At 67.8% G+C, this 57501-nt stretch carries 53 protein-coding genes and 3 pseudogenes (2 of these 56 only partly in view); 24 read left to right on the top strand and 32 right to left on the bottom strand.

Features of this window, described 5'->3' with window-relative positions:
- Both KI385_RS35230 and KI385_RS35225 read right to left on the bottom strand, forming a co-directional pair.
- A protein-coding gene (locus tag KI385_RS35230; RefSeq protein ID WP_238576102.1) for a nucleobase:cation symporter-2 family protein crosses the window boundary here: on the bottom strand, window positions 1-1181 show its 5' portion. The gene continues 292 nt to the left of window position 1, outside the view; the window shows 1181 of its 1473 coding nt (coding positions 1-1181); its start codon is at window positions 1179-1181; its stop codon lies off the left edge, out of view.
- 296 nt (window positions 1182-1477) lie between these two features.
- Entirely contained in the window at window positions 1478-2881 is a 1404-nt protein-coding gene (locus KI385_RS35225) for an 8-oxoguanine deaminase (protein WP_238576101.1), read from the bottom strand.
- An 82-nt stretch (window positions 2882-2963) separates the two neighbouring features.
- On the opposite strand from KI385_RS35225, the gene KI385_RS35220 reads away from it, so the two are divergent.
- Entirely contained in the window at window positions 2964-4301 is a 1338-nt protein-coding gene (locus KI385_RS35220) for an RNA-guided endonuclease InsQ/TnpB family protein (protein ID WP_238576100.1), read from the top strand.
- A gap of 151 nt (window positions 4302-4452) precedes the next feature.
- Here KI385_RS35220 and pucL read toward each other — a convergent pair whose 3' ends face one another.
- The 6 genes from pucL to KI385_RS35190 form a co-directional block, all read right to left on the bottom strand.
- Window positions 4453-5400 (bottom strand): factor-independent urate hydroxylase, encoded by a 948-nt coding sequence (gene pucL / locus KI385_RS35215; RefSeq protein ID WP_238576099.1) that lies wholly within the window; start codon window positions 5398-5400, stop codon window positions 4453-4455.
- Window positions 5401-5407: 7 nt separating this feature from the next.
- Window positions 5408-5821, bottom strand: coding sequence for a hydroxyisourate hydrolase (gene uraH, locus KI385_RS35210; protein ID WP_238576098.1), 414 nt, complete (start codon window positions 5819-5821; stop codon window positions 5408-5410).
- Window positions 5818-6339: a 2-oxo-4-hydroxy-4-carboxy-5-ureidoimidazoline decarboxylase gene (gene uraD / locus KI385_RS35205; RefSeq protein ID WP_238576097.1), complete on the bottom strand. Its 522-nt coding sequence runs from the start codon at window positions 6337-6339 to the stop codon at window positions 5818-5820. Before uraD ends, uraH begins: the two co-directional genes overlap by 4 nt.
- Window positions 6340-6574: 235 nt before the next feature.
- Window positions 6575-6826 carry a hypothetical protein gene (locus tag KI385_RS35200; protein ID WP_238576096.1) on the bottom strand — a complete coding sequence of 84 codons (252 nt, stop codon included), beginning with the start codon at window positions 6824-6826 and terminating at the stop codon, window positions 6575-6577.
- 192 nt (window positions 6827-7018) lie between these two features.
- Window positions 7019-7417, bottom strand: a complete 399-nt coding sequence (locus tag KI385_RS35195; RefSeq protein WP_238576095.1) for a helix-turn-helix domain-containing protein — start codon at window positions 7415-7417, stop codon at window positions 7019-7021.
- The gene (locus tag KI385_RS35190) at window positions 7414-7683 is read right to left on the bottom strand and encodes a YkoF family thiamine-binding protein (protein WP_238576094.1); all 270 of its coding nucleotides are present in this window, start codon (window positions 7681-7683) and stop codon (window positions 7414-7416) included. The genes KI385_RS35195 and KI385_RS35190 overlap by 4 nt, the downstream gene beginning before the upstream one ends.
- A 136-nt stretch (window positions 7684-7819) precedes the next feature.
- Here KI385_RS35190 and KI385_RS35185 point away from each other — a divergent pair, with 136 nt between their 5' ends.
- From KI385_RS35185 to KI385_RS35165, 5 genes are all read left to right on the top strand, one after another.
- On the top strand, window positions 7820-8659 hold the full coding sequence (locus KI385_RS35185) for a TIM barrel protein (RefSeq protein ID WP_238576093.1): 840 nt from the start codon (window positions 7820-7822) through the stop codon (window positions 8657-8659).
- Between the two features lie 60 nt (window positions 8660-8719).
- Window positions 8720-9616 carry a 2-hydroxy-3-oxopropionate reductase gene (locus KI385_RS35180; RefSeq protein ID WP_238576092.1) on the top strand — a complete coding sequence of 299 codons (897 nt, stop codon included), beginning with the start codon at window positions 8720-8722 and terminating at the stop codon, window positions 9614-9616.
- Between the two features lie 4 nt (window positions 9617-9620).
- On the top strand, window positions 9621-10751 hold the full coding sequence (locus KI385_RS35175) for a thiamine pyrophosphate-binding protein (RefSeq protein ID WP_238576091.1): 1131 nt from the start codon (window positions 9621-9623) through the stop codon (window positions 10749-10751).
- A 216-nt stretch (window positions 10752-10967) separates the two neighbouring features.
- Window positions 10968-12425, top strand: coding sequence for a catalase (locus KI385_RS35170; protein WP_238577984.1), 1458 nt, complete (start codon window positions 10968-10970; stop codon window positions 12423-12425).
- Window positions 12426-12962: 537 nt separating this feature from the next.
- Window positions 12963-13706, top strand: coding sequence for a hypothetical protein (locus KI385_RS35165; RefSeq protein ID WP_238576090.1), 744 nt, complete (start codon window positions 12963-12965; stop codon window positions 13704-13706).
- Here the strand turns inward: KI385_RS35165 and KI385_RS35160 are convergent.
- Window positions 13681-14586 (bottom strand): helix-turn-helix transcriptional regulator, encoded by a 906-nt coding sequence (locus tag KI385_RS35160; protein ID WP_238576089.1) that lies wholly within the window; start codon window positions 14584-14586, stop codon window positions 13681-13683. The genes KI385_RS35165 and KI385_RS35160 overlap by 26 nt on opposite strands.
- Before the next feature lie 112 nt (window positions 14587-14698).
- Here KI385_RS35160 and KI385_RS35155 point away from each other — a divergent pair, with 112 nt between their 5' ends.
- From KI385_RS35155 to KI385_RS35145, 3 genes are all read left to right on the top strand, one after another.
- Window positions 14699-15283 (top strand): short chain dehydrogenase, encoded by a 585-nt coding sequence (locus tag KI385_RS35155; RefSeq protein WP_238576088.1) that lies wholly within the window; start codon window positions 14699-14701, stop codon window positions 15281-15283.
- A gap of 108 nt (window positions 15284-15391) precedes the next feature.
- Window positions 15392-15952, top strand: coding sequence for a GNAT family N-acetyltransferase (locus KI385_RS35150; RefSeq protein WP_238576087.1), 561 nt, complete (start codon window positions 15392-15394; stop codon window positions 15950-15952).
- Window positions 15953-16020: 68 nt separating this feature from the next.
- Complete coding sequence (locus KI385_RS35145) at window positions 16021-16401, top strand: MmcQ/YjbR family DNA-binding protein (protein WP_238576086.1); 381 nt, start codon at window positions 16021-16023, stop codon at window positions 16399-16401.
- Window positions 16402-16422: 21 nt separating this feature from the next.
- Here KI385_RS35145 and KI385_RS35140 read toward each other — a convergent pair whose 3' ends face one another.
- Window positions 16423-17469 (bottom strand): hypothetical protein, encoded by a 1047-nt coding sequence (locus tag KI385_RS35140; protein WP_238576085.1) that lies wholly within the window; start codon window positions 17467-17469, stop codon window positions 16423-16425.
- 75 nt (window positions 17470-17544) lie between these two features.
- Between KI385_RS35140 and KI385_RS35135 the strand changes: the two genes are divergently transcribed.
- On the top strand, window positions 17545-17772 hold the full coding sequence (locus tag KI385_RS35135; RefSeq protein WP_238576084.1) for a hypothetical protein: 228 nt from the start codon (window positions 17545-17547) through the stop codon (window positions 17770-17772).
- Window positions 17773-17794: 22 nt separating this feature from the next.
- On the opposite strand, the gene KI385_RS35130 is transcribed toward KI385_RS35135, so the two are convergent.
- The 3 genes and pseudogenes from KI385_RS35130 to KI385_RS44720 form a co-directional block, all read right to left on the bottom strand.
- Window positions 17795-19435, bottom strand: a complete 1641-nt coding sequence (locus KI385_RS35130; RefSeq protein ID WP_238576083.1) for an AMP-binding protein — start codon at window positions 19433-19435, stop codon at window positions 17795-17797.
- Window positions 19432-19779 (bottom strand): annotated as a pseudogene (locus tag KI385_RS35125) (AMP-binding enzyme); the annotation flags it as partial. The pseudogene KI385_RS35125 and the gene KI385_RS35130, both read right to left, overlap by 4 nt.
- Window positions 19780-19920: 141 nt before the next feature.
- Window positions 19921-20172 (bottom strand): annotated as a pseudogene (locus KI385_RS44720) (transposase); the annotation flags it as partial.
- Between the two features lie 63 nt (window positions 20173-20235).
- Here KI385_RS44720 and KI385_RS35120 point away from each other — a divergent pair.
- From KI385_RS35120 to KI385_RS35110, 3 genes are all read left to right on the top strand, one after another.
- Window positions 20236-20508: a hypothetical protein gene (locus KI385_RS35120; RefSeq protein ID WP_238576082.1), complete on the top strand. Its 273-nt coding sequence runs from the start codon at window positions 20236-20238 to the stop codon at window positions 20506-20508.
- 725 nt (window positions 20509-21233) lie between these two features.
- A complete protein-coding gene (locus KI385_RS35115; RefSeq protein WP_238576081.1) occupies window positions 21234-21452 on the top strand; it encodes a hypothetical protein in 219 nt (72 codons plus the stop codon).
- A gap of 1271 nt (window positions 21453-22723) precedes the next feature.
- A complete protein-coding gene (locus KI385_RS35110; RefSeq protein ID WP_238576080.1) occupies window positions 22724-23086 on the top strand; it encodes a helix-turn-helix domain-containing protein in 363 nt (120 codons plus the stop codon).
- 240 nt (window positions 23087-23326) lie between these two features.
- On the opposite strand, the gene KI385_RS35105 is transcribed toward KI385_RS35110, so the two are convergent.
- From KI385_RS35105 to KI385_RS35055, 11 genes are all read right to left on the bottom strand, one after another.
- Window positions 23327-24733 (bottom strand): FAD/NAD(P)-binding protein, encoded by a 1407-nt coding sequence (locus KI385_RS35105; RefSeq protein ID WP_238576079.1) that lies wholly within the window; start codon window positions 24731-24733, stop codon window positions 23327-23329.
- Window positions 24734-24736: 3 nt separating this feature from the next.
- A complete protein-coding gene (locus KI385_RS35100; protein ID WP_238576078.1) occupies window positions 24737-25993 on the bottom strand; it encodes a sulfate adenylyltransferase subunit 1 in 1257 nt (418 codons plus the stop codon).
- A gap of 2 nt (window positions 25994-25995) precedes the next feature.
- Window positions 25996-26982 (bottom strand): sulfate adenylyltransferase subunit CysD, encoded by a 987-nt coding sequence (cysD, locus tag KI385_RS35095; RefSeq protein ID WP_238576077.1) that lies wholly within the window; start codon window positions 26980-26982, stop codon window positions 25996-25998.
- On the bottom strand, window positions 26979-27539 hold the full coding sequence (gene cysC, locus KI385_RS35090; protein WP_238576076.1) for an adenylyl-sulfate kinase: 561 nt from the start codon (window positions 27537-27539) through the stop codon (window positions 26979-26981). Before cysC ends, cysD begins: the two co-directional genes overlap by 4 nt.
- 37 nt (window positions 27540-27576) lie before the next feature.
- Window positions 27577-28917: an MFS transporter gene (locus KI385_RS35085; protein ID WP_238576075.1), complete on the bottom strand. Its 1341-nt coding sequence runs from the start codon at window positions 28915-28917 to the stop codon at window positions 27577-27579.
- Window positions 28914-29708 carry a class I SAM-dependent methyltransferase gene (locus KI385_RS35080; RefSeq protein WP_238576074.1) on the bottom strand — a complete coding sequence of 265 codons (795 nt, stop codon included), beginning with the start codon at window positions 29706-29708 and terminating at the stop codon, window positions 28914-28916. The genes KI385_RS35085 and KI385_RS35080 overlap by 4 nt, the downstream gene beginning before the upstream one ends.
- A gap of 78 nt (window positions 29709-29786) precedes the next feature.
- The gene (locus tag KI385_RS35075) at window positions 29787-30935 is read right to left on the bottom strand and encodes a hypothetical protein (protein ID WP_238576073.1); all 1149 of its coding nucleotides are present in this window, start codon (window positions 30933-30935) and stop codon (window positions 29787-29789) included.
- 29 nt (window positions 30936-30964) lie between these two features.
- On the bottom strand, window positions 30965-31696 hold the full coding sequence (locus KI385_RS35070; protein ID WP_238576072.1) for an SDR family NAD(P)-dependent oxidoreductase: 732 nt from the start codon (window positions 31694-31696) through the stop codon (window positions 30965-30967).
- Entirely contained in the window at window positions 31693-32445 is a 753-nt protein-coding gene (locus tag KI385_RS35065; RefSeq protein ID WP_238576071.1) for a sulfotransferase-like domain-containing protein, read from the bottom strand. The genes KI385_RS35070 and KI385_RS35065 overlap by 4 nt, the downstream gene beginning before the upstream one ends.
- A 34-nt stretch (window positions 32446-32479) precedes the next feature.
- Window positions 32480-33718, bottom strand: coding sequence for a transaldolase family protein (locus tag KI385_RS35060; protein ID WP_238576070.1), 1239 nt, complete (start codon window positions 33716-33718; stop codon window positions 32480-32482).
- Between the two features lie 115 nt (window positions 33719-33833).
- The gene (locus tag KI385_RS35055) at window positions 33834-34514 is read right to left on the bottom strand and encodes an HAD-IA family hydrolase (RefSeq protein ID WP_238576069.1); all 681 of its coding nucleotides are present in this window, start codon (window positions 34512-34514) and stop codon (window positions 33834-33836) included.
- Between the two features lie 337 nt (window positions 34515-34851).
- On the opposite strand from KI385_RS35055, the gene KI385_RS35050 reads away from it, so the two are divergent.
- The 7 genes from KI385_RS35050 to KI385_RS35020 all read left to right on the top strand — a co-directional run bounded on the left by KI385_RS35050 (window position 34852) and on the right by KI385_RS35020 (window position 43069).
- Window positions 34852-35676: an AfsR/SARP family transcriptional regulator gene (locus KI385_RS35050; RefSeq protein ID WP_238576068.1), complete on the top strand. Its 825-nt coding sequence runs from the start codon at window positions 34852-34854 to the stop codon at window positions 35674-35676.
- A gap of 37 nt (window positions 35677-35713) precedes the next feature.
- Window positions 35714-37102 (top strand): MFS transporter, encoded by a 1389-nt coding sequence (locus tag KI385_RS35045; protein WP_238576067.1) that lies wholly within the window; start codon window positions 35714-35716, stop codon window positions 37100-37102.
- Between the two features lie 23 nt (window positions 37103-37125).
- Entirely contained in the window at window positions 37126-38349 is a 1224-nt protein-coding gene (gene metK, locus KI385_RS35040; RefSeq protein ID WP_238576066.1) for a methionine adenosyltransferase, read from the top strand.
- 45 nt (window positions 38350-38394) lie between these two features.
- Entirely contained in the window at window positions 38395-39288 is an 894-nt protein-coding gene (gene metF / locus KI385_RS35035) for a methylenetetrahydrofolate reductase [NAD(P)H] (protein ID WP_238577983.1), read from the top strand.
- The gene (gene ahcY, locus KI385_RS35030; RefSeq protein ID WP_238576065.1) at window positions 39266-40684 is read left to right on the top strand and encodes an adenosylhomocysteinase; all 1419 of its coding nucleotides are present in this window, start codon (window positions 39266-39268) and stop codon (window positions 40682-40684) included. The genes metF and ahcY overlap by 23 nt, the downstream gene beginning before the upstream one ends.
- 52 nt (window positions 40685-40736) lie before the next feature.
- The gene (locus tag KI385_RS35025) at window positions 40737-41720 is read left to right on the top strand and encodes a carbohydrate kinase family protein (RefSeq protein ID WP_238576064.1); all 984 of its coding nucleotides are present in this window, start codon (window positions 40737-40739) and stop codon (window positions 41718-41720) included.
- 317 nt (window positions 41721-42037) lie between these two features.
- A complete protein-coding gene (locus KI385_RS35020) occupies window positions 42038-43069 on the top strand; it encodes a transaldolase family protein (RefSeq protein ID WP_342593490.1) in 1032 nt (343 codons plus the stop codon).
- 66 nt (window positions 43070-43135) lie between these two features.
- Here the strand turns inward: KI385_RS35020 and pabB are convergent, their stop codons facing one another.
- Together pabB and KI385_RS35010 are read right to left on the bottom strand one after the other, a co-directional pair.
- Window positions 43136-45319, bottom strand: coding sequence for an aminodeoxychorismate synthase component I (pabB, locus tag KI385_RS35015; protein ID WP_238576062.1), 2184 nt, complete (start codon window positions 45317-45319; stop codon window positions 43136-43138).
- Window positions 45320-45372: 53 nt separating this feature from the next.
- Window positions 45373-46155 (bottom strand): methyltransferase domain-containing protein, encoded by a 783-nt coding sequence (locus tag KI385_RS35010; protein ID WP_238576061.1) that lies wholly within the window; start codon window positions 46153-46155, stop codon window positions 45373-45375.
- A gap of 296 nt (window positions 46156-46451) precedes the next feature.
- Between KI385_RS35010 and KI385_RS35005 the strand changes: the two genes are divergently transcribed.
- Window positions 46452-48407, top strand: a complete 1956-nt coding sequence (locus KI385_RS35005) for a helix-turn-helix domain-containing protein (RefSeq protein WP_238576060.1) — start codon at window positions 46452-46454, stop codon at window positions 48405-48407.
- On the opposite strand, the gene KI385_RS35000 is transcribed toward KI385_RS35005, so the two are convergent.
- The 3 genes from KI385_RS35000 to KI385_RS34990 form a co-directional block, all read right to left on the bottom strand.
- Window positions 48383-49555: an IS701 family transposase gene (locus tag KI385_RS35000; protein ID WP_238576059.1), complete on the bottom strand. Its 1173-nt coding sequence runs from the start codon at window positions 49553-49555 to the stop codon at window positions 48383-48385. The genes KI385_RS35005 and KI385_RS35000 overlap by 25 nt on opposite strands.
- A 241-nt stretch (window positions 49556-49796) precedes the next feature.
- Complete coding sequence (locus KI385_RS34995; RefSeq protein WP_238576058.1) at window positions 49797-50630, bottom strand: alpha/beta fold hydrolase; 834 nt, start codon at window positions 50628-50630, stop codon at window positions 49797-49799.
- A 184-nt stretch (window positions 50631-50814) separates the two neighbouring features.
- Entirely contained in the window at window positions 50815-51432 is a 618-nt protein-coding gene (locus KI385_RS34990; RefSeq protein ID WP_238576057.1) for a CGNR zinc finger domain-containing protein, read from the bottom strand.
- Window positions 51433-51926: 494 nt separating this feature from the next.
- On the opposite strand from KI385_RS34990, the gene KI385_RS34985 reads away from it, so the two are divergent.
- Window positions 51927-52394 (top strand): hypothetical protein, encoded by a 468-nt coding sequence (locus tag KI385_RS34985; protein ID WP_238576056.1) that lies wholly within the window; start codon window positions 51927-51929, stop codon window positions 52392-52394.
- Window positions 52395-53026: 632 nt separating this feature from the next.
- On the opposite strand, the gene KI385_RS34980 is transcribed toward KI385_RS34985, so the two are convergent.
- From KI385_RS34980 to KI385_RS34970, 3 genes and pseudogenes are all read right to left on the bottom strand, one after another.
- Complete coding sequence (locus tag KI385_RS34980; protein WP_238576055.1) at window positions 53027-53731, bottom strand: hypothetical protein; 705 nt, start codon at window positions 53729-53731, stop codon at window positions 53027-53029.
- Between the two features lie 493 nt (window positions 53732-54224).
- Window positions 54225-54788: a CHAP domain-containing protein gene (locus KI385_RS34975; protein ID WP_238576054.1), complete on the bottom strand. Its 564-nt coding sequence runs from the start codon at window positions 54786-54788 to the stop codon at window positions 54225-54227.
- 467 nt (window positions 54789-55255) lie between these two features.
- Window positions 55256-56235 (bottom strand): annotated as a pseudogene (locus tag KI385_RS34970) (AAA family ATPase); the annotation flags it as partial.
- A gap of 419 nt (window positions 56236-56654) precedes the next feature.
- On the opposite strand from KI385_RS34970, the gene KI385_RS34965 reads away from it, so the two are divergent.
- Together KI385_RS34965 and KI385_RS34960 are read left to right on the top strand one after the other, a co-directional pair.
- A complete protein-coding gene (locus KI385_RS34965; RefSeq protein ID WP_238576053.1) occupies window positions 56655-57050 on the top strand; it encodes a hypothetical protein in 396 nt (131 codons plus the stop codon).
- 18 nt (window positions 57051-57068) lie between these two features.
- On the top strand, window positions 57069-57501 hold the 5' portion of the coding sequence (locus KI385_RS34960) for a hypothetical protein (RefSeq protein ID WP_238576052.1). 215 nt of this gene lie beyond the right edge of the window; the window shows 433 of its 648 coding nt (coding positions 1-433); its start codon is at window positions 57069-57071; its stop codon lies beyond the right edge, outside the window.

Genomic DNA, 57501 nt, shown 5'->3' with positions numbered 1-57501 from the left:
GCGACGATCAGCGCGTTGTCGCCCTTCTCCATCGCCGCGGAGGCCAGCGTCTGGATGCCGCTGGCGGCCACCGAGCCGAAGAGCACGATGCCGGCGCCGCCCAGGACCGGCAGCGGGACCAGCGAGATGACCGAGGCGGCCACCGGGCACAGGCCCAGCACGATCAGGATCAGACCGCTGGTGGCCACGACATAGCGGCTGCGCACCTTGGTCATCGCGACCAGGCCGATGTTCTGCGCGAAGGCGCTGTTGGCGAAGCCGTTGAACACCGGGCTGAGGGCACTGCCGAGGGTGTCGGCACGCAGTCCGCCCTCAATGGTGCGCTCGTCCGCCGGACGGTCGACGATCTTGCCGAGGGCGAGCATGTCGGCGGTCGACTCGGTCATACAGACCAGCATCACGATGCACATCGAGATGATCGCGGCGATGTCGAACTGCGGGGCGCCGAAGTGGAACGGCGTCGGGAAGCCGATCAGATCCGCTTCGGTGAGGGCGGAGAAGTGGGTGATGCCGACGGGTATCGCGATCAGGGTGCCGGCGATCAGGCCGAGCAGGATCGCGATCTGCTGGAGGAAGCCGCGCAGCACCCGGCGCAGCACCAGCACGATCAGGAACGTCACCCCGGCCATCGCGATATTCGTCAGCGAACCGTAGTCCGCTGCCGTCGGGTTGCCGCCCTGGGACCAGTTGAACGCCACCGGAAGCAGGGAGACACCGATCAGGGTGATGACGGTGCCGGTGACCACCGGCGGGAAGAACCGTACGAGCTTGGAGAAGTAGGGGGCGACGAAGAAGCCGAGCACACCGGCGACGATCACCGCGCCGAAGATGATCGGCAGCGCGTTGTCGGGGCTCTGCGCCTTGCCGATGGCGACCATCGGTGTGACACCGGCGAACGAGACGCCGTTGACGAAGGGGAGCTTCGCGCCGACCTTCCAGAAGCCGAGCGTCTGGAGGAGGGTGGCGATGCCTGCCGTGAAGAGGCTGGCGCCCATCAGGAAGGCGGTCTCGGTGGCGCTCAGCCCGCAGGCCGGCCCCACGATCATCGGCGGGGCCACCACACCCGCATACATCGCGGCCACGTGCTGGAGGCCGCTGGTGAACATCTTGAAGGGCGGGAGGGTGTCGTCGACCGGATGCTTCCGGTCCCCCTCCGACTTCTGCCCGGTACTTGCGGCCACTGCGGGCCTCCTGTCGATTTCTGCCCCGTCGGGACCGACGGAGCGAGGCTGTCACGGAGGGCGTGCGATGTGGTGCGGTGGTGCCGGAAGTCGCGCTGGTGAGCGTGGTGGTACGGGTCGCGCTTGTGGCGCATGGACGGCGGCGGGGAGCCGGCCGGCCCGGGGGTACGAGAAGATCCCGCACCCCCGGGGTCCGGCGCTTGTGGATCCCGCTCGGATCCACAAGCTCGGCCGGGAGCCGTCCCTCCCGGCCGAGTCAGGGGTTGCGTCGGCCGCGTGGTGCCGCGCCGTGGGGGTCAGCCCTCGGCGGCGATACGGGCCAGACGCTGTGCCTCGGCCCGCGCGGTGCGGGCGATGGCGTCCTCGTCGATGTTGGTGAGGTGGTTGTCCTCGACGACCGGCTTGCCGCCGACGAGGGAGAGGCTGACCGGCGCTGCCGCCCCAAACACCAGCGCGGTGACCGGGTCGGCGATGGAGGAGTGGCCGAGGCCGTCCAGCTTCCACAGCACGAGGTCGGCGAGCTTGCCGGCCTCCAGCGAGCCGATCTCGGCGGTCCGGCCGAGGACCTGCGCGCCGCCGTAGGTGCCGAGCCGCAGCGCCTTACGGGCGTTGAGGGCGGCTTCCTTGTGGGCGCCGAGACGGTTGATCAGCAGGGCGTTGCGCAGCTCGGTGTGGAGTTCGCCGGACTCGTTGGAGGCGGTGCCGTCCACGCCCAGGCCGACCGGGACGCCGGCCGCGAGCATGTCGGGGACGCGGGCGATACCGGCCGCCAACCGCGCGTTCGACGAGGGGCAGTGGGCCACGCCCGTACCCGTACGGGCGAAGGCGGCGATGTCGGAGTCGTTCATATGGACGCAGTGCGCCATCCACACATCGTCACCGAGCCAGCCGGTCGACTCGAAGTAGTCGGTCGGGCCCATGCCGAACAGCTCATGGCAGAACTTCTCCTCCTCCACGGTCTCCGAGCCGTGGGTGTGCATGCGTACGCCCTTGCGGCGGGCCAACTTGGCGCCCTCCCGCATGAGTTCGGTGGAGACGGAGAACGGCGAACAGGGCGCGGCGGCGATGTGCACCATCGAGCCGAAGGAGGCGTCGTGGTGCTTGTCGATGGCCTCTTCGGTCGCCAGCAGGGCGCCCTCGGTGGTCTCGACGGCGAAGTCCGGAGGCAGCCCGCCGTCCTTCTCGCTGCGGTCCATCGAGCCGCGGGCCAGGGTGATCCGGGCGCCGATCTCGGCGGCCGCCGCCAGCTCGGCGGCGACGAGGTCGCCGGAGCCCTTGGGGAAGACGTAGTGGTGGTCGGAGGCGGTGGTGACACCGCCCTTGACCATCATCCCCAGCGAGCCCTGGGTGGCCGCGGCGAGCATCGGGGCGTCGATACGGGCCCAGGTCGGGTACAGCGCGACCAGCCAGTTGAACAGATTGTGGTCGGTGGCCAGACCGCGGGTGATCCACTGGTAGAAGTGGTGATGAGTGTTGATCAGGCCCGGGGTGACCAGGTGTCCCGTGCCGTCGATCCGGCGGACGACGTTCGCCAGGCCCTCGGGGGCCTTGCCGGCGCCCACCGACTCGATGAGGTTGTCGGCGACCACCACATGGCCGGTGGCGTATTCGGTGTCGTTGGCGTCGACGGTCGCGATGGCACAGTTCTCGATGACGATGCGCTGCTTCACCGCGCTGTCAGGGGTTGCCGGTGCTGCCATGGTGCTTCCTCGTTCTTTCGGTGCGGGGCGCCGCGGTATCGCCAAGTGAGGCGTTGTCAGTGGCTGGGGTTACGGTGCAGGTGTGAAGGCGGACGTGGGACGCAGGTACCGGCTGTACCCCACTCCGGAGCAGGAAACGGTCCTGACGGGGTGGGGGCATACCTGTCGTGCCCTGTGGAATATCGCGCTGTACCAGCAGATCTATGCGTACGTGCAGCGCGGTTGCACGCTGCGGGCAGTCGAGCAGTGCCGGTATCTGACCGGGGCACGGGCCGAGTTGACCTGGATCGCCGAGTTGCCGGCGCAGGCCGGGCAGCAAATCCTCCGCAACCTCGACCGGGCGTATGACAACTTCTGGAATCCGGACCATCCGGCCGCCTTCCCAGCGTTCAAGAAGCGCGGACACCGGATGTCGATCCCGTTCCCGGGGCAAGCCGTGGAGGTCCGCAAACTGAACCGCAAATGGGCCGAAGTCCGCCTGCCCAAGCTGGGATGGGTCCGCTTCCGCCTCTCCCGCGCCCTCGGCGGGACAGTCCGGAACGCCACCGTCTCCCGAGACGGGAACGGATGGCACATCTCTTTCGGCATGTACACCGGACGCAAGCCGGATAGTCCGAACGGCAGGCCCGGGTGCGGGGTGGACTTCGGCGTGGCCGCCTCCGCGTACGTTTCTACCGAGACGAAACCGCGGAAGATGCCACCGACCCTGACCGACAACGAGCGTAAACGGCTCAAGGCTCTGGAGCAGCGCAAGGCACGCCAGATCAGGTACGCCGAGAAGCACAACGGAGGGAAGTACGGCAACCGGCTGCGCCGGACAAGCACGCAGATCGCCCGTCTCCGCACGCAGCAGACAAACCGGCGTTCCGACTTCACACACAAGCTCACCACCGACCTCGCCCAAAACCACGGCTTCGTCGGAATCGAGAACCTGCGTGTGAAAGGCATGGCCAAGAGCGCTGAAGGCACGGTCGGCAAACCGGGCAAGAATGTGCGACAGAAGGCAAGACTTAATCGCAGCATCCTGGACAACGCTCCAGGGGAAAGAAAGCGGCAGCTGGAGTACGCGTGCCGGCTGTACGGGGCCGAGCTGCGAGTCGTGCCCGCCATCCACACCTCCGATACCTGCGGCAATCCTGCCTGTGGGAGGGTCGATACGGACTCCCGGCCCGGCTGCGGGCGCCTGTTCCGCTGTGTGTGGTGCGGCTGGGAAGACGACGCAGACCACAACGCCTCGGTCGAAATCGAGGACCGAGCCCGCCGGATCAGTGGCTCGGTCATCAAGAGCACGCGCAGCACCCCCACGGTGCGAGTCCCGGCCCCAAGCCGAAGACGTACGCGTGAAACCCGACGGGCTACCTGCGGGCAGCCGAAGGGAATCGTTTCCGTTCACCGGGGCGAGAATGGTCAAGGGATTTGAGTGCCGGATTCGGATTCGGTTGCGCCGACAAACAGGATGTCTCGCCGCGTGCGGGTGATGTGCCATCGGTCGTTCCCCTCGGTTCCTTCTTCCCCCTCCCAACTGCGGGGAGGAGAGGGGGAAGCGAGACACGGCGCGTCGTCAGGAGCCGTCAGAGGTTCGTCAGATCCACGGGGATCTTGGGCTCGACACCGTCGCGCAGAACAGTGGCTTCGATCAGGCCGTACGGGCGGTCCGCCGCGTAGTAGACCTCGTTGTCGTTCTTCAGCCCGAACGGCTCCAGGTCCACCAGGAAGTGATGCTTGTTCGGGAGGGAGAACCGCACCTCGTCGATCTCGGAGCGGTTGTTGATGATGCGGGAACCCATTTGGTACAGGGTCTGCTGGAGCGAGAGGCTGTAGGTCTCGGCGAAGGCGTGCAGCATGTGCTTCTTCACCTGCTCGTACGAACGCTCCCAGTTGGGCATCCGCTGCTCGTCGTCGGTCCAGTTGAACCGCCAGCGGCTGGATACCTGAGTGGCGAGGATGCGGTCGTACGCCTCCTTCAGGGTCGTGTACTGGTCCTTGATGTAGCCCCAGAACTCCGAGTTGGTGGAGTTCATCACCACGAGGTCCTTCAGACCGGAGATGACCTGCCACTGCTCACCGTCGTAGGTGATCTCGGTCAGGCGGGTCTCCTGGCCCTGGCGGACGAAGGAGTGCTTGACCTCGTCCGAGCCGATGAACTTGGAGTTGGCGTCGGAGGTGGCGATCCGCTCCCAGGCGTACTCCTCGATGCGGATACGGGCCCGGTGGATCGGCTCCTGGCTGGTCACGAAGTGCCGGGCCAGGTGGATGCCGAACTGCTCGGCCGACTCGATCCCGTACTCCTTGGCGAAGGCGTACACGGTGTTCTTGGTCGTGTCCGTGGGCAGGCAGTGGGCGTTGGAGCCGGAGAGATGGACCTCTTCCAGATCGCCGGAGAGGGCGACGGAGACGTTCAGGTCCTTGATGTGGTGGGTGTCGCCATCGCGGGTGATCTTGACGACGCGGTTTTCCGCTTTGCCATACTGGTTCTGGCCGAGAATCACCGGGCGGGCCGGGCGGGAATGGGCAGTCATGTCGGTGCTAGCTCCCTCGGTATACGGAGTAGCCGAACGGGTTGAGCAGCAGCGGTACGTGGTAGTGCTCGCCCGGCTTGACGGCAAAGGTGATTGCCACCTCCGGGAAGAAGGCTCCGCTGTCCCTTACGCGGGGGGCGTCCTGCTGTTCCTCGGCTTGCTGGTGAGTGCTGTGCTGATGTGAACCGAAGTACTCCTCGACCGCGAAGTCGAGGCGCACATGGGTGGTGCCTTCCGGCAGGGCCGGCAGGTCCTTGCAGCGTCCGTCCGCGTCGGTCTTGGACGCGCCGTGGGCGGTCCAGGCGCCGTCGCTGCCGGAGCGCACCGAGAGCGTGAGGGCGACGCCCTCCGCGGGGCGGCCCACGCTGGTGTCCAGGATGTGCGTGGACACCGACGTCGGTGCGGCCGTCTCCCTGCTCATGCTGCGTCTCCTTCTGCGTTTTCCGCGATACGGGTCAGGCGAATGCGGTTGATCTTGCCGAGCTCCACGCGAACGATCTCTCGTTCCTGTTCCGGCGTGTTGTCGATCCTGTTACGGACCGCGTCGCGCATCTGCTCCCCGGTACGGCCGGAGGCGCAGATCAGGAAGACGTGGCCGAACTTCTCCTGGTAGGCCAGGTTGAGTTCGAGCATCTCCGCCTTGAGCTCGTCGGAGGCGCCGGCCATCCCGCTCTGCTCGCGGTTCGAGGTCGGATCGCCGGGCTTCGGCCGGCCGATGGGCGGGTGCCCGGCCATCGCCTCGGCCAGGTCCTCCGCGCTCAGCTCGGCCATGGCGGCGTCGCTCGCGGCGAACAGGGCGTCGGTGGTGGCGTAGGGGCGCCGGGCGAGTATCTTGCTCCCCCACGCCCGGCTGGCACACACCTCGTGCAGTGCGGCCGCTGCCGTACTGTCGTCGGCGGTGTTGAACCGGGTGAGCCCCGGGAACGAACTCGAAGACACGGGAAGCCTCCGTGGCCTGGTGCTGGACAGCTCTGCTTGGCTGGAAACAGCTAAGACCCCCGGCAACATCACGTCAACACTTTGTTGAAAACTCGGCAACGCAAAAGCCGCCGTCCGGGGATTCCGGACGGCGGCTTCGGGGCCGGGACCAGCGACTGCGGACGCTTCGCTCCGGTTGGCACCGTTCGTCGCATTCTCCCGGCCCAGGAGGCTCGGGCGGCACAAGGACGGGCCGTCAGCAGTTCTCGGTGATCACGTCCTCCAGCGTCGAGAGGGCGAGGCGGTCGTCCTCCAGCTTCTTCTCGAGGCCTTCCACCGCTTGCCGAAGCGCCGCGATCGCCGCGGGATCCGGATTCGGCTGCTGCTCAAGGACACCGATCTTCCCCTTGAGCTCATCGATCAACTTCTCGGTACGCCGAATCTCCGCCTTCTGCTCCTTCGCCACCCGTCGCATCATCTCGCAAGGAGACTCCTGCACCGATGCCATCGCGACCCCACTCCCTGCTGCTCCTCGGGACGCCGACCCGGCCACTTGTCGACCGGCGCCGGACCCGGCCAGTCTCCGGCGCCCCGGTACACCTCGCACCCCCGCTCAGCCATTCGGGAAACGGCGAGGCGGCCGGCCCCAGGAGGGGGCGGCCGCCTGCCCGGGGAGCTGCCCGGCCGTGCCCCTGACCGCCTACGCGCCTTCCGCCTGTGCGTTCGTGTCCTTCGCGGCGTTCTCCCGGTTCAGGTAGTTGTAGACGGTGAAGCGGCTGACGCCGAGGGCGCCCGCGACCGTCTCCACGCCGTGCCGGACCGAGAAGGCGCCGCGGGTCTCCAGAATCCGCACCACCGACTGCTTCGTCTTGCGGTCCAGGTCCGCCAGCGGCATGCCGTGCCGGCGCTCCAGCTCGGCGAGGATGTGGTCGAGCGAATCCGACAGATGCGGGAGCCGTACGGCCACCCGGTCCTGCCCCTCCCAGGCCAGCACGACATCGTCGCCCTGGGCCAGGTCCGGCGCGACCATCTGTCCGCCCATCGCGTCCACCAGCGGCTTGACCGCCTGGACGAACGGGTGGTCGGCGGGCTCCGTCACGTCAGGTCCCCCTCGTCCCGCTTGGCTTCCCCGATCACATTGACCTGCAGGGATACCCGGGTGGCGCCGGCCTGCAGCGATTCGCGCAGCAGGGCGGCCACCGCGCCGAGCACCTGATCGGCGTCGCCCTCGGCCGTATTGCCGAACGGACCGACGTCGACGGCGTCCAGCTCGGCGCCCGTGACGATCTCCCGCGCCACCACCGCATGCGCCGGCGCCTCGTCCAGGTCGAACGGTTCCGTCGTGAACTCCACTCTCAATCGCACGCCGCTCAACCTACGCGCGGTTCGGCCCGGCCACCAGAAATTGCCCTGAGGCCCTCTTGACAGCCTCCGAGCCCGCCAGGCAGTGTTCCATTAAGCAGAAAAACAGTTCCACTATCCGGAAGGAGCGCCGGCCCTTATGGGTTTCACGGACACGCGCTTCAACGTCAATCTGTCGATCCTGTTCACCGAGCTTCCGTTGCTGGAGCGGCCGGCGGCCGCGCGGGCGGCGGGTTTCACGGCGGTGGAGCTGTGGTGGCCGTGGGTGGATGCCCCGGTTGTGGAGCAGGCGGAGCTGGACGCGCTGCGTTCCGCGCTCAACGATGCCGGGGTGCGGCTGGTGGGGCTGAATTTCTACGCCGGTCAGCTGCCGGGGCCCGACCGCGGCGCCCTGTCGGTTCCGGGTCGGGAGTCGGAGCGGTTCCGGGCGAATGTGCCGGTGGCGATCGAGTTCGCGAAGTCGCTGGGGTGCACGACCTTCAACGCGCTCTACGGCAACCGCGTCGAGGGTGTCTCGGCGGCTGAGCAGGACGCGCTGGCACTGGAGAACCTGGTCTTTGCCGCGCGGGCGGTGGGCGAGGTGGGCGGGACGCTGCTGATCGAGGCGCTCAATGCGCCCGAGTCACCCAAGTGCCCCCTCGTCTCGGCTCCCAAGGCCATCGAGGTCGTCGATGCGGTGAACGCGGCGACGGGGCTGGACAACGCCCGCTTCCTGATGGACCTCTACCACCTGTCGATGAACGGCGAGGACCTCGACGAGGTCATCGACCGCTACACCGCCAAGACCGCGCATGTGCAGATCGCCGACAACCCCGGCCGCGGCGCCCCCGGCAGTGGCTCGCTGGACTTCACCGCGCTGCTGGGCCGGCTGAAGAAGAACGGCTACGACGGCTGGATCGGCCTGGAATACAAGCCCGGCAACGGCCCCAGCGCCGGTGCCTTCGCCTGGCTCCCGGCCTCCCAGCGCGCCGCCAACTGACCCCAGCAGCCCCGGGCCCTTGCGTCGCCCGCATGACTTTGAGTGTGAAAGAGGCACCCTATGAGCAATCTCCCCAAGATCGCGTGGATCGGTCTGGGCATCATGGGCTCCCCCATGGCCGAGAACCTGATCAAGGCCGGCTACTCCGTCACCGGCTACACCTTGGAGGCCGACAAGCTGGAACGCCTCGCCAAGAACGGCGGAACCGCGGCCGGCTCGATCGCCGAGGCCGTCCGCGACGCCGACGTCATCATCACCATGGTCCCCGCCTCCCCCCAGGTCGAGGCCATCGCCTACGGACCCGACGGCATCCTGGCCAACGCCAAACAAGGCGCGCTGCTGATCGACATGTCCTCGATCACCCCGCAGACCTCCATCGACCTGGCCACAGCAGCCGGCGACCAGGGCATCCGCGTCCTGGACGCCCCCGTCTCCGGCGGCGAAGCCGGCGCCATCGAAGCCGTCCTGTCCATCATGGTCGGCGGCCAACAAACCGACTTCGACGCCGCCCACCCGATCCTGAACGCCCTGGGCAAAACCATCGTCCTGTGCGGCCCCCACGGCTCCGGACAAACCGTCAAGGCCGCCAACCAACTCATCGTCGCCATCAACATCCAAGCCTGCGCCGAAGCCGTCGTCTTCCTGGAAAAGTCCGGCGTCGACCTCCCCGCCGCCCTCGACGTCCTGGGCGGCGGCCTGGCCGGCTCCACCGTCCTTACCCGCAAGAAGGACAACTTCACCCACCGCGACTTCAAGCCCGGCTTCCGCATCGACCTCCACCACAAGGACATGGGCATCGTCACCGACGCCGCCCGCACCGTCGGCGCCGCCCTCCCCGTCGGCACCCTCGTCGCAAGCCTCGTCGCCTCCCTCCGCGCCCAAGGCGACGGCAGCCTCGACCACTCCGCCCTCCTACGCGGCGTCGAACGCCTCTCCGGACACACCACCGAAAGCTGAGTCCATGGCGGCGCAGCGGATTCCCGCAATACGGGCGGCCGTCCAGATCATGAAGGACGAGGGCGTCGATATCGCCTTCGGCTGCCCGGGTGCCGCCCTCCTCCCGCTGTACGCGGCGATGGAGGAGGCCGGCGGCATCGAGCATCTGTCGGTGCGCCATGAAGAGGCCGCCACGCATATGGCTGACGGCTGGGCACGTACGAGCGGGAAGGCCGGTGTCGCCGCGGTGGCCGCGGGCCCGGGGGCGGCGCGGCTGATCACCGGGCTGTACGCGGCCCAGCAGGACGCGGTCCCGCTGGTGTGCATCACCGGTCGGGCGGGGGCCGGCCCACTCCGGCCGGCCGGCCCGCCGCGCCACGAGGCCTACCGGCCGCCGGATCTGCTCCGGCTGGCCGCTCCGGTCACCAAGCGCGCCGAGCGGATCGAGGATCCGGCGCGGATTCCAGGGGCCTTTCGCGAGGCGTTCCGGATCGCGCGGGAGGGCCGCCCCGGCCCGGTGCTGATCGATGTCCCGGCCGATCTGGCCGCGGTGGAGATCGCGTACGACCCCGGGCAGGAGCCCTCGGCCGGTTTCCGGCCCGCACGGTCCGTACGTGGTGGAGCGGTGCGACCGCCCGTCGCGGCGGGCCGCGCCGACCACGCGGATCTCGGCCGCCTGCGCGTCCCGGGGCCCGGGCCCCTGGCGGAGATCGCCGAGCTCTTCGGGGCGGACGCGTATGTCGTCGGCGGCGCTGCGGGCGCCTGCGCCCGCAGCGGCCCTCCGGGCTGGGAGGTACCCGCCGCGATCGGCGTCCGCAAGGCGCTGGATGCCCGGGGCCAGCGGGGCGCGGAGGTGGTGGCGGTCATCGACGGGCATGGATTCCCGTTCATGGCCGAGGAGCTGGCGGCCGCGGCCCAGTATGAGGTGCCGTTCGTACTGATCATGCTCACCCCACTCGACCACCACGCGGACTTCACGGACCACGTGAAGCTCGTCGAGGCGTACGGCTGCGCAGGCCGTGACGTCGTCGATCCGACGGAGCTCCGCTCGGCGGCCGAGTGGGCCCGCAAGGAAGCCTTCTCGACACGACGACCGGTCCTCATAGAGGTCCGGGTCGCCCAGGGCATGCCTTGGGATCAGCCCGGCCCGGGGTGACCCCAAAGGCACTCTCCGCAAGCTTCCGGGCGGTGGCCGCGCCGACACCTGTCCTGTCGCGCCCAGGCGTGGCCGCCGTCCGGAATACCCACCCGCACACCCCCCAGGTTTGTTTCAACAAACTGTTGACGTTTGGTCGGAGCGCTTCTTACGCTCCGACATGCGGAAGCCAACTTCCGCGCTCTCGTACGGAAGGTCACCATGTCGAAGCCCACGCTGACGGCGCGCGTTCTCACTACGGAGGCTGGCGCCCCGGTCGCCGACAACCAGAACTCCTCAACCGCCGGCGTCGGCGGCCCGATCATCCTCCAGGACCAGCACCTGCTGGAGAAGCTCGCGCGCTTCAACCGCGAGCGCATCCCGGAGCGTGTCGTGCACGCCCGCGGCTCCGGCGCGTACGGCTACTTCGAGGTGACCGACGACGTCACCGGCTTCACCCGCGCCGACTTCCTGAACACCGTCGGCAAGCGGACCGAGACGTTCATCCGTTTCTCGACCGTCGCCGACAACCTCGGTGGCCCGGACGCGGCCCGTGACCCGCGTGGCTTCGCCCTGAAGTTCTACACCGCAGAGGGTAACTACGACCTCGTCGGCAACAACACCCCGGTGTTCTTCATCAAGGACCCGATCAAGTTCCCCGACTTCATCCACTCGCAGAAGCGCGACCCCTTCACGGGCAAGCAGGAGCCGGACAACGTCTGGGACTTCTGGGCGCACGCCCCCGAGGCCACCCACCAGATCACCTGGCTCATGGGCGACCGCGGTATCCCGGCCTCCTACCGCCACATGAACGGCTACGGCTCGCACACGTACCAGTGGACGAACGCCGAGGGTGAAGCCTTCTTCGTCAAGTACCACTTCAAGACGAACCAGGGCATCCGCTGCCTGAGCAGCGAGCAGGGCGCCGAGCTGGCGGGCAAGGACCCCAACTCGCACCAGACCGACCTGCTGCAGTCCATCGAGCGCGGTGTCTACCCGTCCTGGACGCTGTATGTGCAGATCATGCCGGCGGCCGAGGCGGCGAACTACCGCTTCAACCCGTTCGACCTGACCAAGGTGTGGCCGCACAGCGACTACCCGCTGCAGCGGGTCGGCCGTCTGGTCCTGGACCGCAACCCGGACAACGTCTTCGCCGAGGTCGAGCAGTCGGCCTTCTCGCCGAACAACTTCGTGCCCGGCATCGGCCCGTCCCCGGACAAGATGCTCCAGGGCCGGCTGTTCGCCTACGCCGACGCGCACCGCTACCGCCTGGGCGTCAACCACACCCAGCTGCCGGTGAACGCCCCCAAGGCGACCAAGGCCAACAACTACGGCCGGGACGGTCTGATGGCCACCAACGGCTACGACCGGCACGCCAAGAACTACGAGCCGAACTCCTACGGCGGCCCGGCCCAGACGAACGAGGCGCTCTCCGCCCCGCTCGCCGTCTCCGGCTACACCGGCACCCACGAGGCCCCGGCGCACACCAAGGACGACGACTTCTTCCAGGCCGGTGAGCTCTACCGTCTGATGTCGGAGGACGAGAAGAACCGTCTGGTGAACAACATCGCCGGCGGCCTCTCCCAGGTCGGCCGCGACGATGTGATCGAGAAGAACCTCGCCCACTTCCACGCCGCCGACCCGGACTACGGCAAGCGCGTCGAGGCGAAGGTCCGTGAGCTGCGCGAGGACTGACGGGAGGTCGGTTTCCTCGCGCGACCGTACCGGCCGGCCCGTTGAGGGGTGGTCGGCCGGTACGGAGAGGTAGCGCGAGCTCCGCGGTGTGCGGGGAGATTCCAGTGCGGTGGCAGTGCTCGCCCCATAAGGAGGGGCGAGCCGCCTCCCCCGCCGCGGAGCCCGCTTCCTCCCCGACCCCCACAGACTCCGTCCGACGGTGCGATGTCCTGTCGCGCCCAACTCTCGCACTGTCGGACGGGAACCACCGCAGGGCCCGGAATCCGTACGGCCACGGATTCCGGGCCTTTGTGCGTCGCCCTTTGTGCGTCGCCCTGTGTACGTCGCGGGCACGCAGGCGCGCCCCGTGCGCCGTGCACCGTGCGAGGGGCCCTTTGTGCGCCTCGGACGCGCCCCTGCATGCGCCCCGGCTCCCCTCGTTTCTCCCCCTGACCCGGCCTGTCACCGCAATTCGGCCCCCGGCGCCCGCTTTTGGAGAGAGCATGGGGACACCTGCAGTACCGACCTGCCAGCCGCCCTACCTGCCAGGAGCCGAACATGGCCGACAGCGTGCCGGTGCGGTGCCCCACGTGCCGCCGCGAGAACGCCTTCACCCCGCCCACCTTCCCGTGCGCGTGCGGTGCCCCGCTGACCATGCCCGTGCTGCGCGGCGGGGTGCCCGTCGAGATAGTGCACCGCACCTGGCAGGCCTCCTGGGTGGAGGTGCGCTGCGAGGTGTGCGGACGGCAGGACGAGTGGCCGGCGCCGGAGTCCGGCTGCGCCTGCGGCACGGTCGTCCGGGTTCCCGTCGTCCCCGCGCCCGTCCCGCCGGAGCCGAACTTCCCGTCGTTGGGCGTGCCCGCCCCCAAGTCCGCGCCGGCACAGGCCGCCGACCCTCCGCGTGCCATCCTGCGGCCCGCGTTCCGCCCCGTCACGATCCGTACGGCGCGTGACTGTGTCACCGCCGCCGAGCAGTATCTGAAGTGGCTGGGCTTCGCCGATGTCGCGCGGACGCAGGAGCGCACCGCCTCCGGCGTGGACCTGCGCGGCACGGGCGTGGTCGCCCAGGTCGACCCGACCACCCGCTCCACCAAGCTGCGCGAGATCGAATGCATCTGGCTCAACGGCCTCAACGACTCGGCCATCGCGGTCTTCTTCTCGCTGGCCGGCTATGCCCGCGACGCCCGGGCCCGCGCCGACGAGCTGCACATCCCGCTGTACGTCATGGATCTCACGGGCACCCCGCAGCCGGTCAACGACCCGGCCGACGAGTTGATCAGGTACGGCGCGGCGGGGCGGTGAGCCGGCCGTCCGCGGCTGTCGTGGCGAGCCGCCGCAGGACAGCGGCCGACGGCGAGCCCGGCTCGGCGTGGTAGATCACCACCCGCTGCCCCGGGTCGTCCGGCAGCGTCAGCAGCTCGTCGGTGAGCGTCAGCGGCCCGACGACCGGGTGACGGTATGCGCGGGTGTGTGTCGCGCAGGTCCGCACCGGATGCGCCGCCCACAGCGTCGCGAACTCCGCGCTCTCCCGGCCGAGTTCGGCGATCAGCCCGGCCGGCCGCGGCGTGTCGGGCCAGCGCCCGGCGATCAGTCGCAGATCGCCCACGGTGTCCCGGAGCTTGCTCTGCCGGTCCGGGTACAGCGCCCGGGTGTGCGGATCGAGGAACATCATCCGGGCGATGTTCGGCCGCTCGGCCGCACTGCGCTCCGGCGCGTCGAACGGCAGATGCCCGGCGAGCAGCGCATGGCCCGCCCGGTTCCAGGCCAGTACGTCCACGAACCGGCCGAGCACCAGCGCCGGGACGTCCCCCAGCGACTCGATCATGTTCCGTACGGACGGCCGCAGTTGCTCCCCGTCGTCCGCCGCCTCCGGACGTTCCCCGCCGCGGGCGGGCCGATGTGCCGGCCGGGCCAGCCCGTACAGATGCGCCCGCTCGGTCCCGTCCAGCCGCAGCACACGGGCCAGCGCCTCCAGTACGGCGTCCGAGGCGCTGCCGCCGCCGATGCCCTGCTCCAGACGGGTGTAGTAGCCGACGCTGATCCCTGCCAGCTGCGCCAGCTCCTCGCGGCGCAGGCCCGGCACCCTCCGTCGGCCGCCGTGGCCGACCAGCCCCATCTCGTCCGGTGACAGCCGCGCCCGCCGGCTCCGCAGGAACGCTCCCAACTCCGGTGTCCGGTCCATGCGTTCAGTGTGCCGGGCGGCGCGCGGCCTGCACCTGGCAGGGGTGGGCACCGCGTTCCTACCCTCAGCAGGGGGCTGGGTGGACGGGCGGCCGCACGGCAGGATCAGCGCCATGAAGATCATCGTGATCGGAGCGACCGGCACCCTCGGCAGTGCCGTGGTCCGGCAACTGGAAGACCGCGGCCACCAGGTCGTCCGCGCGGCGCGCCGTGGCCCTGTCCGGGTCGACCTGGAGGACCTGACTTCCGTCGACGCCCTCTTCGCGTCCGTACGGGAGGTGGAGGCCGTCATCTGCTGTGCCTCGAGCGGCCGACTGACCCCGCTGGACTCCCCCTCGGACGACGACTTCACGGCCGGCCTGCAGGGCAAACTCCTCGGCCAGGTCCATCTGGTCCGGCGCGCCCTTCCTCATCTGCGGGACGGCGGCGCCATCGTCCTCACCAGCGGCACCTTCGAAAAGCCCACACGGGGCGGGGCGTTCGGTGCACTCGTCAACGCCGGCCTGGACGCCTTCGTGAGGGCCGCGGCCATCGAAATGCCACGCGGTCTGCGACTGCATGTGGTCGGTCCCGGCTGGATCGCCGAAACCCTCGCCGGCATGGGCCTGGACCCGTCCGACGGCACACCGGCCGCCGATGTGGCCCGCCGGTACGTCGAGCACATCGACGCTCTCCCCCCAGGAGAACGGCAACCGTGACCATGCTGATCGTGCCGACCCATCCGGACCTGCGGTTTTCCGGTCCGTGGAAAGCCACACGACGGAAAACCGGTCGCCGGGCCCGGCGGAACCGGCGACACTGACCCGGTGATCATCCACGGACCGTCTGCCGCCGAACTCCCCGTACTGCGCGATATCGAGCGAGCCGCCGGGGAGCCGTTCCGCGTCCTGGGCATGGCCTCGATCGCGGACGACGAGCCGCCGTCGCTGGAGCAGCTGTCGGGGTTCCAGCGGGCGGGACGGCTGCTGGCCGCGTACGAGGAGCGGGAGCCGGCGGGCACGAGCACGAACCGGGACCGGCACACGGCGGGGCCGCCGATCGGCTACCTGCTCTGGGAGCCGGTCGACGGATGCACCCATATCGAGCAGGTGTCGGTCCACCCTGACCATGCCCACCGCCGCATCGGCCGGGCCCTCATCGACCGGGCGGAGCGGGACAGCGGTCCGGGCGCGCTGACGCTGACCACCTTTGCCGAGGTGCCATGGAACGCGCCGTATTACACCCGGCTCGGCTTCCGGGTGCTCGCCGACGCCGAACTCACACCGGGGCTGCGGGCCATCCGCGCCCATGAGGCGGCGCTGGGGCTGGACCGCTGGCCGAGGGTGTGTATGCGGAGGGAGGCGGGCCGGTCGGACTCCGGGCCATGACCGGCCGGCCGGCCGCCCCATATCTGACGCAGCGTCAGTTCACTGCTCGGGCCGGACATAATGTGAAGATGATCGACGCGAACGCTCTCCGGTCCGCCTGTCTGGACTTCAACGGCGCGACCGAGGAATTCCCCTTCCCGCGGCACCCGGATGTGTCGACCTTCAAGGTCGGCGGCAAGATCTTCGCACTGTCGACGCTGACGGACGTGCCGCTCACCGTGAGCCTCAAGTGCGAGCCCGAGCTGGCCGAGCGGCTGCGCGCGGCGCACCCGGAGGTGGTGCCGGGCTATCACCTCAACAAACGCCACTGGAACACCGTTTCGCTGGACGGCGAGCTCCCCGACCGGCTGATTCTCGACATGATCGAGGATTCCTACGACCTGGTGGTCGCCTCACTGCCGCGCGCACAGCGCCTGTTGCTCGACTGGCCGGGGGAACGTCAGCGCTGAGCGCTTTCGCGGCAGCCACCCTCAGCCGGTCTTCAGGCCCAGGCCGTAGAACCTCACGTGGTACGCGTCCATGTACGAGGCCTCGCCGCCGACTATCAGGTCGGCGGGCGTGCGCACCCCCACCGCGCGTGCGGTGGCCACCAGCGTCTCCGCCAGCGCCCGGCCCGACGGCTCACCGGGGCCGCCCGCGTCGATGCGCCACTGCGGGTCATCGTCATCGGGCCACACATTCCGGGTTCCGGGGTGGTTGTCGGCGGTGCCCCAGCCCAGAGCGGACGGGTCGATGTCGTCCGGAGCGAAGCATCCGAGCGAGAGCCGGTCGCGACAGCTCACATCGAACAGGATCGGGGCGCCGCCCTCGGGCAGGTGCCCGTAGATCGGCATCGAGACGGATGTACCCAGTGCGGTCGTCTCGGCCGGCAGCGTGCCCAGGAAGTCGGCGAGCGCGCCGGTCACCGTCTCCCAGCTGCGCGCGTCCCAGCCGCCGGGGAAGCCCAGGCCTCCGTTGGCCGGGTCGTTGCGGCTGCCGAAGAAGCCGGTGATCGAGTGCTCCTCGCCGATGCCCTGACGCCAGAACCAGTTCTCCACCGGGTCGGTGGGCTGCAGGATCAGCTCGGGGCCCGCCTTCCCGGCGCGCAGTTCCAGGGTGTTCGGCCGGTCGCGCCAGCGCAGGAACGGCGTCCCCCACAGCGGTCCGGAGTCGTAGAACGGTCCCAGGCTGCCGTAGACACCCATGATCGATGCCGCGCCGAGCGCCACGGTCAGTTCGTCCCGCACCGCTCGGAAGGCGGCTGCCTGGCTGTCCGCGTCCGGTTCGGCGAGCCCCACCGGAACGGACAGTTCGAGATACGCCTCACCATCGGCGTACCGCTGCTCCATCGCTCCGACCGGGCGCAGCCGCGCGTCGCCCGCGGCACGGCCGGTGCCGATGACCGGCCCACTGGCGGCGTCGCTCCAGGTCCAGCCGAGCCCGGCGACCAGGGCCCGCACTCCCTCGGGCGTCCAGCCACCCGCGTCCGCGCCGGTGAGCCGGCCCGCCAACTCCGCGACACTGTCCGTCATCTTCATGTCCCCGATTCCCCCGTCGGCGCTTCCCCGCTGTTCATTCACCCCTCCATCCTGCCTGCCGGGTCTGACAATCGCGTGGGGGTCCATTCCGCTCCGGTGCCCGGGGCGCACCGGCGCTGCTGGAGCCCGGCCGAACTCGCCCGCTCCACCGACCCGCTGTGGCCGCCGCAGCTCCCCGGTCCGCTCGCCCCGTGGCGTGGCACGGCCGGCCGCGCCACGGTCCCGGATCCGGTCGATGCGGGCTACGTGCCGAACGCGGCACCCGGGCCGCACGACCCCGTGCACTCCGGACAGCGGCCCTGACCCCTGGCGGCCCCGCACACCTTCACTGCCGCACGCCGCCCAGCTCCTTCGCCAGCCGCTCGCGCAGCTCGATCTTGCGGACCTTGCCGCTGACGGTCATCGGGAACGCTTCGAGGATGTCGAGGTAGCGCGGCACCTTGAAGTGGGCGAGCCGGGAGCGACAGTAGCGGGCCAACTCGTCGCGGGTGAGCGGGTCTTCGGGGTCGCGGAGGATGACACAGGCGGCGATCTCCTCGCCGTACTTGTCATCCGGGACGCCGACGATCTGCACGTCGGCGATCTTGGGGTGGGAGTAGAGGAACTCCTCGATCTCGCGCGGATAGACGTTCTCACCACCCCTGATGATCATGTCCTTGATGCGGCCGACGATCCGGACATAGCCGTCGTCGTTCATCACCGCGAGGTCGCCGGTGTGCATCCACCGGGCGGCGTCGATGACCTCGGCGGTGCGCTCGGCCTCCTCCCAGTAGCCCAGCATCACGCTGTAGCCGCGGGTGCACAGTTCGCCCGGTGTGCCGCGCGGCACGGTCACCCCGCTCGCCGGGTCGACGACCTTGACCTCGATGTGCGGCAGCACCCGTCCGACGGTCGCGGTGCGGTGTTCGAGGTCGTCGTCGCGACGGGTCTGGGTGGAGACCGGGGAGGTCTCGGTCATGCCGTAGCAGATGGAGACCTCGGCCATGTGCATCTCGGTGACCACCCGCTTCATCACCTCCTCCGGGCAGGGCGAGCCCGCCATGATGCCGGTGCGCAGCGAGGAGAGGTCGTAGGAGGCGAAGTCGGGGTGGTCGAGTTCGGCGATGAACATGGTGGGGACGCCGTAGAGGGAGGTGCAGCGCTCGTCCTGGACGGCCCGCAGGGTGGTGGCGGCGTCGAAGGCGGGGGCCGGGATGACGATGCAGGCGCCGTGCGAGGTGACGCCGAGATTGCCCATCACCATGCCGAAGCAGTGGTAGAAGGGCACCGGCAGACACACCCGGTCGTGCTCGGTGTAGGCGATGGTCTCGGCGACCCAGTAGCCGTTGTTGAGGATGTTGTGGTGGGAGAGGGTGGCGCCCTTCGGGAAGCCGGTGGTGCCCGAGGTGTACTGGATGTTGACCGGGTCGTCGGCGGTCAGGGCCTTTTCGCACTCGGCGAGCCGGGTGTGCGGGACGGCGGCGCCGGCGGCCAGCAGTCCGCCCCAGGTCGGGTCGCCGATGTAGACCACATCGCGCAGCGCCGGGCTCTCGGCGCGCACCTGCTCGATCATCCGGCGGTAGTCGCTGGTCTTGTGGTGGGTGGCGGAGACCAGGACGGTGATACCGGCCTGTTGGAGGACGTACGCCAACTCGTGTACCCGATATGCCGGGTTGACGTTGACGAGGATCGCGCCGATCTTGGCGGTGGCGTACTGGACGAGGACCCATTCGGCGCAGTTGGGCGCCCAGATGCCGACCCGGTCGCCCTTGCCGACGCCCTTGGCGAGCAGGCCGAGGGCCACCTCGTCGACCGCGCGGCCCAGTTCGGTGTAGGTCCAGCGGCGACCGCCGGCCACCTCGACCAGCGCCTCGCGGTCGCCGAAGCGGGCGATGGTGCGGGCCAGATCGGCGCCGATGGTGTGCCCGAGCAGCGGCCGCTCGGCGGCCCCGCTGGCGTACGACAGCTCCTTGTGCGACGGGCTCATCGGTGGTTCTCCTCCCAGTACTCGGCACCGCCGTCGCCCTGCGCGGTGCGCTCGCGCAGTTCGATACGGCGGATCTTGCCGGAGACGGTCTTCGGCAGGTCGGCGAACTCCAGCCGCCGGATGCGCTTGTAGGGGGCCAGGACTTCACGGGAGTGCTCGAAGATCAGCTTCGCGGTCTCCGGGCCGGGCGACCACCCGGCCGCGAGCACGACATACGCCTTGGGCACGGACAGCCGCACCGGATCGGGGGCCGGCACCACGGCGGCCTCGGCGACCGCCTCGTGCTCCAGCAGGGCGCTCTCCAGCTCGAACAGCGAGATCTTGCAGTCGGACGCCTTGAACAGACCGCCCTTTTCAGGGGACAGATCTTCACCAATCATCATCCGGGGATCAACCCGTCCCCGGACCTCAAGGGGCGGAAGCATCACTCCGCCCTCCGGGGGCGCCTCCCCCGGCACATCCACCAATGCGTTCATCAGCCGCTCCCAGAAGCCCGACGTCAGCCATCGCTGCCATATGCCCGCAAGGTTTCCCGCCGGAGCGGACAAGCCACTCCAAGGACACCCGGTGCGCGCCTTGTACAGCATGGCGTCCAGCGTGCCCCGAGGATCTCGCAGCCGCCTACCCTTTCGATCTACGAAGATAGATTCGACCTTCGCCCACGCGTCGTCCGTCAGCAGAGGAACGCGACGAGCACGCTCACGGAACCACGCACTGACGGCGTCATCGCTGCGCACCTTCCTCGGGATCCCGCCCAGGATGGTGACCTGGATCTCCAACAGGCCGAGAACCTTGGCCTATTGCTCCGGTCCCATGTCGCGCAGCCGGTGCCGGGCCAGTTCGACCAGCTTCTGAAGGTCACTCCCTCGCTGCGCGGCATCCTCGGCTTCCTGCCGCCACAGCTTGGTGTCCTCCAGAAGCTGTACAGTGCGCTGCCGCTCCTTGGCCAACGTGAGGACCGCCTGCTCGATGGCGGCCTTGGCATCTGCTTGGCAGCCGCGACCACAGCCGCCGAAATGGCAGCGTCGTTTGCGGCCACCTGCTTTTCCAGGTCGGTAATCCGGCGGGCGTAATCCACCTGACCCGCCTGACCGACATCGACCCGGTCCTCTGCCATGGCCACCAGACGGTCCGGGTCCTCAAGCAACGCGCAGACTTCGTTCCACACCCTCCGCTCCAGCGCACCAGCATTGATCTGAGCACAGTCGCATCGCGGTGCACCGGCATATTGCTGATTCTTACCCGTGCAGCGATATGCCCGTCCGCCGTCTCTGCCGATACGACTGGTGCCGGTGCAGTGCTTTCCGCATCCCCCACGATGCGTTGGCTGAGCGGGTGAAACGTGGCTCCCGGTGCGGACCTGCGAACCGTGCGGGCCAGAGCGACATGAGGCGCTTCAGCTCGTCCTTCGTAAACAGCGGCGGCAGCTGGATGACGGCCGTTTCGCCGTACAGCGGCTTTCCTGCGTTGTTCAGTCGCGAGCCCCGCCTACCTCTGTTGCTTGCGGGATTCCTGTGGACACGAATTGCTTCTTGAACCGCGCGGCCGGTCAGGATAGGGCGCAGCGATCCGTGTGGCCAGTAGTCCTTCGTCGGGCCAGGAATTCCCTGCCGGTTGAACTCGTCCTTCTTCGGCCTCAGCCCCACCCGCGTCCCCCTCTCCACCGGCGGCGGCAAGGCCATCGACGCCCCACACACACCGGAGCAGTCGTCCGCCAAGCCCCAGCCCGCACCACCACCCCCACCTTTCAAGGCGCAACGAGACCCGCGGCACGAGCCGGAGGAGGCGGCACTACCCGGTGAAGCAGATCGAAGCCCGCGAAGCCGTGGGACTCCTGCGCAACATGACCCGGGTCCTGTGCGTCGTCGGGATCCTGGCGCTCGTCTTCACCACGGTCAACGTCACCCGCTTCGCCACCACCCGCCACGTCCCCCTCCCCATCGCCGTCCTCCTCGACCCCGTGATCGGCACCGCGCTCGCCGGCGTCCTCTACATAGACACACGCCTGGCCGCCTAAGGGCTGTCCCGTAATCCCTGGTGGATCAGCGCACGGCGTCAGATGCACTGCGTTCGCTGCGCTCACTCCGTCTCGGCTCTTCATTCGCTGTACGGATGCCGAGCTGCATCGCAAGGCGGAGGGACGTCCGGATACTGGGTGTATCCGGATGTTCCGACAACGCGGCGTGGGGGCACCTCCCAGCGTTAGCTGGGGGAGTGCCGTAGCTGTCGTCGTGCGCCCGCCAGGGATTACGGGACAGCCCTTAGGGCATCCGCCCACCAGCCTGGTCCACCACACTCCGCTGGAGCGCCGGATCCACCGCCGCCCTCATGAACACCTGGGAAAGCCTGTGGCCAGACGGACAGATCGGCTGGCCGAACCAAGCCGACCCAGCAGCCGTCCTGCTCCACCTCACCCCCGCCCTCCTCCTCATCACACTCACCGAAACCATCGCCGCCTACCGCCGAACCGTCACCGACCTCCTGGACCAGATCGGCCCGACCGGCCCCACCCATCCGACGGATCCGACGGATCCGACCGCCCCGCCCACCGCTCTGGCGCCCCGATCGGCCCCGGCAGCCACCCAACCGGACACACCCCCTGACGGCGAACACCTCAGGTCACATCCCGACCAGGAGCAACGTCCCGGACGGGCCCGACATCCGGCCCGACGCGGCCTACAGCGCACCCCACGACCGATCGTCCATTCCCCACCCGCCAGCACCCCACACCGGGGCGGCAGACGCCGACGTATGGCCGCACGCCATCGCCGTCGGCGACGCCGTCCGCTCCGCCACCGGCAAGCCGGCGAGCATCTGGCGTCTTCGCACCGATCTGCACATCGGACCCAAATGCGCCCGCCAGATCCACCACCATCTCCGAATCCGCCACCCCGACCCACCACCCCCCATCGAATGAACCACCCCGCGCTCCGCTCACGCCCCGGAACCGACCCGAGGGCCCGGAAGAAACCCACGACACCCGCGGGAGACCGATCGAGATCGGCGCACCGCTTCGCACCCGATCCGTCCCGACCCTCACGTCACCACTCTGACCAGCACCGATCCCATGCGATCGGACCTCTTGACTTCCCGCCCGGTTCGAGCGTCCATGGTCGCGGCCGACGAGCCGCGGGCCGCATCACGCGAACCCGCTCTCTCCACAGCCACGTTCGCCCGGACACACGCGACGCGCACGCGCCCGGCGAACACCCGCGGCCCGCCCACGCGGGTCCGCACCCTGGCCGGGGCCCTCAACCACCCGTCTCACCACAGAATCGAGGACCCCTGATGTCCGACACCACCCCAGACAGCACACCGACGCAGAACCCCACCCCCGAACCGCTGACCGGGCTGACCGAAGCACAAGCCGCCATCTACACCGAACTGGTCGGCCGCACCGAACCGGCCACGGTCATCGAACTCGCCCTCGCCGCAGGCATCGGCAAGTCCACCGCCGGAAGGGCACTGCCCCTGCTGGAGCAGAGCTTGCCGCGGATCTGCTGTACGGCGGCCCACAGGGCTGGCTCGGCGCCGGGGTCGCCGACCAGGGCGCCGATTCGGCGTTCGTCCTGGGCGTCCAGCATCTCGCTCTGCGGGAACACCATTTGGAAGATCGGATCGTTCGGAATGTTGTCCCAGTCGACGAGCTAGGAGCGCACATATTCATTGAACCGGAACGGCAGTACCTGGGATATCCGGCGCACCGATTCCCTGACGTCGCCCTGGAGTCCGTACTTTTCGGCGATCTCGTCGACATGGCAGGGCCCGAATACGCGGAAACGGGCCGGCTGAAAGATATGGGAAGTTGACACTGCACGGTGCGTTTCCCGTTCTGAAGCGGAGGGTGACGAAAAGTCAAAAGGATGTGTGGAGCAGACGGAGGGGGAGGCGTCAGGTGAGCGCCGGGGCCCTGGCGAGGTCCAGGATCCGAGCCGCCAGCTCGGTGGCCTGCACGCGGATCTCGGGAATGGCCGTGGTCTCCCACAGGTTTCCGCGCCGGAGCTGGCCGAGCGTCCATACGGGCGCCGCGGTACTGCCGTCGGCTGCGGTCAGCCGCCCGTCGGGCGCGGTGTCGAAGCCAAGGCCGTGCGGTCCGGGAGCAGCGATCCCTGAGTGGAGCAGGCTGCGGACGAAGGGATCGGTCAACTCCCGTACCCGGCCTTCGGTGCCGGTGCAGTTGATGACGGCGCCAACCTCCGCGGCCCAGCCGTTGGACAGCCGCACGCCGACCCCAAGACCGTCCTCGCTGGTGCGCGCCGTGGACACCTCCGCCGCCTGGACGGTCAGGAGTCCGACCAGCCGGGCCGCGGCCAGCGCCCGGTCGGTGGCCGGTGGCATCCGGTGCCGGTGAACTTCCCATTCCCGCAGGTCACCGGCAAGGAAGCGCTCCCGGTCCTGGAACGAGAGCTGCTGCCACAGCAGGGCGATGTGCGGGCGGAGTTCGTCGACGGCGGGGCGCCAGTCCCCGTACCGCCGCCGGCACAGCGCGGCGCGGTGCTGCACCCCGCGCTTGAGCTGCGCCAGGTCGCGCAGCTCAACCACCGGGACCTGGCGTACCGCGGTCGCAGGCGCCGCGGCGGCGGCATGGGGCAGCGGCAGCAGACCGTGGCGGGAGACGGCGTGCACCGTGCGGCCCGGCCTGACCAGCGAATTCGCGATGTCGCACATGGTCAGGCCGGTGCCCACGAGCAGCACATCCTGATCGTCGGGTACGTCCGCGAGCGCGCCCGGCTGCCAGGGATCGGCCACGAAGTGGGACGCGTCCTGGAGGCCGTCGGGCAGCCATTTGCTGCCGGGGGCGATATGGCCGAGCGCGAGGACCACTACGTCCGCGTCGAGCGTTTCGCCCGTGCGCAGCCGCAGGTGTACGGCGTCATTGGAGCCGGAGACGGGACGGCGGGCGATGGCGACGACCCGGTCGTGCCGTCGTCGGACCGTCGCCGTGCCAGCCCCGGCCGCGGCGGATCGGTGCAGGTCGTCGGCCAGATACGCGCCGTACCGATCGCGCGGCACGTACTCCGCCGGGTCGACCCGGCGGTGTTCTTGGTCGGCGAGCCAGCGGACGAAATCATCGCCGTCGCCCGACAGTGCGCTCATCCGCCCGGCCGGCACATTCAGCAGATGACGCGGGTCGGGCGTGGCGTAGGCAACGCCCCGCCCGGTCTCCGGCGCGGGATCGATCAGATCGATCCGTAACCTGTGCCCGGTGCGGACGGCTGCGTCCAGCAGTCGGGCCGAGGCCAGCGTGCCCGCCGCCCCCGCTCCGACGACCGCTACGTGCAAAGTCCCCTCACTCATGGCTCACCCGAGGTTGTCGGCCATGCCGGCCGCGAGAGTGGTGCCGTCTACAGGGTCGATGAGCAGGAAGGACCCGGTGCGGCGGGAGTCGGCATAGGCGTCCAGCGCCAGCGGTTCGGCGGTACGGACCCGGACCCGGCCGATGTCGTTGGCCACCAGCTGCTCGGGGCTCGGGTGCTGCGAGAGGTCGTCCAGGGTGAGCCGCGAGGGGATCTCCTCGACGATCGCCTTGACCGTACGGGTGGTGTGTTTGACCAGCACACGCTGGCCGACGGTGAGCGGCCGGTCGGCGACATGGCAGACGGTCGCCCGGACGTCCTGCGAGACGGTGGGCGCCGCGGCGGTCGGCGCGATCAGGTCGCCGCGGGAGATGTCGATGCCGTCGCTGAGACGGAGTGCCACCGACTGCGGGGCCCAGGCCACGTCCACGGACTCACCGAGCAGGTCGATGGCCTCGATGGTGCTCGAACGGCCCGAGGGCATTACGGTCACGGGCTCGCCGACACGCAACGCACCGGAGGCGATCTGGCCTGCGTAGCCGCGGTAGTCCGGGTGCTCGGCGGTCTGCGGCCGGATGACGTACTGGACCGGGATACGGGCCGGCTCCTCAGCCGGGCAGTGGCCAGCGGGGACGGTCTCCAAGTGCTCGAGAACGGTGGGTCCGCCGTACCAGTCCATGTTATTCGAGGGCTCCACCACGTTGTCGCCGGCCAGTGCGGAGACCGGGATGGCAGTGATCTCCGGGATGCCCAGCTTGGTCGCGTACGCGGTGAACTCCTCGGCGATGGCGGCGAAGACGGGCTCGGCGTAGTCGGCGAGGTCCATCTTGTTGACGGCGAGGACGACGTGCGGGACGCGCAGCAGGGCGGCCACGGCGGCGTGCCGGCGGGTTTGTTCCACGACGCCGTTGCGGGCGTCGACGAGGACGACGGCGAGGTCGGCGGTGGAGGCGCCGGTGACCATGTTGCGGGTGTACTGCACATGGCCGGGGGTGTCGGCGAGGATGAACCGGCGCCGCGGCGTGGCGAAGTAGCGGTAGGCGACGTCGATGGTGATGCCCTGCTCGCGCTCGGCGCGCAGCCCGTCGGTCAGCAGCGCCAGGTCGGGCGCCTCCTGTCCGCGGTTGCGGGAGGCGTGCTCGACGGCCTCCAGCTGGTCGGCGAGCACCGACTTGGAGTCGTGCAGCAGCCGGCCCACCAGGGTCGACTTCCCGTCGTCCACAGAACCGGCGGTGGCGAAACGCAGCGTGTCGATGGTCATCTTTAGAAGTACCCTTCGCGCTTACGGTCTTCCATGGCGGCTTCGGAGAGCTTGTCATCGGCGCGGGTCGCGCCGCGCTCGGTGAGCCGGGAGGCGGTGATCTCGGCGATCACGGCGTCCAGCGTGTCGGCGTCGGAGTCGACGGCACCGGTGCAGGACATGTCACCGACGGTGCGGTAGCGCACCAGCCGGGTCTCGATGGTCTCGGTGTCCTTGGGGCCACCCCAGTCGCCCGCGGTCAGCCACATGCCGTTGCGGGCGAACACCTCCCGCTCGTGCGCGAAATAGATCTGGGGAAGTTCGATCTTCTCGCGGGCGATGTACTGCCACACGTCCAGCTCGGTCCAGTTGGACAGCGGGAAGACGCGGACGTGCTCGCCAGGCGAGTGGCGGCCGTTGTAGAGCTGCCACAGCTCAGGCCGCTGCCGCCGCGGGTCCCACTGCGAGAATTCGTCCCGCAGGGAGAAGACCCGCTCCTTGGCCCGCGCCTTCTCCTCGTCCCGGCGGCCGCCGCCGAAGACCGCGTCGAAACGCCGGGTCTGGATGGCCTCGGTCAACGGTACGGTCTGCAGCGGGTTGCGCGTCCCGTCCGGGCGCTCCCGCAGCTTCCCCGCGTCGATGTACTCCTGTACGGAGGCGACGTTCAGCCGCAGCCCGTGCTGGGCCACCGTACGGTCGCGGTACTCCAGGACCTCGGGGAAGTTGTGCCCGGTGTCGACATGCAGCAGCGAGAAGGGCACCGGCGCCGGCGCGAATGCCTTGAGCGCCAGGTGCAGCATGACGATGGAGTCCTTGCCGCCCGAGAAGAGGATCACCGGGCGCTCGAACTCGCCCGCGACCTCGCGGAAGATGTGGACGGCCTCGGACTCCAGTGCGTCCAGGTGGCTCAGGGCGTACGGAGAATCGCCCGCCGGGGACCGGGCGTCCAGCTGATGCGCGTCGCGCCCCTGCTCCGGGACGGCCCCGGTCGTTGCGGTTACCGTCGTCATGCCAGTCCCCTTTCGGTGAGCAGCGCGTGCAGCGCTGCCACGGACTCCTGCACGGTCTGGGTGTGGGCCTCGATCCGCAGATCCGGCTTCTCTGGGACCTCGTACGGGTCATCGACGCCGGTCAGGCCGGAGATCTCGCCGGCCGCCTGCCGGGCGTACAGGCCCTTCACATCGCGCTCGGAGCATGCCTCGACCGGAGTGGCGATATGCACTTCCAGGTACGGGGTGTCGCTGCTTTCGTGGCGCTTACGGACGGCCTCGCGGCTGTCCGCGTACGGAGCGATCACCGGCACCAGGGCGGTGACACCGTTGCGTGCCAGGACCTCCGCCACCAGGCCGATGCGCTGTACGTTGGCGTCACGGTCCGCGCGACTGAAGGTCAGGCCCGCGGAGAGGAACTGACGGATTTCGTCGCCGTCCAGCACCTCCACGCGGCGGCCGCCGGCCCGCAGCCGTTCGGCCAGTTCGTACGCGAGGGTGGTCTTGCCCGCACTCGGCAGACCCGTCAGCCACACCGTCGCGCCCGGCCAGCAGGTGCATATCCCTTGCTGAGTCATCAGGCCCTTTCCGTTTACGGTCGTATGCCCATGCGCGTCAGCCGGCGGCATGGGCGACGTCCTTGTCGAGTTCGGGTGCGGCGGGCTTTTTCCCGATGGCGCTCTCCGCCGATCCCTCGCGGGGCAGCTGGAGGGTCAGGAAGCCCAGTACCACGGTGGCCACCGCGATAACGGCGTAGTACCACATGAAATCGCCGGTGACGTTCTTCAAAAATCCCGCGGTGTAGTTTCCGATGATGCCACCGACTCCCTGGGTCACATTAGTCACGCCGAAGATAACTGTCGCCGCAGCACCCGATGCCGACTTAGAGACATAGGCGGGCACTAGCCCATAGATGGGGTAGAAGGCGAGGGCGAAGAGAACTCCGGAGACCATCGGGAGGAATCCGACCGGGGCGAACACCAGTAGCAGGGCGGAGATGAAGAAGAGCGCGTAACACATGACAAGCGAGGCGCGGACGCCGATCCGGTCGGAGAGCCAGCCCACCGCGAAACCTGCGAACATTCCGATGACGCCGATGGTTCCCCAGACCTTGGCCGCGAAGTCGATGTCAAATCCCAGGCCCTCGCGCAGATAAGGTGAGAGGTAGTTCTGGAACGGCATGCAGGCGAAACCGTTCAGGAACTTCATTATCCAGACGATGACAACCCAGCGCACCAGCACCATGCGCCAGCCGGCACTTGCGCTGCTGTCCTGCCGGAGGGTGCCGGTCTCCGTGACGTCATCCGCGCCGCTGCCCTCGGGTTTGAAGAGCCCCAGGCGGAAGAAGGTGAAGGTGGCTATTGCCGTCACCATCAGCGTCCCGAACCCGACGGAGTACCACAGGCCACGCCAGTTGTCGTGCTGAACGAACGACGGGACCAGCAGGCTGTTGACGAAGACGCCGTAGCTGGTTCCGCTGGACACCAGCCCCAGCACCTTGCCGCGGTGCCGGTAGTCGATGACCCGGCCGACGATCTCGACCAAGGGCACATAGACGGAGGCGGCGGTGCCGCCCGTGATCGTCAGCAGCAGCGCGATGAGCACGATGTTGTCACTCACCGGCACTAGTGCGAGACATAGACCGCACAGTGCCACCGATCCGATGACGACCTGGCTGCCGCCGATACGGGTCGACAGCCAGGTGCCGAACAGAGCGAACACCAGGAAGCCGAGCTGTCCGGCCGCCGTGATCGTCCCGACTACCGTGTAGTCGAACCCGAGGTCCTTGCGCATATCAGTGACGATCTGCGCGAAGAGGTAGAAGCCGAAACCATACGTAGCCGCCACAAAACTGGTCAGCAGCACCGTCGCGACGAATCCGGTGATCGCCTTGGAACGTTTTTCGGCGGATTGCTTTTCCGTAACCACCATCGTGGGCCTTTCTGATTTCTTCATGACTTCCGTGCGACGTGGATAACGAAGTCCACGTCCTCGATCGCGAAGTTCTCGCGGAAGTCGCCGAAGTTCTGGATCGCGTCGAAGCCGGCATCGATCAGCAGCGACGACAGCTCGCCCGAGAGAATTGGATAGACCTCGAGGTGGTGCGTGCTGCCGTCCGGGAAGTCGTACTGGAAGCGGCACAGCTGCTCATCGACATGCGCGACGGTGACGGTTGCCCCGGTCCCGCAGTAGTAGTAGTTCCCGCTGCTCCGGTACCGGTGCTGACGAATGGCGTCGAAGTTCCGGTGGTCGATGATGAGAATGCCGCCGGGATTCAGCGCCTCGTAGAACTCGGTGAGTACGGCGCGCCGGTCCGGCTCCTGGAACAGATGCGGGAACGAACTGCCCAGACACACGATCGCGTCGTAACGGCCATCGATGCTCTCCCGCAGGCTGCGCCAGTCCGCCTGAAGAACGCGGAAGTTCTGTCCGTGCCGCTCAGCGTTGCGTCGCGTCCGCTCGATCATCTCCGCGCTGCCGTCCGCGGCGGTGACATCGAAGCCCTGCTGGGCCAGGGTGACGGAGTGGTAGCCCGTACCCGCCGCGACATCGAGCACGCGCTGGGCTTCCGCTCCGTTCAGGAGCTCCATGAAGAAGTCCTGCTCGCTCGCCCGACGGCGGTCCCAGTCGATCAGCTGGTCCCAGCGGTCCACGAGAGTGCGGACGTACTGGCCCTCGAAGTCGTCCGGCACAGCCGCTTCCGCTGTCGGACCATGGTCCGCGATCCGGGTTGCGTTCGTGGTCATATTCGTCCTCCGGCGGTGCGAAGTTGAGGATGGGTGAGGAGCCGACCGAGGCCCGAACGCCTCGGTCGGCGGGGGGATTCAGGCGAACTTCGCTGCGAAAGCGCGGTATTTCAGCGCTAGTTCATCGGCCCATTCGGACGCGTCACCGAGCTTCATGCTCAGGCACTCGTAGCCGAGCAGCCGCTTCATGACCGTCATCTCCGACTCGGTGAAGTGCACCGTTCCGTCGTCGTCGATCCAGTCGATACCGTCCGCGCGCTGACAGTCCTCGTTGATACGGATCGCCTCGGCCAGCCCGAGGCCGTCGGGCAGGTCGACCGTGCCGCCGTTCCGGTGGACGCGAACCGGGTAGCCGCCGGGCAGGCCGCCGGGCGCGGGGGCATGGGCGAGCACCCCGCTGTCCGTGGCCATTCCCTTCAGGACGCGAACGGCGGAGGAGGCGGTCAGCAGCTGACCGTCGATCCCGCCGAGTCGCTTAAGGCGGTTGTCGAGCTGGGCAAAGACTGCGCCGTGGTCCACCTCCACGGGCCCCGGCTGTCCCGCCACCTGCACGGACAGGTGGTACGCGCCCTTCCCGGCGTCGCCGAAGCGCGGTACGTAGTGGCTGAAGTAGTGCTGTGCGGTCAGTCGCAGTTCCACATCGGCGGGATGTGCGTCCAGTAGATGCGCGGCGCCCAGGGTCAGCGCCGGCACGATGTTGGCTACATTGCCCACCCCGATGGTGGGTGCCAGACCGACCTTGTCCAGGATCGGGCCCACCGCATCGGGAAAGGCCGCGTTGACGACCTTGACGTCCACACCCGATGCGCGCACCGCCTGCATCAGCAGGTGGTTGAGCGTCAGATGCATTGGCAGCCACGGCCCGAACTGCGCCTCGTCGAGCTCCTCGAAGGTCTCCTGGGGCAGGGCGGTGATGACCCGCCAGGACTGCAGGGAGCCACCCATGAAGATGATGTCCGGGCAGACCTCGGCGATGGTCTCCGCGGTGGCGTCTACATCGCGGAGGTCGACATGAACGGTGTCGACCGTGCCGTGATGCCCGAGGTTGTGGGCGGTGAACAACGCCAAGTTGCCTCGCCTGCGGATGGTTTCGGTGTCGCGTCCGGCCAGCACGATCCGGTTGGTCGCCGGGTCACTCAGCAGCATGGTGAGTACCTTGGCGGACAGGTCTCCCATGCCCACCAGCATGATGAGCGGCTTGTCGGGACCGTCAGTGTGGGAAGTCAAGGGTTCGCCTCCGGGACGTACGTAGGGACTCAGCGCGGGTAGGAGCCGTTGTCGGCGCGCAGCAGGGCGCCGGTCAGCGTCCGGGACTCGTCGCTGAGCAGGTAGGCGCACACATCGGCCACGTATTCGGGGAGGATGTCGCCGTCGAGCTGCTCCTGGCGCTTGTACTCGGCGTAGCGGTATTCCGGGATCCGGTCGGCGATGGCCGTGTTCACGATGAGGCCCGGCGATACGACGTTGACCCGAATGTAGGGGGCGAAGTTCATAGCGTTGGACTTGGTGAGGCCGATCACTCCGGCCTTGACGGTCCCGTACAGGGCGTCGGAGCTGCCGACCTCGCCTGCGACCGAGGCGAGGTTGACGATGGCGCCGCGACGCTTGGCCTGGAACAGGTGGTCCGCGAAGCGCGCGGAGAGCCATACCGGGCCCTTGACGTTGACCGCGATGACTCGTTCGATAGTGGCGTCGTCGTACTCCCAGACCGGTTGTCCGAGGTAGAGGCCGGCGTTGTTGACCAGGCCGTCAACCTCTGGGTGCCCAGCGAGGACCTGGTCCATGAAGGCGTCGCAGTCCCCGTGCGATGCCACGTCGGTGATGTGGGTCTCCAGCGCGCGGCCACGATGCTCCTCGGCAAGCGCCTTGAGGCCCGGCTCGTCGATGTCGCAAGTGATGACGGTCTTGCCGGCGTCCAGAAGCCGGCCCACCAGGGCACGTCCGACACCGCTGGCTCCGCCCGTGACGATCACAGTGTTGACGCTCATATCGATGCCTCCTCGGCCGGCTGCAGCCGGTACTGGTCCAGGTGCTCGTAGAAGGGGCGGCAGTAGCGCTCGAACTCGCGCAGGTCGGGCCGCGCCTCGTAGGTGAAGCGGTATTTGCGCTGCGGTGCGCTGAAGCCGCTGCTGGCGGCCACGTCCGTGTGCCAGCCGCTCCAGGTGGTCCACTCGGGCTGCTCCCCGGAGGACCACTTCAGGGCTTCGGGGAGGAAGGAGATCCCGGCAGCCTCGCAGTACGCGGCGATGGTGGCCTGGGGGCGGGCGGCGAGATCCGCCGCGTTGACGACCAGCGGGACGGTGCCGGTCAGCTCCCGTACGAAGTCGAAGGTCTTGGCGAGCTGTTCGTAGCCGAGGACCTCACGCGTGAGTTCTGGGTGCACGGTGGCGTGCGAGAGTACGGCTTCCTCGGGATCCCGGATCAGGAAGGTGTTGACCTGGCCGAGCAGGTACTCGGGGTCCTTCAGCAGATGGTCGAGACAGTGGTACGGGAAGTCCTTGTGGAACACCGGACGTTCCAGACGGGCCGTCTCCATCATCCGCTTGATGTCCGGATAGGTCATCGGGTGACCGGGATCCGGATTCTTGTGCGGAATCGCGGCACGCTCTTCGTGCATGAAGAAGACGTAGGCGAAGGACTCGTGGAACACCTTGAAGTCGCCCCGCTCGATGAATGAGCGCTCCAGGGCGGTGGACATCGATCTGGGATGGCTCCAGAGCGCGATGGAACGATGCATACAGCATCTCCTCGATGGTGTGGTGAAACGCCTCTTACCGCCCGCTTCCCGACAGCAGCAGAGGCTGTGCGGAAGCGGATACGGTCTGGAATTGATGCGCGACGAAGTCGATCAGTTTCCGGGTGTTCGCCATGACTTCGGCGTACGTCGAGATGAACGAGCCGTAGTGAGCAAATTCCTCGGGGCACATGCCGACCGGGTCGTACGCACGGTGGAAGGAAGGCAGCCACATCAGCTTCGCGAGAATCTCTTCCGGCACTTCCTGCTCGATGGCCTTTGCATCGAAGGCTGAAAGTTCGCTCTCTCGACGCATGACGTCGGATATGAACTGTGGCTTGCAGGTGTAGGCGATCGCGCCGCCCGCGCTCTGTTCCAGATGCATGCTCAGCGTGCCGCTGCCCTTGGCCGGATCGTCGACCTCAAGGCTGGAGAGCAGCGGCTTGACCGGATGGCCGTTCTCCCGGATCCGGGAGTGGATGCGCTTGAGGATGGCGACCTCGGCCCACCGTAAATCGGTCTGGGTGAGCTCGATTTCGCGAATGGCCGCTTCGTAGCGGAGATCGTGATTGGCCCCGAAGCGCCCGATCATATGCGTGAAGACGGCGCGCCATCGGCTGGTGTCTATGCTCTGGGCATGGGCCTGCCGCAGCCCGGTTTCGACCGCCTCGGCACAGGCGATAAACTGCGGAACCGTATAGGACAACGTGGAGTTGATGGAGATTCCGCGGGCCACCAGCTGGCGGATGACCTCGTATCCTTGTTTGGTGCCGGGCACCTTCACCATGAGATTCGGGGATATTCGGGCGATCCGCAGCGCCTGCTCCAGCATGAGGTCGGCATTGAGCATCAGGCGCGGGTCGAGCTGTCCGGAGACCCAGCCGAAACGGCCGTTGCTGGACTGCCATAGCGGCAACATCTCCCGCGCCGCGCGGCGTAGTGCCTCCTCGTAGACGAGGGAGAAGGTGCTCTCCACATCGGGAGCCAGCTGATAGCGGATGAGCTCCTGGATGTCCTCGCGCCAGGATTCCGGGGAAGCCAGCACGCTCTGCGCGACAAGGGACGGATTGGTCGTGATGCCGCGCACCAGGGAAACGTCGGGGGCGGCTGGACACAAGAAGCGGTCGAGCTGTTCCTTCCAGCGCTCCCGGGTTTCCGGGTCCGGCGCACCGGCCAGTTGCCGGTCGCGCCACCGGGGGAAGTCGAGCGGCGAGGAATCCCACCAGATCTCGGCCGACTCACCAACGCGCTGCAGCTCTTCGAGAACACTCGGCATGAGTTTCGTACCTTTCCAGTTCGGTTCTCCGGAGGGGAAGGCGTGCTCATTGACTAAACCAGGTCGTGCTGACGGACCGATATCGATGCGATACTGCGCCGTTCTCGCGCAGCTCTCACCGGGCTGCGAATTCGGCCGAATCTCCGGTGAGCCACTGGTCCAGCAATCCGGGAAGCAGCTTCATCGAGTCAAAGGTGATCGCTCCCGCGGCCGCCAGGGTCGGTGCCGTACCACTTTCCGGCGGCGCGTAGCCGAACACCGCCATGCCGGCTGCGGTGCCGGCCTGCACGCCGACCAGGCTGTCCTCGACGACCGCGCACTGCCGGGCGGGGGCGCCGAGATCGGCTGCAGCGTGCAGGAACAGTCCGGGGTCCGGCTTCCATACACCGACCTCGTAGGCGCTGTAGATCCGATCCTCGAAAGAGGACAACAGGCCGGTCAATCCGAGGGTGTTGAGGATCTTCTCCCGAGGCGCACTGGACGCCGTACAGAAGGGCAGGACGAGGTCGTCGATGACCTGCTTCACATGGGGAACGGGCCGCAGTTCGGTGGCGAACAAGGCCGCGGACCTGCTGCGGAACTCCGGGACGAAGCCAGCCGGCAGTGCCCTGCCCAGCCGTACCTCCAACTGCGCAACCCACTCGGCGACCTTGCGACCCCGGATGAATTCGAGCGCCTGCACCGGGGAAAAGTCAAGACCTTCCTCCGCCGCCAATTCCCGCATGGCGCGCGAGCTCAGTGTCTCACTGTCGACAAGAACTCCGTCGCAGTCAAATATGACCAGATGTTTCGCCATGGAGGGGGCTCCTCTGCCGTCCTGCCCGGTGTGCTGTGAATGGTCCCCAAGGACGGCTCCTGTAGCTTCCGCCCCGAGGCTTTACCCAGCAAAGCAAAGCGTTCTTACGATTCGCTCTTCGCTCGATACCGCGACACCGGAGGGTTGGATCAAAGTCACCCAATTCGGGCGCGGATGACAGAGTCGGAGACGCTGCCTGGCGCCGCCATCACGGTGTAGCTAGCTTCCTCTCAGGCGCATGACGACCACCCCGGTGCCGAGCATCGCGCTTCATCCATCTCTGCCGATCACCTTTGCCGTCGGACCTTGACCAGGCGCCCGCACGAGAGGGAGTTCAATGAAGTTCGGAGTTCTCGGCCCACTTTCCCTGATGGACGGAAGCGATTCACTGCTTCCGTCCGCTCCCAAGACCCGTCAGCTCCTGGCTCTACTGCTGCTCAACGCGAATTCCCCCGTGGCCCTGGACACCTGCGTCCAGGAACTCTGGGGCGCAGACGCGCCGCGCAGCGCGGTGCAGAGCGTCCATACCCGGGTGTTCCAGATTCGGCAGGCCCTGGCCGGCCCCGCATCCGGGAGGACCGCGGAAGAGGTCAAGCAGATCCTCGAGACGCATCACCAGGGGTATTCGCTGCGCGTCGAGCACGGAGCTCTCGATCTGCACTCCCTGGAACAGTATTTGGCGGACTTCCGGCAGGCCCAGTCGCGAAAGGACGATCTGCTCGCCTCTGTCACACTACGTTCCGCCCTCGATCTCTGGCGCGGGCACACTCTGCTGGACGTACAGCACGGTACGCACATCCAGGCCATTGTCACGGGCCTGGAATACCTTCATATGACCGCTCTGGAGCAGTGCATCGATGCCGAACTACGGCTCGGCATGCATCATCAGCTGCTATCCGAACTCAGCACCCTCGTTTCCCGGCACCCAGTGCACGAAAATCTGCACGCCCAATACATGATCGCGCTGTACCGGTCAGGCCGTACCGCACAATCCCTTGAGGCGTATCACAGGCTTCACGAAAAGCTCACCGACGAACTCGGCATCGCACCATCCCAAAGGATCAGGCAGTTGCACATGGCCGTACTCACCGAGAGTACGGAGCTCGATGTCACCCCGCCGGAGAGGATGAAGCTCTCACTGGATCTCATGGCAAGCCGGTAGAGCAATTCAACGCTATTGATTGAGGAGGAGAGCGTACGTGTCAGCCACACACGTGCACTCGGTGTCCGGTTCCGGTTCGATGCATCCCGATATCCGGCGGGTCCGCCGGTTCGAGACCCGTATCGCGGTGTGCGCCGGTGGTGGAGAAATCTGCGACGGATGGGTGCTCGGAGTAGTCGGCGCCGCCCTGCCACTGGCCCACAGAGACCTGGAACTGACCCCCGTATGGGCCGGACTGATCGGCTCGGCTTCGCTGATCGGTCTGTTCTTCGGCGGTCTTATCTTCGGCTGGGTCACCGACAAAGTCGGCCGGCAGAAGATGTATCTGATCGACCTGATCGTGTTTCTCATCGGCTCCTTGCTGCAACTCGTGGTCCAGGACGCGATGCAACTGCTGGCCGTCCGGCTCGTCATGGGTGCCGCGGTGGGAGCCGATTACGCCATCGCCGGCGCCCTCGTCGCGGAATTCGCACCACCGAAGAGAAGAGGGCGGCTGCTGGCCTCCCTCATCGTCTTCTGGTACATCGGCTACACACTCGCGGCCGCCTTCGGCTTCGCGCTGACGTCCTGGGCCACTGACGGCTCCATGTGGCGCTGGATCCTGGCCAGCAGCGCGGTGCCGTCCCTCGTCGTGCTGCTGGCGCGGCTGGGCACCCCGGAATCGCCGAGCTGGCTAGCGAGCAAGGGCCGGATCGCGGAGGCCGAGGCGATCAGCGAGCGCTGGCTCGGCAGAAAGCTCGATCGGTCCGGCATCGACGAGGAGCCGGTGAAGACGAGTCATCGCCTGCTGTTCTCCCGGCCCTACCTCCGACGAACTCTGTTCACCAGCCTGTTCTGGCTCTGCCAGGTCACACCGTTCTTCGCGATCTCCACCTTCTCCCCACAGGCGCTGAGCTCCCTGGGCGCCCCGAGCGACGGGGTCGGTGAGCTGCTGCTCAACCTCTTTCTGCTGGCGGGCTGTCTGACCGGAATGACGGTGATCGACCGGCTGGGCCGCCGCAGGCTCCTGATCTGGCCGTTCGTGGTCACCGCCGGCGCCCTGCTCGCGCTAGGGCTGTGGCCGCACGGTCCTCAATGGGCCATCGCGATGTGCTTCGGCGTCTTCGCGCTGTTCCACGCCGGGTCCAGCGTGCTCCAGGCGGTGTATCCCAGCGAGGTGTTCCCGACGCAGATCCGGGCCACGGGAATCGGCTTCGCCGCCGCAGTGAGCCGTATCGGAGCGGCCGTCGGCACCTTCCTCATCCCCATGGGTCTCGATGCATGGGGAGTCAGCGCGGTCATGCTGCTCGGCTGCGCGCTCTCCCTGGTCGGCGCGCTGGTGTCGCTCGCCTGGGCTCCAGAGACCAGCGGGTTGGAACTGGCGCAGGTGAGCCGCCGGTACGCGCCCTCCCGGACCGAACAGCGGCACCGGCCACAAGGACTTTGAAGACCACCCTCACAAGGAGTGCCATGACCCGCCGTCTGTTCACCTCGGAGTCCGTCACCGAGGGCCACCCCGACAAGATCGCCGACCAGATCAGCGACACCATTCTCGATGCGCTCCTGACGGCGGACCCGGCCTCCAGGGTCGCGGTCGAGACGCTCATCACCACCGGCCAGGTGCACGTGGCCGGCGAGGTGACCACCAATGCCTACGTCGATATCCCCGCCCTCGTCCGCAACAAGATCCTTGACATCGGGTACGACTCCTCCAAGAAGGGCTTCGACGGCGCTTCCTGCGGCGTGACGGTGTCCATCGGCGCACAGTCCCCCGACATCGCCCAGGGCGTCGACACCGCGTACGAGAAGCGGATCGGTGGTGCCGCATCCGGCACCACCGACGACGAGCTGGACAAGCAGGGCGCCGGCGACCAGGGCCTGATGTTCGGGTACGCCAGCGACGAGACCCCGGAGCTGATGCCGCTGCCGATCCACCTCGCGCACCGGCTCTCGCGCCGGCTGACCGAGGTGCGCAAGAACGGCACCGTCCCCTACCTGCGCCCGGACGGCAAGACCCAGGTCACCGTCGAGTACCTGGGCAGCAAGGCGGTCCGGCTCGACACGGTCGTGGTCTCCTCGCAGCACGCCTCCGACATCGACCTGGAGTCGCTGCTGACCCCGGATATCCGGGAGTTCGTGGTCGAGGCGGTGCTCAAGGAACTCGCCGAAGAGGGCATCGGGCTGGAGACCGATGGCTACCGGCTACTGGTCAACCCGACTGGCCGCTTCGAGATCGGCGGCCCCATGGGCGACGCCGGTCTCACGGGCCGCAAGATCATCATCGACACGTACGGCGGCATGGCCCGGCACGGCGGCGGTGCCTTCTCCGGCAAGGACCCGTCCAAGGTCGACCGCTCAGCCGCGTACGCCATGCGCTACGTCGCGAAGAACGTCGTGGCCGCGGGTCTGTCCCAACGCTGCGAGGTGCAGGTCGCGTACGCGATCGGTAAGGCCGAGCCGGTCGGTCTCTTCGTCGAGACCTTCGGCACCGCCGCCGTCGCAGTGCCGGAGATCGAGCGCGCGATCAAGGAAGTCTTCGACCTCCGCCCGGCCGCGATCATCCGTGATCTCGACCTGCTCCGCCCCATCTACGCAGATACGGCCGCGTACGGGCACTTCGGCCGCGAACTGGAGTCCTTCACTTGGGAGCGCACCGACCGTGCCGACGCCCTGCGCAAGGCCACGGGGCGGTAGACCGTGACCGGCGAGTGCAACAGGCGGACCACCGCCACCAGCACCTTGCGTTCGGCCGTCACCGGCGACGAGCCCTCCTTCTCCTTCGAGTTCTTCCCGCCGAAGACCGAGGCTGGGGCCCGTGTGCTATGGGATGTGATCCGCCGGGTCGAGGCTCTGTCCCCCACCTTCGTCTCGGTCACCTACGGCGCCGGCGGCTCATCCCGGGACCGTACGGTCGAGGTCACCCAGTCCATCGCGTCCGAGACCACGCTGCGGCCGGTGGCTCATCTCACCGCAGTCGGGCATTCGGTGGCCGAACTGCGGTGCATCATCGGGCAGTACGCGGACGCCGGCATCCGCGACATCTTGGTGGTGCGCGGTGACCCGCCAGGCGACCCGCGGGGTGCCTGGACACCGCACCCCCAGGGCCTGACCTACGCGTCCGAACTCGTCGAACTCGTCCGCTCGCTGGGGAAGTTCAGCGTTGGTGTCGCGGCCTTTCCCGAGCGGCACCCGCGGTCGGCCGACTGGGATAGCGACATCCGGCACTTCGTGGCGAAGTGCCGGGCGGGCGCCGACTATGCCCTCACCCAGATGTTCTTCGATGTCGAGGACTATCTGCGACTCCGGGACCAGGTGGCGGCGGCCGGCTGTGACACCCCGATCATCCCCGAGATCATGCCCGCCACCGACGTCCGTCAGATCAGCCGCTTCGCCGAACTCAGCAACGCGGCCTTCCCCGAGGATCTCGCACACCGTCTCGAAGCCGTACGCGACGACCGGGAGGCCTCGTACCGCGTCGGCGTCGAGCACGCGACCGCCATGGGGCAACGTCTCCTGGCCGAGGGCGCACCCGGCCTGCACTACATCACGCTCAACCGGTCCACCGCGGCGCTCGAGATCCACCAGAACATTCAGAACTCACGGAGTGCCCATGCCCTCGCAGCCCACCGCTGACTTCACGGACTTCAAGGTCGCCGACCTGTCGCTGGCTGAGTTCGGCCGCAAGGAGATCACCCTCGCCGAGCATGAGATGCCCGGTCTGACGGCGATCTGCAAGGAGTTCGCCCGGAAGCAACCGCTGGCCGGTGCCCGTATCACCGGGTCGCTGCACATGACCGTGCAGACCGCCGTCCTGATCGAGACCCTGGCCGCCCTCGGCGCCGAGGTCCGCTGGGCCTCCTGCAACATCTACTCCACGCAGGACCACGCCGCGGCTGCCATCGCCGCGGCGGGCATCCCGGTCTTCGCCTGGAAAGGCGAGACCCTGGAGGAGTACTGGTGGTGCACGGAACAGGCGCTCAGCTGGCCGGACGGCGCCGGCCCGAACATGATCCTGGACCACGGCGGGGATGCCGTCCTCCTCGTCCACAAGGGCGTCGAGTGCCAGAAGGCTGGTGCTGTCCCCGACCCCGCGACGGACGACAACGAGGAACTCGCCGTCGTGCTCGCTCTGTTGCGCGACAGTAAGCGCGACTGGGCCGCCCTGGCCTCCGAGATCCGTGGTGTCACGGAGGAGACCACCACCGGTGTGCACCGTCTCTACGAGATGCAGCGCGACGGTGACCTGCTCTTCCCGGCGATCAACGTGAACGACGCCGTCACCAAGTCGAAGTTCGACAACAAGTACGGCTGCCGCCACTCCCTGATCGACGGCATCAACCGCGCCACCGACGTCCTCATCGGCGGCAAGACCGCCGTGGTCTGCGGCTACGGCGACGTCGGCAAGGGCTGCGCGGAGTCGCTCCGTGGCCAGGGCGCCCGCGTCATCGTCACCGAGATCGACCCGATCTGCGCGCTGCAGGCCGCGATGGACGGCTACCAGGTCACCACCCTCGAAGAGGTCGTCGAGACCGCCGACATCTTCATCACCACCACGGGCAACAAGGACATCATCCTGGCGTCCGACATGGCGCGGATGAAGCACCAGGCGATCGTCGGCAACATCGGTCACTTCGACAACGAGATCGACATGGCCGGCCTGGCCAAGCTCCCGGGCATCGTCAAGGACGAGGTCAAGCCGCAGGTCCACACCTGGACCCACCCCGACGGCAAGGTCCTGATCGTGCTGTCCGAGGGCCGTCTGCTCAACCTGGGCAACGCCACCGGCCACCCGTCCTTCGTGATGTCCAACTCCTTCGCGGACCAGACCCTGGCCCAGATCGAGCTGTTCACCAAGCCGGAGGAGTACCCGACCGACGTCTACGTGCTCCCCAAGCACCTCGACGAGAAGGTCGCCCGCCTCCACCTCGACGCGCTGGGCGTCAAGCTCACCGAGCTGCGCCCCGAGCAGGCCGCCTACATCGGCGTCCAGGGCGAAGGCCCCTACAAGCCCGACCACTACCGCTACTGATCACCTCCGATCAGCTGACACCGACCACCGCAAGCGACTCCTAGGGGATGTCGTGCGTATCGCCGTTACCGGTTCTATCGCCACTGACCATCTGGCGACCTTCCCCGGAAGGTTTGCCGATGAGTTGATGTCCGATCACCTCGCCCATGTATCGCTCTCCTTTCTCGTTGACGACCTGGAGGTACGACGTGGCGGAGTCGCCGCGAACATCGCGTTCGGCCTCGGTGTTCTGGGGCTGACGCCGTACCTGGCCGGTGCGGTCGGCACGGATTTCGACGAATACCGGATCTGGCTGAAAGAACACGGCGTCGACGCCGAGCATGTGCGGGTCTCCAGCCGGCTACAGACCGCGCGTTTCATGTGCACCACCGACCTGGACCGGAACCAGATCGCCTCTTTCTACGCGGGGGCCATGGCCGAAGCCGCGCAGATCGACCTCTCCCGGGTCGCGGAGCGAACGGGAGGCATCGATCTGGTGCTGCTCTCGCCCAATTCCCCCGATGCCATGCTCCGGCATACGGAACAGTGCAGGCAACTGCGTCTGCCGTTCGCGGCCGACCCCTCTCAGCAGCTGGCCCGGCTGACCCGCGAGGAAGTTCGCCACCTCATCACCGGTGCGCGGTGGTTGTTCACCAACGCGTACGAATCCGCCCTCCTGCTGGAAATCAGCGGCTGGACACGGGAAGAAATTCTTTCCCGGTTGGGCGCATGGATCACCACACGGGGAGCCGACGGAGTCTCCATCGAAACCGCCGACGAGGAAGCGGTATCGTTCCCGGCCGTAGCGCCGTCCACCATCGTGGATCCCACGGGATTCGGCGATGCTTTCAGGGCTGGGTTCCTCGCCGGTACCAGCTGGAGACGCCCCGTACTCTCGGCGATCCCGCTGGGCTGCGCCCTGGCCACCAGAGCACTGGAAAGCGTGGGTTCACAGCAGTACACCGTGTCATCGACCGACCTGTTGACGCACATCGCTGACACGTTTGGCGGTCCCGTCACTGCCCTTCTCGCCCCACATGTGGAAACCCGACCGTGATCGGGCTGATCGTCATCCTGCTCCCTGTCGTGGGGTGCGCTGTGTCCGTGATGTACGTACGCGGGCGGGCCATCCATTGGGATCAGTCGGCGCTGACCACGGACCCCCGGTCGTTTCCGTACCCCCAGGCCGAAGAAAGGGAATAGCCCCCACTCAACGGAAGGAGCAGCGAGCAAGCAATGCGAAGAGAAGAGATTTCTCCTGCCGGCGCCGTACTGACGGAACTGGTCAATGAAGGAGTTTCTGTATGGCTGGACGGTGTGAGCCGCCGGTCGCTCGCGGACGGATCACTGGGCCGGCGGACAAAAGATGCCTGCGTGACCGGAGCCGTACTCTCCCTGCAGGAATTGGCCGAAGAAGTACGGGACGGCACGGCGTATCAGGACCAGATCGAACTGCTCGGCCGCCGGGGAATCCCGCTGGACGAAGCGATACGGGCGCTGCATTTGTACGATGCCCGCTGGGCGTGTGACGTACTGGGGTCGGTCTTTGCCGCAACGAAGAGCACTGACGGCTGGGTTTCCGCGGAACTCGACCCCCGGTTCGCCGATGACGCACGTGCAGCGATTGCCGAGGCACGTGCCATCGTTTCCGCCGTGAACCGGCCGAATCTGCTGGTCAAGGTGCCCGGCACACCGTCGGGCCTGAAAGTGGTCAGCGACTGTGTCGCCGAGGGAATTGGTGTGAACGCGACGCACATCTCTTCGGTGCAGCGCTACGGAGAACTGATCGAGGCGTACTTCGAGGGTCTGGAGCGGGCGCTGGCTTCCGGACGGCCGCTGACCGCCAGCGTCTCGGTGGCCTCCTTCGAGGCCGCCAGGATGGGAATCATGGTGGACGCGTCTCTAGACGGTCCGGCGGACGAAGGCACAGGGCGACTGCGGGGCCGGGCCGCACTCGCCCTCGCGCGAGCGGCCTACGACCTGTACGAGGAACGCCTCGGCTCCGATCGCTGGCGGAAACTGCGGACATCGGGCGCCCGGCCGCAGCGCCTGGTCTGGACGGGAGCCGACACGGCGGGCACCGGAGGCGCGGCAGGCACCGGGGACGCGCCGGACACCAAACACGCGCCGGTACGTCATGTGGAGGAGCTGGTCGCCTGGAGCACCGTGCATGCGATGTCGCAGCCGACCCTAACGGCGGTCGCCCGGTGGGGCCGGCTCAGCGGCGACACCCTGACTGGCGAATCCAGCGCCGCGGATGAGGTGTTGACCGGCCTGCGGCAGCACGGCGTCAGCATCGACCGGATGGCCGAGGAGCTGACGCGTGCGGCGGTTCAGCGGAGCGTAAGCAGCCGCCTGGATCTCGACGGCTCGGTGCGGGACCGGTTGAGCGTCCTGGACGGCTGACGACACTTCGCTGGTCCCCTGCTGCCGGGCAGCGGGTGACCAGCGAGCGCCTCGGTTCCGATCCGTTCAGTCCCGAGCCCGAGCCGTGCTCCCGGTGACCGTCGCTGTGGACCGGCGGCCCGGGAAGGTGGAGCCGGTCAGTGCGAGCAGTGGGCCCGCCTTCACGGCCGTCTCCTCGAACTCGGCCTCCCTGTCCGACAGCGCGGTGATCGCCCCGCCGATCCCGTACCGTACGCGACCGGGCGTGACAACGACCGTACGGATGACGATGCTCAGGTCGGCGGCCCCGGTCAGAGAGAAGTAGCCGAGCGCCCCCGAGTACACGCCGCGGGCTCCTCCTTCGAGCCGGTCGATGATCTGCACGGTCCGCTGCTTGGGCGCGCCGGTCATCGAGCCGCCCGGGAACGCGGCCCGTACACACCGGACCGCGCTGCTGTCGGGCCGCAAGGTCGCGGTGACCGTGCTGACCAGTTGATGGACCGTCGCGTACGTCTCCACCCTGAAGACATCGTCGGCTGTGACCGAGCCGACCTCCGCACACCGGCCCAGGTCGTTGCGGACCAGGTCGACGATCATCAGGTTCTCCGCACGCTCCTTCTCGTCCGTACGGAGGTCCGCCACCAGTGCGGCGTCCTCCGCGGGTGTCGCGCCGCGCGGCCGGGTCCCCTTGATTGGGCGGGACTCGGCGATGCCGTCGCCGCCCACTCTCAGAAAGCGCTCGGGTGAACTGCTGAGCAACGACAGCTCGTCGAAGCGCAGCAGCGCAGCAAACGGCGCCGGAGATACATGGCGCAGGTACCGGTAGCTCTGCCAAGGGTCCAGGTTCATCTTTGCCTCAGCCATGTTGGTGAGGCAGATCTCGTAGGACTCTCCGGTCGTGATCTCGTCCTGGCAGGAGTCGATGAGGTTGAGATAGGTCTGGCGGTCGTGCCGCAGCTCCACCTCCGCGCCGGCGGGCGGCGCGGGACAGGGGTCCGGCTCCAGACCGACGAGCGCGTCGAGCCGGGCCGCCGTACGGATCAGCCAGTCCCGCGCGCCGCCCTCGTCCGCTTGTCGGTCCTCGTCCGCAAGCCCGTCCGCGCCGTCGGCCACGCCTTCCTCCGCCAAGGCCATGAGGTAGGTCATGCCCTCCTGGTGATCGAAGACCACGGCACGGTCGGCGAAGATCATCGCCGCATCCGGTTCGTCCGAGCGGTGCGTCAGGTCGCCCCCGCACTCCGCCTTGAGCTCGTAACCCAGATAGCCGACCCACCCGAGCGCGAAGTCGAAGGGCAGCCAAGGTACTTCCGTGACTGTGCGGCGCAGGTCCTCTTCGAGCCAGTCCAGGAACTCGCCGGTGACGATCTCGGTCCCCGTACCCATCCTGACCTGGACGGTACTGCTCCATATATCCGCGGTGGCGACGCGGGCGAGCGGACCGGAGGCATCACCCATGAAGGAGAACCGGCCGAGGCCGCCATCGGACCGACTACTGTCCAGCCAGAACGCGTACGGGCCGAATCCGAACAGTCGCTCGAAGGTGACCTCCTCATTCCAGCGGGTGGATAGCCGTCTCACACAGACCTTCACCTTGCGCTGTGCGGAAGGCAGTTGCTCCTCGGACGTGCCACTTGCCACGGGTCGACCAACGGCCTTCCGCGGAGACGACGCCGCCCGGAAGCCGGCCGCCTGTCGCTTCCTCTCGTTCAACTGCAGGAAGTTCCCCAGGAGGTGGAGCCCGTGTTCGGTGCCGATCGATTCCGGATGGAACTGCACGCCCCAGAGCGGGCGGTACCGGTGCCGCAGGCCCATCAGGACACCGTCGGGAGTCCAGGCCGTGGCCGCCAGCTCGTCGGGGAGCCGGGTGACCGCGAGGGAGTGGTAGCGCACGGCGTCGAACGGGCTCGGCAGGCCGGCAAAAAGACCCTCTCCCGTGTGCAGTACGGGTGAGATGCGGCCGTGGCGCGGTTCGGGTGCCAGCGTCACCGAACCCCCGCCCGCCAGGGCGATTCCCTGGTGGCCCAGACACACGCCCAGAAGCGGGATCTCCGCGGTCCGGATGATCTCCTGGCAGATACCGAAGTCGGCCGGGCGGCCAGGATTCCCTGGTCCCGGAGAGATCATCACCTGGTCGAATTCCTTCAGGTGACCGATCCGCCACTGGGCGTCGTCATTGTTGACGACGGTCGGCTCATGCCCGGAGAGCTGAGCCAGACAGTGGAAGAGGTTGTAGGTGAACGAGTCGTGGTTGTCGACCAGCAGAGTGCGCATCGGTGAGTCGGATCCTCCCTCGGAGCCGCGGCGAGTCGAAGAGCGTCCCTCTGTCAGGTACGCGCAGGTCGGCGCCCCTCCAGTCCTGCTTCGGCCCGGCCGCGGCGCGCGCTACGTCGGCCGTCGACGGCCACTGGCCGCCCGGTGCCGCGGCTCCTGCGTTCGCTTCGCCCCTCGGAGGAAGACAACGGACGGATTTCGAGCAGCATGTGCTCGACGAGGTCCTGTCCTTCAAGGACGGTACGGCGTCGGAGGATTCGCAGCTTGCGGCCGCACTCCTTCGCGATCCGTCGGAGACCGGCGATATCTCCCCGGTCGCAGAAATGAAGCAGTACCGATCCGTTGCCGGTCAGGTGATTCGTCGCTTCGGAGAGGTATCTTCGGTGCGCACGGTATCCTGCGTCGACATACGCGCATTCATGGATCGACCGGTATTCGTAGTCCTCGGGTGCCAGCACATAATTGGAGCTCCAAAAGATCCGGTCGAATCGCGCTCCTTCGTCGAGTTCCGAGAACAAATCACTCTGGACCACCGTGACACGGTCGGCAACACCGTGCCGCTGGGCGTTCTTCTGCGTGTTAGCGACCGCGTGCTGGTTGATGTCCGCGGCCACCACGGTCGCGCAACCTGCCAGCGCCGCCTGTACCGCAATCACTCCGGCACCGCAGCCGATTTCAAGCAGGGACGACGACGTCTGCGCGTTCGGGCCGGTCAGCCCGAGGAAGTCGACCGCGACGCCGGTTGAAGGAGAGTAGATGGGTGCGAATACCTGGTCCAGCAGATCCCACTCACGACCCAACAGGGAAAACGTACGGGGACGGTCCGGGTTCGTCATCGCTCGGTTGCTGCGCTCTAACGACTTGAGGTGACTCCGTACATCGGACATTGAACCTCCGGGACTCGGCCGAGCGCTGATTTAACCGAGCAACACTGTTGTGGACTTTCCATCTCCCCGGAAGGTGATCCGGTGACAGACCGGACCACATGGATGGTGACGCCATCACTACCCATCACCTGTGATGCCGATCACATTCGGCAACATCGGCGAAGGTGGGGGGAGGTACCACGCAGGCTGAAGAGTGACCAACAGTCGCGAGTGACCCTGCCCCCGACCAAGAAGGTAAGGAATAGATGAATTCGGCTGAACAGTCAGGTATCGGTGAAATTCTCACCATTCTCGAACTGCTCGCCGCAGAAGCTCCACCTACAGAGATCGAAGACCTGCTCCGGCGCACCCGTTCGGCCGGACTGGACGCCGCTGCCTTACCGCACTTGGAACGGGCGGAGCGCCTGGCCTTCAAGGTCCACGCCCTGTTCGCCCGCCGGCAGCAGCGCGAGGCCGAGCTCTCCGCGCTGGTGGACACCGCTCGCGATCTGACGCTCCCTTACGACCTGGACGAGCTACTCAGGACCATCACCCGACGCACCCGGACGCTGCTCGGCCTGGACATGTCCTACATCAGCTTCCGTGACGTCGAGACCGGGGACAGCTACGTCCGCACGGCGGACGGTCATGCCTCGGCGCTCACTGTGGGGTACCGCGTTCCGTACTCCTCCGGGATCGGCGACGAGTCCATCAACAGTTCTGTTCCGATATGGACCCCTGACTACCTGTCGGACGAGCGTCTTCGTCACTCCAGCGTGCTGGACGAGGTCGTGCGTGCGGAGGGGCTGCGTGCGATCATCGCGGCCCCACTGAAGTTCGGTGACGACGCCTTCGGGGTGCTGTACGCGGCAGACCGGAATGTCCGTCACTTCACCGTCACTGATGTGTCGTTGATGAGTTCACTCGGGGACATGGCCGCAGTGGCCATCGAGAAGACGCGCACGTTGGAGCGCAGCAATGCGGATGTCGCCGACCTGAAGTCCGGCACCTCACGGGCCAAGTCGCAGCTGTCCGAATTCCGCAGGCTCGGGGAACTGCACGCCAGGCTGGTGGACCTAGCTCTGTCCGGCAGCAACCTGAACGCTCTTGTCGCCCAGGTGGCCGAGGCACTTCAGGGTGCCGTACTCGTACGGGACATGGAGCACCGGACGCTCACGGGCCTGGGGACGATACCGGCGGCCAAGGATGCCGAGATGCTCCGTGCCTGCCACGCCGCCTATGCGAGACGCACACCAGTAACACTCAGCTCCGGCACCTGGGTCGCGCCGGTCATGGCGGGGAACGAGGAGCTCGCCGTCCTATTGCTGCACCCGGACGATCCGCTGGACGACACCGGCGTTCCACTACTGCGTCTGGCCGCCCAGTCCATCGCCGTCCTTCTTCAGGTGCAGCGGGGCGAAGAGGCAGCCGCGAGCCCGTTCCGTGATGAGCTGTTCGAGGATCTGCTGGTCGCTCCGCACCGCCCGGCGAAGCAGTTCATCCAGCGCGCCCGCAGACTGAGCATCGATCTCCAGCGGCCTCATGTGGTCGTGGTCATCCGTCCGGAAGGCGGTACGCAGGGAAGGGCCGCAAGCTGGGCTGCCTCGTACGCCCGCCGCCTGGACGGGCTGAGAAGCATCCAGAGCGGTTGTATCGCCCTGCTGTTGCCGACTTCCGACTCCAGTGCCGCGGCGCGTGCGGTGTCCGAGGAACTCACCCCACTGCTGGGGCATCCGGTGACCGTCGGGGCGGCAGGCCCAGTCACCGGCCCCGACCTGGTCCAGCAGACCCACCAGGAGGCCCTGCGGTGTCTGGACGCGCTCGTCGCTCTCGACAGCGTGGGCGCCTACGCCTCCCCCAAGGACCTTGGATATCTCGGCGTCCTGCTCTCCGACAACCGTGATGCCACCAGCTTCATCAGCGCGACGATCGGGCCCATCCTGGACTACGACACGCAGCGGATGACCGAGCTCACCAGGACGCTCGACGCGTACTTCGCCGCCGGCGGCAGCCCGACGTATGCGGCGGAGGCCCTGCATGTCCACCCCAATACCGTCTCCCGCCGGCTGGAGCGGATCACCGAACTGCTCGGCGCGGACTGGCTGAAGCCGGAACAGGCACTCGAGGTGCAACTCGCGCTGCGGCTTCACCGTACGCATGATGTGCTGCGGCAGAAGCGCGACGATGGCGCACCGGCTCAGGCGGACAAGCCGGAGCACTGAGCGGCGCCTGTGGACCGCAGCGCCGACATCGCGTATGCGCAGGACGCTAGCGTCATATGGCGATGCCAGCCCTGGAAGGAACGCCCCTCGTAGTCCCGCAGGCCGACGGCCTCGCCCCGTGTCCGCCATCCGTGGGTGACCGTACGGGCGAGCCGTGTGGTGCGCAGCAGTGAGGCGGGCGGCGACTCGTGCATGTTGGTGAGCCACAACTCTGCGGGCGGACGCCGGAGATCGTGCCACACGCCCAGCAGACTGAGTCGGCTTGGCCGCTCGTATGCGCCGCGCTCCTGACCAGGGGGCGCAGGCAGCCGTACGCACGCGGTCGCCGTGGCTAACGGCATTCTGCGCAGACCTTCTTGACGCTCCGTCGGGCGGACCACGTACCGAAGTCGCCGTGCGGTGTCGAGCACGGCCTGTGCCGGGGCGACGCGCCATCCGCGGCCGGTCCGGTCCCTGTCATCGATCACAAGACGCGTCCGTCCACTGATCCTCACGACCTTCGGAGCATCCTGGTCGAACAACTCCCCCAAGTGACGGTGTTCGTCGACTCCTCGTGCGTCCAGCGCGACCGGGCGCCGGGGGTCCCCCCACCGGTGGACGTCGTCGAACAGACCCGCGACGCAATCCTCGGGAGTGACGGCGCTGAGCTCCTCGGGGACCTCCGCCTTGGCCCGCCGCCGATGGTCCGTCAGCCATGCGTCGGGCAGGTGAAGACGCCAACTGACAGGCGCGACCACCCGCTCCGAGGCGTACCACATGCTGTACGCCCGCTGACCGTTCACCACTTGCCGCCCATCGGGCGAGAAATGTCGGGCCACTCCCACGGTGTGCTCACCGCCCTTGGGAATGGACACCGGCAGAGCCACCCAGGCAGAGGTGGCGTCCTCCTGCTCCAGGAAGGTAGCCAGCGCTTTGCGGACCGGGCTCCAGGCCCAATGGGAGCTGCTGACGAAGTGGTGCAGTCGCTGCTCGTCCCCGGGCACGCCGACGGCGGCCGCGATATTGGCGATCGACTTGCGCCCTTCGGCGCAGAGCAGGCCATCCATGTACTGCCGCGCCCGGATTCGCTGGTCGTAGCGGCGGAACTCCGCGAAGAGTGCGGCGCAGAGATCGGTGACGATGTCCTCGGAGCTCGCGACACGACGCATTACATATTTCTTGCCATTCGTCCCTTTTTTGAGTGATGTATCGCAGATCATGGCAACGCCTCCTGGTGCGCGGGGAGTTCTACACCGCACACCAGACTCGTCGCGTCCCACACCTCCGGCGAGGTGTGTCGGGCACACCACGCCGACCCTCGGTGGTGGCCGGACCATCACCCACGGCTCAGCAGGTACCCCAGAACGGGCGGCCGGCGGCCGTACGACGGTGGCCCCACCACCACCCCGATCACGGAAGGTCGCGAAGGAAGTCCAGCAGCGCGGAGGTCAAGATGGCAGGGGCATCGAGGGGGACAAGGTGCCCCGCGCCCGGAATCACCGCGAGCCGCGCTTCCGGAATCATGGACGCCAATTCGTGGGCCTTGGCGACGGGAATCCAGGCGTCTTTCGCGCCCCAGCACACCGTGACCGGAATATCGATCTGCGGATACAGCGGCTGCACTTCATCGGTGAACCGCTGATCCGCCTGTGTGATCTGCCGGTAGAAAGCGGCTTGGCCGCCCTCGCTCGACCAGGGGCCGACCAGCTTCTCCAACACGTCGGGACGCAGGCCCGGGAAACTCGCCGAGCTTACGTATTCACGTACGAGTGCGAGGTGCAGAGACGGCGGCAGCCGCTCGAACACTTTGGTGTTCTGCGTCACCAGGCGAAAGAAAGGCGAACCCCACGGAGCAAGAGCGACGGGGTCGACGAGCGCCAGTCTGCGATACGAGGCCCCATGCAGGAGATGGGCTCGCAGAGAGACAGCGCCGCCGAAGTCATGTGCGATTACCGAAGGGGCCGACAACTGCCAGTGCTCCAGCAGTTGAGAGAACACTTCACTCTGCGCGGCCAGCGAGACGTCTTGCCCTCGGCACTTCTCGGAGGAGCCGTAGCCAGGCATGTCCCAGACATACACGTGGTATCGCTGCGCAAGCGCCTGAGCGATTTCCCGCCAGACGAAAGACGAGAAGGGCGTACCGTGCAGCAGGACGACCGACTCTCCGCCCTCCGGCCCGAGCCGGCCCCATCGGACCGTACCCGATGTACTGCGGAAGCTCTCGTTTAACTGCCAGTCGTTCAACGCTCTGATCCTTTCGGCCTGAGGGGCAGCCGGAATTGCCCCGGCACCCAACAGACGTCATTGCCGTTCGTCACCCGAACGGCAATTCAAGACAATTCAACAGCACTTGCTCCCCATGTGAGCTCTGCGAGCAAGCCTCTCATCGCATTCCGGCACGTGTACACCGAGGAGCAAGTGCCCCGTGTCAGCGGTTCGACTGCGCGCGTCCAGCGGAAGGGCCGTCGCCGCTCCCCTGCTGTCGAGCGCGGTAGTTGGCGACGTTGAGGCGGTTACCGCACACATCGGGCATGCAGTATCGGCGGCGTCCGGCACGGCTGGTATCGACGAACATCCCATCGCACACCGGAGAAGAGCAGTGCCGGAAGCGGTCATGGCTCAGCGTCCGCAGGGCACCGAGCAGCCCTGCGCCCATGAGGACCGCCAGTTCGTCGGCGAGGGGTGCGTGCGGAGCCGTCCCGATGTACCACTGCCAGCGGTCCTTGGCGTCCCGGTACAGGGCCGGCCCCCTGCCCGCCCGCATGACCAACGCAGTCGCGCCGTCCACGGCATCATCTTCGGAGGTGGCCTCGAGGATGCCGCGGATCTCCTGGCGGAGGGCGTGCACCTGCTCAAGATCGCCATCGGTCGGTCTCCGGCCCTGCACCAGGGCATCCGGACGGATCCCGTACTCGGCGAGGAACCTCTGCAGGGCGGCCGGGTCAACCAGGACCTCACCTGTGCTTCTGCGAACCAGGGGTGAGGTGTTGACCAGGTCGGTCGCCAGCCCCGCCCCTAGCGTGTAATCGGAAAAATCAATTTTCACGCCTTACTCCATGCTAGAGTAACCGGAGAAAGGTAACTATACCCCTTAGCTCGGGAGTGGTTGGCGTGCCCACACACATGACCTCCGGGGCACCGCGACGCGCCATCGGCCGCTGGCCCTGAAACCAGCACCCCCGCCGACGACTCCCCACGTGTATGGAAGGGATCTGCTCATGCGGCAACTGCTCCATCTCGTGCTCTGCGTCATGAAGGACGTGGCCTATGGCATCCATGCAGGTCACGCGGTCAGGCATGGCATGAACCCGCCTGCGCGGCATGCGTCCGGCCGTACGCCGTCCCGGCAGCCCGCGGCCTGCCCGCGCCGCGGACCAGCCGCGCAGCCGCCAGTCATGGCGGCAATCGTCGGACAGCACACCCCGGCCAGCGACTGACCAGCACTCCAACGAGTCGTGTCCTGGCGGCATCCGCACCCTGGCCCTATTCGCCCAGGACACGACCAGCGCCCCCTCCCGGACCTACTTCAAGGAGAGCACCGTGGAAACCGGACCCTTCCTGGCGTACATCGAGGGACGCCAGATGCGGTGGAAGTTCACGCTCGACCAGTGCATCGACGACGCGGGCGCCGACCCGCGTGCCCGGCTCCTCGCCGTCTTCGACGCGCTCCGATCCTGGGCGGCCTCGCAACCAGGCTTCCGCAGCTTCTCGTTCACCCACGCCATGGTCGAACTGGCCGGTCCGCAGCACCCGGCCCACATCATGGTCACCTCCAACAAGCGCGCCCTGCGCAAGCGGATCCTCGAGCTGTCCGAAGCGACCGGCACGCCCGACCCCAACTTCCTCACCGACCAGCTCCTGCTGATCTACGAGGGTGCTATCTCCAACCACGCCCTGGGCAACGTCGACGAAGCCGCGGACAAAGCCCACGCTACGGCTCGCCAACTCATCTCCGCCGCCAGTCCCCTGCCCGTAAGCACCTTCCTTGCCGGTCCGGAGACGCACTGACGGTAGCGAGCTGGGCGTCCTTCGGCCCGTACTCCCCAGCCATCCCGGGTGCAGCCCCCGCCGCCGCATTCCCCACACCGGCCTGGAGGTTCACCTGCCGGCCTCGGCGGACTGCTGCGGCGGGGCGGCGGGGGCGTGACCAAGACCTGCGATGGAGGGGAAGAGCCGATGATGACGCTGACCCGCAGGCGCTACGGCAGAGCTCATCCGCCTCTCGCCCGCCCACCTCTGAGGTCTGCCTCTTGGCAGGTTACGTGCGCAGCGCCGATGCCTCCTCCCCCACGCCGCGAACCTTCCGTCAGCAGCCGGGCAGAACTGAAGGGCGCCCTGATCCCGCAACTCTGGGCGGATACACGCGGACGCGCCCCGTGATGATGAGCTGACAGGTGCTTGGGTGGAACCGGCCCCGGATTCGGACTTGGTCGTAGATGGCATGGACGGCTACGACGCCATCGTCGTACTGGGCGTCGTGGGCGAGGGCTGCAGAGCTCTGTTTGAAAGACTCGACGAGTCGGCGTACCGCTGCGCCGGGTGTGATGTCCCATGCTCCGGCCAGAAGAGTGATATCCGTGTGGGTGGCGTGGTCGATGTAGACCGGGCGTTCCCCCCGACTCCCGCAGCGCCACCGTCGCCTACGGGGCCTGGCGCATGTTGAGGCGTCCGGGCGGGGCGGCGGAGGCGGTGTGGGTGGTGATGGGTTCCCGGTAGGCGGCGGCGCGCAGTGCCCTGGCCAGCCGTCCGGCGGCGGCCTTCTCGCCTGGTTCCGGCGGCCGGGTGCCGTTCACCGGTGAGCGGTGGCGGTCCTTGGTGGCGTTTTCCGGGGTGACGGGGCGGCCGTCGGAGCCGAAGACCTTCTCGGCGGTCTTCGTGGCCTGCCTCGCTTGGGCGGCCTGGTCGGCCTTGGCCTGGGCGCGCGCCGCTCGGGCGGCTGTGACCTTGGCTTCGGCTGCGGCCTGGGCGTCGTCGTTCGCCTGGACCTGGCTGACCATCTTGCCGATAGCTTCGGTCAGTTCTCCCTTCCGACCGTTCGACGGGTCTGGCGTTGGTGCCGGTGCGGCGGCTTCGGCACCGAGCGCCTGGCACCAGGCGCGGGCGTGTTCCATCATCGCTGGGCCGTCCTCGTCGCCGGTGGCGTGGGCGGTCGTCCAGATGTCGGCGAGGGTTTGGAGGAGGTCGGGGCCGAGGATGTTGGTGAGTGTGTTCTTCAGGGTTTCGGTTTCGTCCGGGTCGAGGATTCCGGCGTCCCGTCGGGCGAGGATCAGCCCGGCCGCGAGGGCTGTCTGCCAGCGGTCGGTGGGGGCGGTGCTGGTGAAGTCGTCCAGGACCAGGGTGCGCACGGCGGCGCGCAGGTACCGACGGTCGCTGGGGCGGCGGCGCAGGTGTGCGTGCTCGGCGCGGGGGACGACATCGTGACGACGAGCGAGTCTCCGCGGGCCGCAGGGGGCACGGAACGACCAGCCCTTGCGTGCGAGTCCTGCCGGGGACTCGAACCTGCGGCCAAGCCCTACGTCGCCACCGCCGTGCCCCGCCCGCCGCCGGACCGCTGATCGTTGCCTCCCAGAGGTTGCGCACCCGAGAGTTCAAATCTGTGTCGCGCCCAGCGCAACCACGCATTACGTACGACGTCATCAGCCGACGCGTCCACCCCCTGACAGCCGCGACACACGCGTGCACAACAGGTGCACATCCGCGCAGGAACTCCCGGGAAACCGCAGGTAGGGGAGGGAAGCCCGACAGGGCGACAACGGGGCCCGCGGCCTGCCCACCACCGGCGCCGCAGGCCGAAACGGCTCGCCGGACGAACCGGCGAACCGTCACGGACAATTGGGGCTAGTTGGTCGGAGAGACGTAGCCGCTGATCTGCATGCCCCAATATGGGCTGTCTCCCACCGCGCCGGGGTACTGGTCGCGGTGGGAGGAGGAGGTTGAAGGATCGTTGGTGACCTCGTTGCCGCCAATGCTCTCGATGGTCCCGTCGTCATTGACCGCCGTGACGATGGCAACGTGATCGGCGTAGCCGTCGCCGTTGTAGTTGAAGACGACTGCGTCACCGACGTGGGGATCCGGATGCAGTCCTGCACCGTACTGTCCGAAGCTGCCGGCCGCCGGGGTCAATCCGGTGACGTTGTAGCCCGCCTGCGCCCATACCCACGCTGCGAAGTCGGCGCACCAGTTTTCCGGCGAGCCACCTGCGCCCGTGCAACTGGAGTTGTACCCCTGTTCGCCCACGCTGTTCGTGTCACAGGCGTGATGGTCGAGGTTCGCGTTCGCGATCGTGACGATGTCGTCGGTCGTGGCCGACGCTGTGCCTGCGGCCAATATGAGGGACGGTACCGCCAGGGCTGCTACGACGATGCCCCTGATGGTTGTGTTACGCGTCTTCCGGGATGTCATGATTTTCCTCTCTGTTTCAGCTGGATTGGACGTAGTCCCGGTGAGTTGGCGCCAGTGATCGGCCGCCAGCGGGGCCTGCTTCAGAGCCTCTGCTCGGCCGGCCCGTCCCGGCTCCGGTCGGCTTGCCGGGCCTGGCGCAGCAGCTCCTGCGACGAATCCTCGACCGGAGCCGGAGCGGCCGCCTCCGCCTTGGTGACCGTCCTGTTGCGTCACCAGACGGCCAGCTCAGCCACCAGCGCGATCAGCGCGGCCCGGAGGATCGGGGCGACGATTGCATGCGGATCCATGGAACGGCTCCCACTCTCGATGGCAGCGCGCGTCTCAGTACTTGCGCGCCGCGACTACGTCAGGCAGGACGTTAGAAACACCCGATGAAGTCGCCGTGAAATGGTGAGACGGTTACGCCTGCTGGGTCCGCCAGCCCGGGATGTGGGGTGCCCGGTTGAAGCGCAGGGCTCGCTCGTCGGCGGCCTGCAGGGCAGGTGATGGCGGAGAATCGCCTCCCGGGCCGGTCCGTCGGGCGGCAGCACCAGTAACGTCCGGTCCAGTCGGCCGGGGCGGCGCAGGGCGATGTCCACGTTCCAGAGCGCATTGGTGGCGGCGAGCACGAACACGCCCTGGTTCGCCTCCCTCGCCTCGATGCCGTCCAGTTCGGTCAGCAACTGGTTGACGGTGTTGCGCATTCCGTTGCTCTGGGTGCGGCTGCGCTTTCCGCCGAGCGCGTCCAGTTCGTCCACGAAGACCACGCACGGGGCCTGGCGACGGGCGGTTTCGAAGAGCTCGTCATAGTGCGTTCGGAGGTGCCGATCCACATGTCGAGTACGTCGTTGACCGACACGGACAGGAAGTTCGCCCCGAGCTCACCGGCGACGGCCCGCGCGATGAAGGTCTTGCCGCAGCCGGGCGGCCCCTATGGCAAAAGCCCGCCGCGCAGGCTCTTGCCGTACAGGCGGCGCAGCTCCGGATTGCGCAATGGCGCCAGAACGGCGTCCTCCAGCCGCTCCTTGCCCCGCTGCATGCCGCCCACGTCAGCGAGGCGGACGGCCCCTGGCCGTTCCACGTCCGAGGTGGCGGCGTCCCCGGCGTCGCCGCTCCCGTCAACGGTGAGCGGTGCCTCCTCGAAGCGGGGAGGCACGACATCGCCGATCTGATCCTCGGCGGCCTTCCAGTAGCGACACGGCGGTGGGAGGTTGGGTGGGCGCCGGAGTGTGACCGGGCGGCAGGGCCTGCCGTGACGCGGGAAGCGCGGCCTTGCCGGGCGTGGACGCCGGAGTACCGGTCAGGGCCCGGACCACCAGCTCGCGTGCCTGGGCATCACCGGGCACATGCTGCAACGCCACAGCAACTTCGCTCACCGTGGCGTCGCCGTACCCCGCTGACAGCAGCAACTCGGTAGGCGCAGCCGCAGGGGTACGTCATCGGGCTCCAAGGCAACGGCCGAGCTCATGCGCTGTATCGGGAGGATTCCACCGCGGTGGCCCACACTTTACGGAGCCGACGCGGGCGACTTGCGAGTGCCCTGGCTGAACTCCGAAGGCCCCACCCGGCCCACCCCGGTCACTCACGTCCCTACGACGAGCACTTACCCACGCCAATCACCGACAGTGCCCCGCCGTCTCGAAATGGGCCATGCCGCTCTTCGGCGGCGGTTCGTGCTGAGTGAGCGACTCGTTGGCCGGCCCAGCCGATCCTGGTGGGCCCCCGTCCATCACGTAAGCCTCCGGTCCCGCGCACATCGAGATTTCATCGGCATTTCAGAGCCTCCCGTGATGGTTGGCCGGCAACGTGCCGAACAGTCAGTCGCGCATCCGTGTCCTTGACGCGTATCCGTAAGTGCGCGAACTCAGTGAATGAGCGGGGACCCCGATGGATGATCTGTTGCACAAGCTGGTTTCTGCGGCCCTCACCGGTGTGCTGATTGCCCTGGTGGGAGCTCTGAGCGTGGCTGCACGCAGGCGGAGGGTCGCCCGAGAGGAGGCCGCCGCGCCGGCTCCGGTAGAAGATCGCAGCCAGACGCTGCTGCGTCAGGCCCAGCAGTTGGACGACAGCCGCGATGAGTTGGCCGCTCAGGGCCGGCAGGCGGAAGCGCTGGCGCAGGCCAGGGAGGCTGCCGCTCTCTGGAGTGAGCTCGCCCGGGTCCGGCCAGGGCGCTTCCATGCGGAACGGCGGGCGGCGCTGGGGTGTCTGAGTGAACTGCTGGCCGCCATGGGGCAGGGGGACCAGGCAGCGCAAGCCCGCCAGGAAGCCGCCGGACTTTCTTGATAGAGCGAGGGGACCGCAATGCCCGCCGCCATCTGGACCGGCAGCAAGGCATATCCGGAGAAGGTTGCCGCCGAAATGGCCGCAGCCCTGGGGGACGAACTCGGCCTTGCAGAACCGCCGTTGGTCGTGACTTTGCCCGCCGAGAGCACCGGTGTACCCGCCGGCAGCCTGTTACCGCCACGCGAGCGATTCAGCGGAATGCCCGCGCCAACACGCTGCTGCATCTACGTCGACGCCCTCACACCCAGGGCCTTCGAACTGCGTGCCTCGGTCATGGGCGGGCGCTCGGGGGTCCGCCGAAGCCTCGGACTGGGCCACCTCCTCTATGCAGTGCCCTTGGCGCCGCGGGTTCCCTCCCGCATCGAACTCGGTCTCGGTGCCGCCCGTGGCTCCGTCCCCGCACGCTTCGCCGGAGACGCCGCGATCACGGACGGCCTGAACCGGGACGCCC

The sequence above is a fragment of the Streptomyces inhibens genome (genome assembly GCF_022221585.1).
Classification (GTDB): domain Bacteria; phylum Actinomycetota; class Actinomycetes; order Streptomycetales; family Streptomycetaceae; genus Streptomyces; species Streptomyces inhibens.
Note: the sequence above shows the minus strand (reverse complement) of the source record. Positions and strands in the feature narration are given on the sequence as shown.

What these genes read in the sequence shown, in the direction of transcription:
- KI385_RS35080 (WP_238576074.1), bottom strand. Translation starts at nt 29,708, where the DNA reads ATGACCACGAACGCAACCCGGATCGCGGACCATGGTCCGACAGCGGAA.
- KI385_RS35175 (WP_238576091.1), top strand. Translation starts at nt 9,621, where the DNA reads ATGGCGGCGCAGCGGATTCCCGCAATACGGGCGGCCGTCCAGATCATG.
- KI385_RS35100 (WP_238576078.1), bottom strand. Translation starts at nt 25,993, where the DNA reads ATGACCATCGACACGCTGCGTTTCGCCACCGCCGGTTCTGTGGACGAC.
- KI385_RS35110 (WP_238576080.1), top strand. Translation starts at nt 22,724, where the DNA reads ATGTCCGACACCACCCCAGACAGCACACCGACGCAGAACCCCACCCCC.
- KI385_RS35130 (WP_238576083.1), bottom strand. Translation starts at nt 19,435, where the DNA reads ATGAGCCCGTCGCACAAGGAGCTGTCGTACGCCAGCGGGGCCGCCGAG.
- KI385_RS35145 (WP_238576086.1), top strand. Translation starts at nt 16,021, where the DNA reads ATGATCGACGCGAACGCTCTCCGGTCCGCCTGTCTGGACTTCAACGGC.
- KI385_RS35070 (WP_238576072.1), bottom strand. Translation starts at nt 31,696, where the DNA reads ATGAGCGTCAACACTGTGATCGTCACGGGCGGAGCCAGCGGTGTCGGA.
- uraH (WP_238576098.1), bottom strand. Translation starts at nt 5,821, where the DNA reads ATGAGCAGGGAGACGGCCGCACCGACGTCGGTGTCCACGCACATCCTG.
- KI385_RS35105 (WP_238576079.1), bottom strand. Translation starts at nt 24,733, where the DNA reads ATGAGTGAGGGGACTTTGCACGTAGCGGTCGTCGGAGCGGGGGCGGCG.
- metK (WP_238576066.1), top strand. Translation starts at nt 37,126, where the DNA reads ATGACCCGCCGTCTGTTCACCTCGGAGTCCGTCACCGAGGGCCACCCC.
- KI385_RS34975 (WP_238576054.1), bottom strand. Translation starts at nt 54,788, where the DNA reads ATGACATCCCGGAAGACGCGTAACACAACCATCAGGGGCATCGTCGTA.
- KI385_RS35085 (WP_238576075.1), bottom strand. Translation starts at nt 28,917, where the DNA reads ATGAAGAAATCAGAAAGGCCCACGATGGTGGTTACGGAAAAGCAATCC.
- KI385_RS34965 (WP_238576053.1), top strand. Translation starts at nt 56,655, where the DNA reads ATGGATGATCTGTTGCACAAGCTGGTTTCTGCGGCCCTCACCGGTGTG.
- pabB (WP_238576062.1), bottom strand. Translation starts at nt 45,319, where the DNA reads ATGCGCACTCTGCTGGTCGACAACCACGACTCGTTCACCTACAACCTC.
- KI385_RS35055 (WP_238576069.1), bottom strand. Translation starts at nt 34,514, where the DNA reads ATGGCGAAACATCTGGTCATATTTGACTGCGACGGAGTTCTTGTCGAC.
- KI385_RS35000 (WP_238576059.1), bottom strand. Translation starts at nt 49,555, where the DNA reads ATGCGTCGTGTCGCGAGCTCCGAGGACATCGTCACCGATCTCTGCGCC.
- KI385_RS35185 (WP_238576093.1), top strand. Translation starts at nt 7,820, where the DNA reads ATGGGTTTCACGGACACGCGCTTCAACGTCAATCTGTCGATCCTGTTC.
- KI385_RS35160 (WP_238576089.1), bottom strand. Translation starts at nt 14,586, where the DNA reads ATGGACCGGACACCGGAGTTGGGAGCGTTCCTGCGGAGCCGGCGGGCG.
- pucL (WP_238576099.1), bottom strand. Translation starts at nt 5,400, where the DNA reads ATGACTGCCCATTCCCGCCCGGCCCGCCCGGTGATTCTCGGCCAGAAC.
- KI385_RS35010 (WP_238576061.1), bottom strand. Translation starts at nt 46,155, where the DNA reads ATGACGAACCCGGACCGTCCCCGTACGTTTTCCCTGTTGGGTCGTGAG.
- KI385_RS35155 (WP_238576088.1), top strand. Translation starts at nt 14,699, where the DNA reads ATGAAGATCATCGTGATCGGAGCGACCGGCACCCTCGGCAGTGCCGTG.
- KI385_RS35140 (WP_238576085.1), bottom strand. Translation starts at nt 17,469, where the DNA reads ATGAAGATGACGGACAGTGTCGCGGAGTTGGCGGGCCGGCTCACCGGC.
- KI385_RS35050 (WP_238576068.1), top strand. Translation starts at nt 34,852, where the DNA reads ATGAAGTTCGGAGTTCTCGGCCCACTTTCCCTGATGGACGGAAGCGAT.
- KI385_RS35165 (WP_238576090.1), top strand. Translation starts at nt 12,963, where the DNA reads ATGGCCGACAGCGTGCCGGTGCGGTGCCCCACGTGCCGCCGCGAGAAC.
- cysD (WP_238576077.1), bottom strand. Translation starts at nt 26,982, where the DNA reads ATGACGACGGTAACCGCAACGACCGGGGCCGTCCCGGAGCAGGGGCGC.
- KI385_RS35225 (WP_238576101.1), bottom strand. Translation starts at nt 2,881, where the DNA reads ATGGCAGCACCGGCAACCCCTGACAGCGCGGTGAAGCAGCGCATCGTC.
- KI385_RS35005 (WP_238576060.1), top strand. Translation starts at nt 46,452, where the DNA reads ATGAATTCGGCTGAACAGTCAGGTATCGGTGAAATTCTCACCATTCTC.
- KI385_RS35180 (WP_238576092.1), top strand. Translation starts at nt 8,720, where the DNA reads ATGAGCAATCTCCCCAAGATCGCGTGGATCGGTCTGGGCATCATGGGC.
- KI385_RS35065 (WP_238576071.1), bottom strand. Translation starts at nt 32,445, where the DNA reads ATGCATCGTTCCATCGCGCTCTGGAGCCATCCCAGATCGATGTCCACC.
- KI385_RS35200 (WP_238576096.1), bottom strand. Translation starts at nt 6,826, where the DNA reads ATGGCATCGGTGCAGGAGTCTCCTTGCGAGATGATGCGACGGGTGGCG.
- ahcY (WP_238576065.1), top strand. Translation starts at nt 39,266, where the DNA reads ATGCCCTCGCAGCCCACCGCTGACTTCACGGACTTCAAGGTCGCCGAC.
- cysC (WP_238576076.1), bottom strand. Translation starts at nt 27,539, where the DNA reads ATGACTCAGCAAGGGATATGCACCTGCTGGCCGGGCGCGACGGTGTGG.
- KI385_RS35060 (WP_238576070.1), bottom strand. Translation starts at nt 33,718, where the DNA reads ATGCCGAGTGTTCTCGAAGAGCTGCAGCGCGTTGGTGAGTCGGCCGAG.